Source organism: Corynebacterium durum, assembly GCF_030408675.1.
Taxonomy (GTDB): domain Bacteria; phylum Actinomycetota; class Actinomycetes; order Mycobacteriales; family Mycobacteriaceae; genus Corynebacterium; species Corynebacterium durum.
On record NZ_CP047200.1, the window covers coordinates 2,305,836 to 2,361,355 of the forward strand.

Below are 55,520 nucleotides of genomic sequence, written 5' to 3' on the forward strand. Positions count from 1 at the left end.
TGTTAGCTGTTCCAACACCAACGGTGCTCACAACCGCATCGACCCCTTCAAGCCAGGGAGTTAACGCATCGACATCAAGAATGTCCACTGCGGCCTTTGTTAGTCGCTCGTGGCTTATCTCCAGTTTTTCTGGAGTTCTAGCCACAGCAATCACATCATGACCACGTGATAGCGCTTGCTCAACAACCGAACGCCCGACAGTCCCCGTAGCGCCAGGTACAAGAATCTTCATCTGTATTTACTTCCCTAGAAGTCCCAGTCGTCGTCTTCGGTGGCTTCAGCTTTGCCGATCACATAGGAGGAACCGGAGCCGGAGAAGAAGTCATGGTTTTCATCAGAGCTAGGTGACAGCGCGGAGAGGATTGCCGGGGAGACGCGGGTGTCGTCGGCGGGGAACAGCCCTTCGTAGCCAAGGTTGTTCAGAGCCTTGTTGGCGTTGTAGCGGAGGAAGCGTTTGACGTCTTCGGTCCACCCCAGCTCGTCGTAGAGGTCTTCGGTGTATTGGGTTTCGTTTTCGTAGAGGTCGTAGAGGAGCTCGAAGGTGTATTCCTTCATTTCCTCGCGCTCGGCCTCGGTGAGCGCTTCGAGCCCTTTTTGGTATTTGTAGCCGATGTAGTAGCCGTGGACGGCTTCGTCGCGGATGATCAGGCGGATCACATCGGCGGTGTTGGTGAGCTTCGCGTGGCTTGACCAGTGCATGGGCAGGTAGAAGCCGGAGTAGAAGAGGAAGGATTCGAGCAGCGTGGAGGCGACTTTGCGCTTGAGGGGGGCGTCGCCTTCGTAGTAGCTGAGGATGATCTCGGCTTTTTTCTGCAGGTTCTCGTTTTCTTCGGACCAGCGGAACGCGTCGTTGATCTCGGGTGTGGACGCGAGCGTCATAAATATAGAGGAGTAACTTTTCGCGTGCACGGATTCCATGAAGGCAATGTTGGTGAGCACAGCTTCTTCATGAGGTGTCAGGGCGTCGGGAATCAGCGACACCGCACCGACGGTTCCCTGAATGGTATCGAGCATGGTCAGCCCCGTGAACACCCGCATGGTTGTTTCTTGTTCGAGGGCGTTGAGGGTGTTCCAGCTTTTGATGTCGTTGGACAGCGGCACTTTTTCGGGGAGCCAGAAGTTTCCGGTGAGTCGGTCCCAGACCTCAAGGTCTTTTTCGTCTGGAATGGTATTCCAGTTAATGGCGCTGATGGGGCTGTTGCGCGATTCGGGATGGCTTTCGCGATGCGCAGGGGTTGCAGCAGTGAGCTTTTTTGCCGTCACAGTCTTTGTCTCCTCGTGTGCAAAACATTCAATCCGCCACACTACCACCATTTTTTACCGTGATATTCAACACACCCCTCCGTCTACTGCCGCTGCTTCCCGCCATTCTCCTCAATGCTTATCGACGCCCCGCCTTCCGCAGCTATGTCCATAACCTAAACCTGTTACAAGCAGTTTATTTAGACGCTCATCGCATTAATCACGCAGAGACGCGTTCTACGGATGAGCAATGTTCATTTTGTCAAGTAACGCAAGCCAAACCATACCGAAAAATACGACCAAAATGGCCCCTACCAGCGAGTTAGGCAAGCATAAGTCGATTGATGGCATTGTAGACTCATGGCTATGAAACTCAGTGACACACTCGCAGAAGCGTTCAACCAGCAAGTAACCGCAGAACTCGAAGCCTCCCTGGTCTACCTCCAGCTCTCCTACATTCTCGACGACCTCGGGCTGGTGGGCATGCGCGACTGGATGAAAACCCAGTCCGAAGAGGAACTGACCCACGCACAGCAGTTCGCTGATCACATGCTGGACCGCGATGCCACTCCCCAGATTGGCACCATCAACTCCCCCGCACTGAAGGTCACCAACGCCATCGAAGCTTTCGAGGCCTCCCTGGCTCACGAGCAGAAGATCTCCGGCATGATCCGCGACCTGGCTGCCACCGCCCAGAACGAGAGCGACTTTGATTCCCGCCCGCTTCTGGACACCTTCCTCCAAGAGCAGATCGAGGAAGAATCCACCGTCAAGGAAATTCTTGACCGTCTGCGCATGGTCGCAAACGATGGCTCCGGCCTGCTCCGCATGGACGCAGAACTCGGCGCACGCGAGGATTCCGACGACTAATTTGTCCCCCTTTATCTAATCCGATCTAACCCGGCTTATCAGCGTAAGCCGGGTTTTTGCCTATCCAGGCCAGTACTGCGTCCACAACATGCTGGATGACGGCCGTATTCTCCACTACTATCCCCCGCTCATCCGCCTCTAATGGTTCGAGTGCATCTAGTTGAGAATCCAACAAGAGCGGGGGCATGAAATGCCCGATACGCGCTTCCATTCGGCTCGCGATGAGCGCGCGCGGCGCAACAAGATGAATAAACACCACATCCCCCTGCGCACGGCGCAGAATATCGCGATAACTGCGCTTGAGAGCAGAGCAAGCCACCACAGAGCTGCCCGCTGCATCCATCCACCGTGCCAAGGATTCGAGCCACGGCACACGGTCCGCATCAGTCAGCGGCACACATGCAGCCATTTTGGTTATGTTAGTTTCCGGGTGAAGATCATCTGCGTCTACAGCTGCTAGATCTAAATGCGCGCCCAACCGCGCCGCAACAGCACTTTTCCCGCTGCCCGATACCCCCATGACCACATAATGCACTGGTTTCATGCCACCCTTTCTCGGCACGACACATACCTATTTTAAATGATATACATCACACTTTTTACTAGGTGTGATCTTTTTTAGGACACTCGCTACCCCAGAGCTTCAGAAAAGCTGCAGGTCAACGACATGGGCACCCCCACTTTTCCATAACTACTGTTCAAGACTGCGACACTTTCCTTACACAATACTGAGAATTAGGGTAAAGATATGCTAGAAATAGCAGTGAGCACTTCCAACCGTACATCTGGATCGCAAGGAACTACAGTGACCTACACTCCGACTTCCCCCACCCCGCTTCTCGACCCAGTCCTGAAGGAACTCGGCACCGAGATCATCAGCGGGAAAATTCCCGCAGGGCAACGTTTCACCCTGCAGGACCTGTGTACCCGGTTTGGAATCTCACGCACCGTTGCCCGCGAAGTAATGCGAGCCCTTGAACAACTTAACCTTGTTCATGCTTCCCGACGCGTTGGCATCACAGTGCTGGAGAAGAAAGACTGGGCTGTATTCGATAAATCCGTCATCGCGTGGCGCCTAGAGACGCCCCAAGAACGCGATCTCCAGCTCCATTCACTCACCCAACTACGCATAGCCGTCGAACCCATCGCAGCCCGCGCAGCCGCCAACAACGCCAACCCTGAGGAACGCACACGGCTCGTGGAACTCTCCACCCTGATTTGCGACCTCGGCCGCAGTGGCATGGGCAACTCCCCCGACTTCCTCGACGCCGACATCGAATTCCACACCCTCATCTTGACCTCATCTCGCAACGAGATGTTCGCATCCCTCGCCTCCACCGTGGCAACGGTGCTGACCGGACGCGCGCAATTGGGACTGCAACCCAACCATCCCGCTGACGAAGCGCTCGACCACCACGAACGCCTGGCAGCCGCCATCGCTTCTGGTGAAAGCCTCGCCGCCGAGGACTACGCTCGCATGCTTGTCAGCGAAGCCCGCGAAAGCCTCGCAGTACTCACTCCCGCCTCCTAGAGTCGACCAATAGTGCTGGCTCACCACAAGCGACAGTGTGGTGAGCCAGCACTATACATTTTCCAGCCGCACCCCAGACCCCCAAAACCTACAATGTGCAGCTCACACAGCCTTCTACCTCAGTCCCCTCCAGGGCAGTTTGCCGGAGGCGGATGTAGTAGATGGTTTTGATGCCTTTGCGCCAGGCGTAGATTTGAGCGCGGTTGATGTCGCGAGTGGTGGCGGTGTCTTTGAAGAACAGGGTGAGGGATAGCCCCTGGTCAACGTAGCGGGTGGCCACGGCGTAGGTGTCAATGATTTTCTCGTACCCGATGTCGTAGGCATCTTGGTAATAGTCGAGATTGTCGTTGGTCATGTAGGGTGCCGGGTAGTAGACGCGCCCGATTTTGCCTTCCTTGCGGATTTCTATCCGGGAGGCGATGGGGTGGATGGATGAGGTCGAATTGTTGATGTAGGAGATCGACCCGGTTGGTGGCACCGCCTGAAGGTAGCGGTTAAACATGCCATGTTTGGCCACCTTTTCTTTGAGTTCTGCCCATTCTTCTGCGGTGGGCGTGTGGATACTGGACCGCGCGAAGATTTCTTTGACCTTGTCGGTGCGGGGCACAAACTCGGCGGGGTCGTAACGGTCGAAGAATGTCCCGTTGGCATAGTCGGAGTCTTCGAATCCTTCGAAAACAGCGCCGCGTTCCTGGGCGATTGCGCAGGATGCTTTGATGCATTCGTACATGACGGCCGCAAAGTAGGCGTTGGTGAAGTCGAGTCCTTCTTCTGATCCGTAGTGGATGTGTTCGCGCCCGAAGAATCCGTGCAGGTTCATTTGGCCGAGCCCGATGGCGTGCGCGGCGTCGTTACCCTTGCGGATGGAGGGCACGGAGTCGAGCGAGGTTTGTTCGGATACGGCGGTGAGCCCGCGGATGGAGGTTTCGATGGTGCGGGAGAAGTCTGGGGAGTCGACGGCTTTGGCGATGTTGAGGGAGCCGAGGTTGCAGGAGATGTCTTCACCGACTTTGGCGTAGGTGAGGTCCGCGTTGAATTCCGAGGGGGTGGAGATTTGCAGGATCTCGGAGCAAAGGTTGGAGTGGGTGATGCGGCCTGCGATGGGGTTGGCTTTGTTCACCGTGTCTTCAAACATGATGTAGGGGTAGCCGGATTCAAATTGGATCTCGGCGAGGGTTTGGAAGAATTGGCGCGCGTTGATTTTGGTTTTGCGGATGCGGTCGTCTTCCACCATCTCGTTGTAGTGTTCGGTGACGGAGACGTCGGCGAAGGGTTTGCCGTAGACGCGTTCGACATCGTAGGGGGAGAACAGGTACATGTCGTCGTTGCGTTTGGCCAGTTCGAAGGTGATGTCGGGAATAACTACGCCCAACGACAGGGTTTTGATGCGGATTTTTTCGTCCGCGTTTTCGCGCTTGGTGTCCAGGAACTTCATGATGTCCGGGTGGTGGGCGCTGAGGTAGACGGCTCCCGCACCCTGGCGCGCGCCGAGTTGGTTGGCGTAGGAGAAGGAGTCTTCGAGGAGCTTCATCACGGGGATGACGCCGGACGACTGGTTTTCAATGCGCTTGATGGGCGCTCCGGCTTCGCGGAGGTTGCTGAGCAGCAGAGCCACACCGCCGCCACGTTTGGAAAGCTGTAGCGCGGAGTTGATGGCGCGCCCGATGGATTCCATGTTGTCTTCAATGCGCAGCAGGAAGCAGGAGACGGGTTCGCCGCGCTGGGCTTTGCCGGAGTTGAGGAAGGTGGGAGTGGCGGGCTGGAAGCGTCCGCTCATGATTTCGTCGACAAGGCTCTCGGCAAGCTTGGTGTCACCCGCCGCGAGCGTGAGGGCAACCATGCAGACGCGATCTTCGTAGCGTTCGAGGTAGCGTCGGCCGTCGAAGGTTTGCAGGGTGTACGAGGTGTAGTACTTGTAGGCCCCAAGGAAGGTGGGGAACCGGAATTTCTTGGCGTAGGCGCGCTTGAACAGAGATTTGATGAAGTCGAAGGAGTACTGGTCAACAACCTCTTGTTCGTAGTAGTTGTTGCTCAGCAGGTAGTGGAATTTTTCCTCCAGGTCGTGGAAGAACACGGTGTTTTGGTTGACGTGCTGGAGGAAGAATTGGTTGGCCGCTTGACGATCCTTATCAAATTGGATGTTGCCGTTGTCATCCCACAGGTTTAACAGGGCATTCAGTGCGTGGTAGTCCAGTTCTTCACGCTCTGCCATGGTCTCGCTCAACGTCTGCAGCCTTTCCAATAGAAGTATGTGTGCGCTATCCGCGCGTATCGACGCCCGCGTCTCCCGCGGCGTCGTCATGTGGGTTACGGTTTAATCCTAGTTTTTCTGCGTTGTCCAGCAGTCCGGCGCGCAGGATGCGCACGTCTTCGTCGGTTCCGAGCAGTTCAAAACGGTACACGTACGGGACTCCCGTTTTGGCGGCTATCACGTCGCCTGCTTTGCCGTAGTCGGTACCAAAGTTGGTGTTCCCCGAGGACACGACCGCGCGGATGAGGCTGCGGTTGTGTTCATTGTTGAGGAAACGAATAACTTGCCCTGGTACCGGACGGGGTTCGTTGCCGGATATGGAGGCCCCTCCCCCGTAGGTGGGACAGACCAGCACGTAGGGTTCATCCACGACGAGCGGAGGATCGTTCCGATGCAGCGGAATGCGCGCGGAGGGCAGTCCCAGCTTGGTCACAAAGCGATGGGTGTTTCCCGTTGCCGAGGAAAAATACACCACAAGCATCTTGTATCGTCCGTTCGTCTGTGTGGCATGAAAAAAGCCGCCCACGTATGCAACGGTATGGGCGACTGGAAACGCCTCCTTGACGGGGCATCGTGAAGCCGCGTTAGTTAGGCAACAGCCGCAACGAGGCTGCGGATGCGCTCGGGGCGGAAGCCGGACCAGTGCTCGCCGTTGGCTTCAACAACGGGCGCCTGGAGGTATCCGAGGGCCAGAACATAGTCGCGGGCTTCATCGTCCATGCTGATGTCTACGAGGGTGTAGTCCAAGCCAGCACGGTCCAGGGCCTTTTTGGTTGCGGTGCACTGCATGCAGGCGGGCTTGCTGTAGACGGTGATAGCCATGTTCTTCCCTCATCTGTTTGCGGTTTGCTCTTCTTGCGTGTTGCCCCCAGTGGCCGCTCCTGGCGGCCACTGGATCACATGAAGAAACACTATACTTTGTGCCTATCTAATTCAACTAGCACTACATATAGTAGTTACATCGTGAGTATTCCCAGCAAACCGCGCAATCTGGCCACTATATCTAGCCTGGTTTTGCGTGCGATGTGATTACAACGATGAAATTTGCCCGCTTCACACCCCCTAATATCCCTGCTCGCCCACATTGCGCCCCTCACCCCGCTGCGCGGTCAAAATGTGTCGTTTGACACATATTTGATGACAAGTGCGCAGGTCGCCAAACCCTCAACCCGTACTTCACCCCAAAAAAGCACACTCGCAGCGCCATGCGCTCCGAAGAAGTTCCACACGTGTAATTCAAAAGAATCCACTTTTGTCAAATCGCATTCAAGCAGCTGCTACACCCATCCTGAGCAGCGCTTTCTTCACCTAAAGAGCACCTAAAACCACCCGAAGAAAACCCCCACAGCCGCAACAAAAAACCGCCCACCATGACGGCGAGCGGCTTCCAACTCCCGGTGGTTTAGCCCTGACGAGCCTTGAACCGGGGCTCCTTCTTGTTGATCACGTAGACCTTGCCACGACGACGCACGATCTGGGCGCCCGGCTTATTCTTCAGCGACCGAAGGGACTTACGGACCTTCATCGGGCGCTCCTTTCTCTCATGCGCGTACAGCGGCGCACATCACCACACGCCGCGTGTAATTTTTCGCTTACAGTTCCTTAACGCATAGCCCAGCTATGACACGAGGGACCATGTTATCGTATCGACCCCGTTTTAACAAACCAGATTGTCGCACTCCATTACCATAATTGTCATGGATAAACAGCACAGCACGGACCTCCGCACCCACATCCAGAGCAGCCTCAACGTCTCCCCCACCATCAATCCGCAGCACGAGATAACCACGCGTGTGGACTTCCTCGCGGACTACCTGCTCCACACCGGACTCAAGGGATATGTGCTGGGCATTTCCGGCGGCCAAGACTCCACCCTTGCGGGCCGCCTCGCACAACTCGCCGTAGAAAAAGTACGCGCACAACAGGTCGACGCAGAGTTCTGGGCCGTGCGCCTCCCCTATGGAACCCAAGTAGACGAAGACGACGCCCAAACCGCGCTCCGCTTCATCCAGCCCGACCGCAGCATCGTTATTAACATCAAGGAAGCCACTGATGCCATCGACGACGCCGTTGCCGCTGCGCTCGGGCGTGACGACCTCACCGATTTCAACCGCGGGAATGTCAAGGCCCGCCAGCGCATGATCGCGCAGTACGCCGTCGCCGGTGAGTACGGCCTGGCGGTCATTGGTACCGACCACGCGGCAGAAAACATCACCGGCTTTTTCACCAAGTTCGGCGACGGCGGTGCCGACATCCTGCCGCTCGCGGGCCTAACCAAAAGCCAGGGGGCTGCACTACTCAGCGAACTCGGCGCACCCGAATCCACCTGGGCGAAGGTGCCCACCGCCGACCTTGAGGACACGCGGCCGTCGTTACCCGACGAAGAAGCCCTGGGCGTCAGCTACACCGACATCGACACCTACCTGGAAACCGACCAACCGCTTACCGACGCCGCCCGCACCCGCCTCGAACACCTGTGGCGGGTCGGTGAACACAAACGCCACCTGCCCATCACGCCCTTCGACACGTGGTGGCGCGCTTAACGACGCCGCGACCCCGTAATAAAGCCATACACCGTCAGCACCACCAACGCTCCACCCACAGCGCTGGCCCACGTGCTGAGATCAAAGAACCCCTGGTTGAGGTCCACATTGAAAAACATCGAGCCGAGGTAGCCGCCAACCATCGAGCCGATAATGCCCAACAGCATGGTGAGAATGATCCCACCGCGCTGTTCCCCAGGCATCACCATCTTTGCAATCGCACCAGACAGAAAACCAAGCAACATCCAAGCGGGGATACTCATGCCCCCACTATAAACGCAGAAGCGACATCAGCGCCGAGTACAGTAACAACAATGAAACACCACCTTACTGAAGACACCATGCTCAACGACCTCGGCGTGCTCCTCCACCGCGTCCGCGCTGCCTACGACATTCCCGCCCACGGAGTGCACGCCGGGGACATCGGCGGCTGGGTGGATTCCCCCGACCGGCTTACCCTCAACGGCTGGATTACTGACGACGCCCAAGCCTACGATGACGCCACCATCACCGGTGCTGCACTGGTCAGTGAAAACGCCCGAATTTACGAATCCGCCACCGTCGACGAAACCGCCCGCGTCAGCGGCAATGCCGCAATCTGCGGTCACGCCTGCGTTGGATACGGCGCTCACGTTCACGGCGACATCACCATCGACGGCCGCGCCTGGATCGAAGACGCTGACCTCTCCCACCCCTCCCACTTCCTTATTGTCACCCCACTTGGGCGTGCTGGTGAGAACGCCCAGCTCACCCGTTGCCCCGATGGCTCCTACACCGTCACCCACGGCGACTGGATCGGCTCACTCGATGACTTCGCTGCCGCTTTTGAGGGTGCCGAGTACGCGCTGTTCGTGGACCTCGCTCGCGCGCATATTGACGGTGCGTGAGCTCTTAGCTTGGCAGACGCAGTGTCATCAGTGCAGAGATACCCACCGCTGCGGCACCGAAGAAGATGGCGGGAATCGCGGCGTCGGTAAACGCGGTCGGGGTGAGCTGGCCGTCGTAGACAAGGAAAATGGCGGTGAGTCCGGCAACACCAAACACAACGCCCACCTCGCGAATGGTGGCGTTCGTACCAGAGGCGGTCGCTTGCTCTTCAGAGGCCATGCCGACGAGTACCGCGTTGACAATCGGAGAGAAGACTAGCCCCATGCCCACACCAGCGATAATCATGGCCGGGATCATGCTGCGATAAGACATGTCGGGGGCGAGTATGGCTGCGATCCATGTTAGTCCGCTAGCGAGAAGAATAAGTCCTACGAAAATAACGGGACGGTTGCCGATACGCCCAGCAAGCCATCCTGAGATGGGTGCAACAAAAAGTGGAGCGAGCGTCCACGGCATTGTCTTCACCCCAGCTTCGAGCGGATTGTTACCTAGCACAACTTGCAAGAATTGAGAGAGGAGGAATACCGCACCAAAGGTTCCAAAAGTGAATAAGAAACTCACCGCATTCGCAATGCTGAAACTGCTGTTTTTAAACATACTCAGAGGTAGAACTGGGTGCGACGTGCGTGTCTCCCAGATGAGAAACGCTAGGAGAAAGACGGAGCCACTAATGATGCTGGCAAGGATCTCAGTACTGGTCCAGCCTTTGTCGTTACCGCGGGAAATGCCGTATGTAAGAGCAAAAACACCAATGACGGCGAGTATGACACCAAGCAAGTCAAGTTTCTGCGCCTTGCCATAGCTTTCCGGGATTACCCAGTAAATTAGCGCGAGACAGGCAATTCCTACGGGGACATTGATCCAGAAGGCTGCTTCCCAGTTCACACCCTCAACAACAATCCCACCGATGAGCGGGCCAAGAGCAACCCCCAAACCGGAAATACCTCCCCAGATTCCGATGACCGCTGGACGAAGACGCTCCGGAACCGAGGTGCTGAGCAATGTGAGAGAAAGCGGGAAAAGGGCTGCCGCGCCCACACCTTGGAGTGTTCGCGCAGCGATGAGCATCCAGGGCTCAGTGCTGAGTCCACACAGCAGAGAGGCGACGGTAAACAATGTGAGTCCCCCGGCAAAAATGCAACGCCTGCCACAACGATCGGCCACCCCAGATGACGTCAGGACCAGGGATGCGAAGGCGAGGGTGTAGGCATTGACAAACCAGCTGAGCTGCTCGAATGTTGCCCCGAGTTCCCGGCCTATGACGGGAAGGGCGTTGGTGACAATGAGGTTGTCAAGCGATGCCATGAACATAGGCAGCGAGACTGTGAGGATGATGAGCCAGACAGGACGGGCAGGCTGCGGCACTGCTGCGACGTGCACTTCTGTGTTGGGGGCGTTAAGGGTTTCCACGGGTTACTTCTCCTTGGGATTCCTACCGTCTGAACGGTTGTAATCAATTGATTACAACCAGACCTTAGCGTGTGCGCTCGGATGCGTCAACAACAACGCCACCGCAGCTAAAACGCAGGTAATGCTACTGTGGCAGCGTGGCCCCGAAAGACGCATCGCAAGAAATCCCCACCAGAACAGAACGCCTTCCCGCAGCTGAGCGCCGCGAAAACATGCTCATTGCCGCCAGCAACGTGTTTGGCAACCTTGGCTACGCAGGTGCAACCACCGATGCCATAGCCAAAGCTGCCGGAGTGAGCCAAGCCTACGTGGTACGAACCTTTGGATCGAAAGAAAACCTGTTTGCCGAGGCGTCGGAACGCGCAATCAACCTCATCAAAGACACCTTCATTCGAGCAGCACAGAAGACAAAAGGGTCCGATACTAAAGCAAGCATGGGGCACGCCTACATTGAGCTCATGGCCGACCGCTCTAATCTACTGATCGTCATGCACCTGTTCACTATGGGGCAGCATCCCCGCTTTGGCCCCATTGCGCGTACCGGGTTTCTTGAGATTTATCGCGTAATCAACGATGCGTTGAACATGGGAACGGAAGCCGCAAAGGACTTCCTCGCGCTGGGGATGCTCATCAACGTACTGCTCGGCATCCGACTGGTGGAAGTAAGCAGCGCCAGTGAACTCAAAAGCGAAGACGAAGTGTACAAACTCATCCACGGCATTTTCCAAGAAGACACCGAAGCAGTTTTTGGCTGCCTTCGCCCAGACAACGAGAGCTAGCAGACCTGAATCCGGCACCACCACAGTCTTGAACAACGTTAGTGCAAACATTTGCATGGAAGTTTGCTTATGCCCAGGCACAAAAATGGGGCATTTTCGAGCTTGAGCGTAAGCAGATTTTACAGGGGATCACAATGACACCGTTCAAGCCTTGACGCGACGAGGTTGCGGCCTATCAAACTGCCATCCCAGGCCATCATTAGTGCAAAGTATGTATACGCTCCGGTCAGAAAACCCTGGTTTCATACCTGACGATATACAAACTTTGCATCGCCCTTTGTGCCCAGACAGCAGTGGACCTTAGTTAACTGTCCCGCCATCCCCCTACATCGCTTCCCGAATCATCGCGTAGGAGAGCGTTTCTGGCAGCGTCGACACCTCGGCAACCACGCTAAAGCCGTAGCGCTCGTAAAGTCGGCGGCTGGCATCGGTGGTTGCTTCGAGGAAAACGGGGGCGGGCTGGACGTCGATAAGCGCGAGGCGGCGCCGCAGCAGCGCAGAGCCGATGCCTTGCCCACGCACGTCCGGCGAGGTGGCGATGTCGTGGAGGTACCAGTGCGGGCCGTCGGGTTGATGCAGGTCAACGGCTTTCTGGTGCTTGGCCCCGCGGAGTTCGGCGGGCAGACGGCCTCGAACCAGGCCGCGCAGGGTTTCCTTCCAGCCGTATTCGTCGTCGATATCGAGCATGTCGGGGGTTTCAAAAGTGAGCGCCCCGAGTACACGGCCGTCTGCGGAGCCATCAAGGACCACGTCCACGCTGTCACTCCCCCGCAGGCCGACTCCCCATTCACATTCGGCTTTGATCACGTGCCTGCGTATGCGGGGGCTGGGGGCAATGGCTTTCCACACAGGGTCGTCCATGAAGGCATCGGCAAAGAGTTCCGACACCTGCGGAATATGCTCATCTGTTGCTGTAACAATATGCACCATTATTTCGCCAGCCGTTCCCACAACACCCCACGATGCCATGCTTTCCGACTTGTCATACCTATCTACCCTAAAAGAAAAACCGGTACAGCACCGCTATTACACCCTTATCGACGCCCCGGAACAGCGCAGGTACGTACGCTGGAGGATACACATACTGAAGGAGCAACAGCCATGCCCACCACACTTGTCGCCGGGGCAACCGGATACCTCGGACGCTATATTGTTGCAGAACTCCACCGCCGCGGGCACACGGTTCGCGCCATTGTCCGCGACCGCGGCCGCGCAGCCGTCGAAGGTGCCTACGGCACACCGAGCCTTGACGGTCTTGTCGACGACTGGACCGTAGGAAACGTCACCGACGCGACATTCACTCAGGACGTGGCGGCGGGAGTGGATCATGTGGTGTCAGCACTGGGAGTGACACGCCAAAAAGCAGACCCGTGGAGCATCGACAATCGCGCCAACCAGAGCATCCTCGCCTCCGCGCTGAGGCATGGTGCCAGCTCCTTCACCTACATCAATGCGCTTGGTGCCGAGACCTGCCCCGCCGAACTCACCCGCGCCAAAACGGCCTTCGCGTGGGCACTGGAGTCTGCGGACATCAGGTCTACTGTGATCAACCCGTCCGCCTATTTCTCTGACGCGGCGGAACTGCTCACTATGGCCAAGCGTGGTTTAGTCCCCCTCTTCAAGCCGGACATACGCCTCAACCCCATTCATGGTGCCGACCTCGCAACGTACACCGTAGACCAGCTGGAACAGGGAAACACCGGATCCTTCGACATCGGCGGACCGGATATTTTTACCTGGAAGGAACTGGCCACCACAGCATTTCAGGCGGTGGGTAAGAAACCGCGCATTGTGAAAGTACCCGGTTGGACACTGCCGCCAGTCTTGGGTTTTGTCGGGCTATTCAACTCGCGACTCGCCGACACCATCCGCTTTGCCACCTGGAGTATGCAGCATGATTGCGTTGCACCCACAACGGGTAACCACCATATTGCGGACTTTTATAGGGAGTATGCGGGAAGGTAGACGAGAACCCAACCCCCACCTCGGGGGTGAAGTTCCACACGCACCATGAACTCACTACACCATCTGAACCGAATTCTCCAGGTATTATGCTAGAAATAGGTTAACCTAACCTCATCAAAAACCACATTTTTCACCCCTTAACGTGCAGCACGTCCCCATACGGCACCCCCGTTAGGCGAGTACCGTGGAGTTAGCCCTCCACAACTATTTCTGACTCATCCGAACGGAGTACTGCCATGTCCGTCACCACATCCCGATCCATCTTGTCCGAAGGCAACGCAGCCGCGTTGGCTGCCCTGCGCGCCGCATTAGGCGGCGATTCTTCCGTAAGCACCCGCGAATTGGACCGCATGGCCCTAGCTGTGGATGCCTCCCACTACCTGCACGCCCCGGATGCGGTGATGCGTGCGAAGTCCCCGACTGACGTGGGCGTCGCTATGCGCGTCGCTGCCGAAATGGGCTGGCCACTGACGTTCCGCGGCGGCGGCACGAGCCTGTCTGGTCAGGCGCTGTCGGAGGGTTTGACGGTGGATGTCCGCAGGCATTTCCGCGGCATGGAGATTCTGGATGGCGGCCTGCGTGTACGCGTCCAACCGGGGCTGACCATTGCACAGGTCAATGGGGCGCTGGCGCGTCATGGCAGGAAGCTGGGGCCGGACCCGGCGTCGTCAATTGCCTGCACCATCGGCGGCATGATCGCCAACAATTCCTCGGGCATGACCTGCGGAACCACGGCGAACGCCTACCGAACCATCGATTCCATGACCATCGCCCTCCCCAGCGGAACAGTGGTGGATACGGCGTCGCCGCAGGCAGACGACATTCTGCGCACCCACGAGCCCGCGCTGGTGGAGGTGCTGGAGCGGCTGCGCGACACGCTGCGCGGCGACAAGTACCGCGCGGACATTGAACGCCGCTACGCCATCAAGAACACCATGGGCTATGGCATCAATTCCTTCCTTGATTTCGATACGCCCGCCAAGATTCTTGAGCACCTGATGATCGGCTCGGAAGGCACCCTGGGGTTCGTCGCGGAGGCCGTGTTCAACACCGTGCCCGTACCCAAGCGCACCGCCACCGGACTGCTCATGTTTGATTCACTCGATGCCGCCACTGAGGCCCTGCCCAAGCTCGTCTACTCAGGTGCCGATGTGGTGGAGCTTATCGACGCCGCCTCCATCCGCGCCATGGGTCCCGATGCCTCCTCCGTGCTCCCGAAGGGCTTCAACGTGGATCAGCATGCTTCGCTACTGGTGGAGTACCAGGCTATGGATGATGAGGGCATCGCCGAGCACATCGCCACTGGTGAGGCCACATTTGAACAACTTGATGGCCTCTCCACTCCCCCGGAAATGACCAACGAGGCATCCCGGCGCGCCCAAATGTGGGTGATGCGCAACGGCCTGTACACAAAGATCATGCGCAACCGCCCGAAAGGCACGATGGCGCTGTTGGAGGACATTGCTGTGCCCATGGAGCAGCTCGGCGGTGTGTGTACTGAGCTACAGGTGCTGTTTGATAAGCACAACTATGATGGCGCGGTGATTTTCGGGCACGCGAAGAACGGCAATATTCACTTCCTGGTCACGGAGGATTTTGCTGGCCCTGAGTCCTTGAACCGTTACGACCAGTTCACCGAGGACATGGTGGAGTTGGTGCTGCGCGAGCAGGGCACGTTGAAGGCTGAGCACGGCACTGGACGTATCATGTCCCCATTTGTGCACCGTCAATATGGTGATGATCTGTATCAGGCCATGGTGGACGTGAAGAACGCCTGCGATCCGAAGCGGATTCTCAATCCTGGCACGATCATCACTGACGATCCGCAGCTGCATCTCAAGCACATCAAGCCCACCGACCCGGTCCGTCAGATCATCGATGACTGCGTGGAATGTGGCTACTGCGAGCCCGTGTGCCCATCCCAGCACCTGACCACGACGCCCCGCCAACGCATTGTGATCCAGCGCGCCATCGCTGCCTGTGAGGCCACCGGTGCCTATGACCTGGCAGAACGCCTGAAAGAGCAGGAGGTGTACGATGTCGTCCAAACCTGCGCCGTGGATGGTATGTGTCTGACGGCCTGCCCCGTGAAAATCAACACTGGTGATCTGATTCGCGCAAAGCGGCGGGAAACCCAGAACGAGACTCTGGACAAGGGCTGGAAAGTTGCGGCAGAGCACTGGGACATGGTGCTGCGTGGGGCGTCGTTAGGCATGACCACGACCCATGCGTTGCCGACAACACCGCTGCGTGGGGCTCTGGGGTTGGCACGTAAAGCCCTGAGCGAAGACATCGTGCCTACCCTGACCAGTGAGCTTCCCGGCGGCGGCAAGGTGCGCAAGCCGCAAACGGTGCCCAACCCGGATGCCATTTTCATGCCCGCGTGTGTGGGCACCATGTTTGGCACCGAGCATGCTTGCGGCACCGGCGTGGGCGGCGCGGTGCGGGAACTCGCGGCCTACGCGGGCCTGCGACTCAGCACGCCGGCGGGTGTTCAGGAACTCTGCTGTGGTACCCCCTGGAAGTCGAAGGGTCTGGCCAAGGGCTATGAGGTAATGAAGGACAAGCTCACCTCCTGGATTGTCCAACACACCCACCACGGGCGGATTCCACTGGTGTGCGACAACGTGTCCTGCACGGAAGGCATTATTGTGGCGTTGAAGAACGCCGGGGTTGAGGGCATTACCGTCATGGATGCCACGGAATGGGTGGCCACCTATGTCGCGCCGGTGCTTCCGCCGCTGGCCAAGGCTCACAAAGCGGCGGTGCACCCGACCTGTTCCTCCACGCACCTGGGCGTCAACGATGCGCTCATGATGCTGGCCGGACTGGTCGCGGACGAGGCCATCATTCCCGACGGCTGGCGCTGCTGCGCCTTTGCCGGTGACCGCGGCCTGCTCCACGAGGAACTCACCGCCACCGCTACCCACGACGAGGCACGCTCCGTCAAGCACCTTGATGCCGACTTGTTCCTGTCCTGCAACCGCACCTGCGAACTCGGCATGACCCGCACCACGGGACACACCTATGTGCATGTGTTGGAGGAGCTTGCGGCGCGCGTCGCTGATCGGGCGGGAACGCGCTGACCGCAGCACCGACCTGGCTGAGTGTTCTACCCAGCGAGGTCGGTGAGTACCCGTACGACCGACGCCCCGTAACCCCCACCAAATAAAATCGCGTGGACCAGCAGGGGCGGCAACTGGTACCAGGGCACCCGCTCGTGCCATCCGTCAGCCAGCGGATAGGTGTTGTTGTAGGCGATGAACGCATCCTTACCGAACCCGCCAAACAAGAGCATCATGGCCAGATCCACTTCGCGATGTGCATAGTACGCCGCCGGATCAATCAACCAGTTCCGCCCCTCCACATCCACCAGACGATTCCCACCCCACAGATCACCATGCACCAATGCTGGTGGCTCATCGGGCCCACACAAATCCACTGCTTTGGGCAGAAGCTCGTCAAAAAGACGCTGCACCCCACTCGGAACAGCACCCATCGCCGTGGCCTGCGTAATGAGCGGCTGGACACGCCTATACACATAAAAGTCCGGCCACGACTGCGTCGGCGTTAGATCGACCTCCACCGAGCCAAGAAAACCCGAGTCATCCCCATCAATCCCGCCGAAATGCGGCTGCGGAACCTGGTGTAGTTCCGCCAAACTGGTGCCAAGGTCGGCTTCCGAGGTGAACGTGCGGCCGCCCTCCTCAATCCACTCCAACATCAACCCGCGTGACGACGCCCTGACAACCTCCGGCACACCCAATGTTTCCGGCACTGTATCCCGCAGGGCTTTCAAGCCACGCGCCTCCCGCTCAAACATCTGCTTTTTGGGTTTCTGATGTGCTTTTAGGAAATATGATGTATCTGGAGTATCAACGCGAAAAGCCTGGGAAATATCACCGCCCGAAAGAGGTGTTACACCGGTGATAGTGAGGCCGTCAGTTAGTTCCGCCGGGAGTTGTGAGTAGTGCATAAAGCCCAGACTACCTGGTTATTTACTCTTACGCGGCCACCCATACACCGCCACAATGAATAGGAAAAGTGCGGCGCCGGAGTTCACGTAGATAAACGAACCCCAGTTATAGGTATCATCCACGCCCAGCAGATCCCGTACCCAGAAGTAAGCGGCAGCGCCTATGGCCAGCGTCAACCATCGCAACACCAAACTACGCAGGCTAATGTCAATAACAATCGGCCTGTCATTGAAGGTGAAACGTATTTCTTTCTTGTCCGACACGGTAATATTCCTTATTCCCTTGGCGGGCAAAGAACAGATCGTCACAAGCAGTAATATCACACTGACTATCGTTAGCATTTGTTATATGAATATTTCCCTTCATTTTTATTATTTTGCTAGTAATATTTTTCAGTATGCCAAAATTTTCTCAACGTATAAGTAGTGCATGTGCCACAATGATCCTGACCGCAGGGGCGCTAGCCATAACAGCGACAGCTCCCGCCGTGGCCGCTCCCGTCGACAATCCCACCATTGACCCGGTGGGATACAACATCGTCAACGGTGTGCAAGACCAAGAGCATCCGATTACTGTCGCCGATATCACCAAAGACACCGGCAGCAGCAGCACACCCTCATCCCTGGGTACGCACCCCATCCTGGAGCAGGACAACGTTGAAGAAAAAATCATTGAGGGCGATTCCCGTACCCAAGTCACCACGACCACCGAAGCACCATTCCGTTGGGTGGGGCTCATCACCTACACCACGCAAGCTGGTGGAACTGGTCGATGCACAGGTTCACTTGTCGCCGCCGATACCGTGGTCACCGCAGGACATTGCCTCAATAAAAACGGCAGCAACATCACCTTCACACCGGGCCAAAACGGCGCAGACAAGCGCTTTCGCACGGCCAAAGCAAGACAAGTCTGGTACGACAAAACTGGCAGTGCCGCTGGCCACGATTGGGGTGTAATCAAACTGGAAACACCCATTGGTTCCGACGTCGGCTGGTTTGGCATGCGCACGCCCGAACCTGGATCCCTCAACGGCAGCTTTGCCACCGTCATCGGATATCCCGGCGACAAACCATTCGGCACCATGTGGAAGGGTCGCAACAAGATCCTGAAAGCCAACAAACTACAGGCGCATTACTCCGCCGATACCTCCGACGGCGAGTCTGGCGCATCCATAGTTGACGACACCGCCATCATCTACGGCATCCACACCAGCGGCACCAACCAACAAAACTGGGGAACACTACTCACCGGTGAGTTGTTCAACACGATCGTGAACATTTCCAAACGGGAGGTGGAGGGCTAAGAGATGCCTACCACCTGGTGCGCTGGGCGTCGATAAGCGCTTATTCAAACGATCTTGAGTACAAATTTTTATTTGTGCTAGGGTGAGGTCACCAGTGATTAAAGAGGTGACATGTGGAAGCAGCAGGGAATATCGACGCCGCATTGCGTGCGCTGGCTGACCAAAACCGTCGGGCAATCTTGCGGGTGATTCGTTCGGGGCCACAGCCCGTCGGCGCGGTGGCGGAAACGGTTGGACTATCGCAGCAAACGACATCGCACCACCTACGCACCCTTCACAAGGCAGGTCTGGCGGCCCTCAGTACAGACCGTACGCGTCATTTGTATGCGGTCAACACCGATGGACTTGCTGCGGTGCGCTCCTACCTTGACGAATTCTGGCCTGACAAGCTCGCTGCCCTGAAATCTGTCATCGAGCAGCGGGAGGCGAAGGATGGCTGAGTTCCAGGACTTCATCGACATCGCCGCGCCACCCGAGACCGTATTCGACTACCTGACCACCAACGACGGAATGACGGCGTGGATGGGGCAATACGCTGACCTCGACCCGACACCAGGTGGACAGTTTGCCGTTGACATCACTGGCCACCCCGTGCGAGGCGAATACCTGGTGGTCGAGCCCTACAGACGTGTGGTGTTCACATGGGGTTTTACAGGCAGCGACCACTTGCCTGCCGGAGCATCCACGGTCGAATTTCTCTTGACTCCCATCAACGGCGGCACCCGTGTTGAGCTGCGCCACTTCAACCTTCCAGAAACCGAAGTCGCAGGCCACAAGCACGGTTGGACTCATTTCCTACCTCGTTTGAAAACTGCGGGCGCAGGGCACGACGCCGGACCAGATCACTGGGAACCCCTCCCCGACTGAAAGGAATCGGTTCCATGACCGCCTACGAGATCGTGAAAAACTACCACCAGGCGTGGACGACAGGTGACATTGAGTTGGCAATGTCCTACATCGCCGACAACATGACATGCCGGGCGCCCGGTGTTGACCTGACTACCAAGCAGGATTATCGGGACTTCATTGCAGGATTCGCCCCACGTCTCACCGGGATCGGCGAGATCGCGGAGTTCGCTGACGGCGACAAGGTTGCGTTGTTTTACTACCCAAAGACCGCCGTCACGGATACCGCCCCCGCTGCGGAACTCTTCACGGTGCACAACGGCGTGATCACTGAAAGCGTCTTAATTTTCGACCGGCTCTCCTATGCGCCGCAGAAAAAAGGCTAAACCCATGACAGCCATGACACCTGAACAGCAGGCACTTATTCAGCGCATTCAGTCGTTGATGACTGACCAGTCAGATGTGAGAGAGGTTTCGATGTTCGGCGGGCGCGCGATCATGGTCAACGACAAGATGATCGTCAGCGCAGGAAAAGCCGGTGACCTCCTAGTTCGCGTTGACGCAGACCAGCATGACGCGCTCCTTTCAGAACCCGGTGCTGCTCAAGCCGAAATGGGTGCGGGGCGACGCATGGGGCCAGGTTGGATTACTGTCAGCTCCGAAGCTATCGCTGACGATGAATGCCTGAGTTTCTGGGTCGACGCGGCCATGAGCTACAACAAGGCCGTCACCCGCGCCAACCAGAACTAAAAAACCCGGTCACAGCATCTCTACTGTGACCGGGTTTTTATCTGTGGAGCTAACGGGACTCGAACCCGTGACCCCCACACTGCCAGTGTGGTGCGCTACCAGCTGCGCCATAGCCCCTTGGTGGACTCCTCAAATGTACACGCTGCACTCATGTTGCCACAAATCAGCAGGCAAAAGACATAATACGCCATGTCGAGGAGTCGCTACAGAACTCAGTGTTAGCTTCCTGTTACTTGAGCAACCCAGGCGTCGCTGACTTGCTGGCTGCTGTCCACAACAGAGACATCTTGGCCGTCCTTGTTAATCACGCGGGGCGAGGAAACGCCACGGCCGAGCCCTTCCAGCTTGGAGGTGTTGGTGTCCTTCATCTTCAGGAAAGCATCTTTTTCTTTCTCATCCTTGATGGCTTTGGTGACATCCTCGGAGGCACCAAGTGTTTCAGCGGCTTTGGCGAACTGCTCGTTGTCCCACTTGTTGTACACGTCTTTCTGGTTGTTCATCAGCATGGCGCGGAAGTTCCAGTAGAGGTTTGCATCGCCGCTCTTGGCTACGGCGAGCGCCGCAGTGCCCGCGCGAGTGGAATGGCCTTTGTCGGTGTCTTGGCCGCGGTCCAGGAAGTTGAGGGTGCGGACGTTCACCACGAGCTTGCCTTGATCGATCGCGTCTTTCATGGCATCGTCGCTGGCGATGGCCAGTTCAGAGCAGTGGGGGCAAGAGAAGTCTTCGTAGAGGTCTACTGTGGGCGTCTCAGCGGTTGCGGAGGCGCTTTTCAGCGTCACAGCGTCATCGGCAAAGGTTTCAGTGAAGGAGACGTTTTGCTTCTCCCACTGTGCTGCGATGTCGTTAGAACCACCCCCACCGCCGTGTGACTTTTGGCCGTTGATCACAATGTAGCCCACCACAACGGCAGCAATGACGATCACGGCGAGCAGCGCCCAGAGGAACCCGTTGCTGCTTTCGTTGGGGGACTTGATTTTGGAACTCATGAATTTAATCCTCGTGAAACAACTAGAGAAGGAAAGCGCAGGGCGCTCACAAACTCTTACGAACTTAACTCCGTAAGAGTTTATGCGCCATGCGCCTTAAATGCACTGTCAGTGATTGTTCGCGGCTACTACATAGCTGCTATGTATAGCTACACGTAAAGGGCCCATTTCTTGAAAGGCCACTTCACTACCCACACCGCTCCCGCAGCAAATACCAGGTCGCGGAGTATTTCTGACAAGTATGTCCATGCTGTGACGTTGGCGTTGTAGCCACCTCCGCCGAAGCATCCGCAATCGATGGTCAACCCCCGTGCCCACGCGGAGATGATGCCTGCGATGAACACAGCGAAGATGACACCAGATACCGCAGCTGTGGCCCGGAGGAAAATGCCCGCGAGCAGCATGACCCCGAGCGCGATTTCGATGACAGGCAGTGCGGTGCCGATGAGGTCTGAGACGTCTCTGCTGAATAGCTCGTACGCGGCCACGGATTGTTTGGTGGTCACGGGGTCGGCCAGTTTCTGCCAACCGCTGACAAGCCAGACGACAGCGAGTCCGAATCGGGCGATGAACCCGATGGCGGTGGTGACCATCGCCGTCTTGTTATTCTTACCCGACTCAGCGTGCGCGGAATCGGCACCGCCCGCGTCGGCGTTGTTGGGAGTTAACGTCGTAGACACAGCACCCAACTTTAGTGGGTTTGGTCGGAAATGACTACCACGCAGCACGCCACCCAAACGTCACAGACACATTACCCACCGAGCACGTCGTCTACGAGCTCGGCGGCCTCAGACTGCACTTTCGCCAGGTGTTCCTCACCGAGGAAGGACTCAGCGTAGATCTTGTATTTGTCCTCGGTACCGGACGGCCGCGCAGCAAACCACGCGTTTTCGGTGCAGACTTTGAGTCCGCCGATGGGTGCGCCGTTTCCTGGAGCGTGGGTGAGCTTCGCGGTGATCTCTTCCCCGGCCAACGTGGTTGCCGTAACCTGTTCGGGTGACAAGGCTTTCAACACGGCCTTTTGCTCGCGCGTGGCGTTGGCATCGGTGCGGGCATAGACGGGCGCACCGTATTGTTCCGCAAGCTCGGCGTAACGCTGCGATGGGGTTTTTCCGGTCACTGCGGTGATTTCAGAGGCCAGCAGGTCAAGGATGATGCCGTCTTTGTCGGTGGACCACACTGTCCCGTCGTGCCGGAGGAAGGAGGCACCGGCGGATTCCTCGCCACCGAAGCCGATGGTGCCGTCGATAAGCCCTGGCACAAACCACTTGAAGCCAACAGGAACTTCCTCAAGGCGACGTCCCAGTGCGCCCACCACGCGGTCGATCATGGAGGAAGAAACCAAGGTTTTACCCACAGCAGTCTCGGGCGACCAGCCGGGGCGATTGCCAAACAAATACTCAATGGCCACAGCCAGGTAGTGGTTGGGGTTCATCAGGCCAAAGTCGGGGGTGACAATGCCATGGCGGTCGGCATCGGCGTCGTTACCAGTTGCGATGTCGAACTTGGAGCGGTTGTGCACCAGGGACGCCATGGAGTTGGGCGAGGAGCAGTCCATGCGGATCTTGCCATCGGTGTCTAATGTCATGAAACGCCAGGTTGCGTCCACCTTGGGGTTGACCACAGTGAGGTTGAGTCGGTGGGCGTCGGCAATCGCACCCCAGTAATCTACGGATGCGCCGCCCATAGGGTCGGCACCGATGCTCAGTCCAGAGCTGCGGATTGCCTCAATGTTCACCACATTGGGCAGGTCGGCAATGTAGGTGTCCAGGTAGTTGTAAGGGGTGCAGCGGGAATCCAGTACGCCGGAAACGGGTACGCGTTTCACCCCGGTCAATCCTGCGCGCAGCAGTTCGTTGGCGCGGTTCGCAATCCAATCGGTGGCATCGGTGTCGGCCGGGCCGCCGTTGGGTGGATTGTATTTAAAGCCGCCGTCGCGGGGTGGGTTATGGGAAGGAGTGATGACAATGCCGTCGGCACGTTTCGGGTCGGTGCCGGTGACACCACCAGGGAGTTTGGCGTTATGAGCAAGGATGGCGTGCGACACTGCCGGGGTTGGGGTGTAGCGCCCGCGGTCGTCGACAAGCACAGCAACATCGTTAGCCAGCAGCACCTCAAGCGCAGATACCATCGCGGGTTCGGAAAGCGCATGGGTGTCGCGGCCGATGAAGATGGGGCCGTTGATGCCTTGCTGCGTGCGGTAATCCACAATCGCTTGGGTGGTGGCGTGAATGTGGTTTTCATTGAACGCGGAATCAAGGGAGGAACCGCGGTGCCCGGATGTTCCAAAAGCGACCTGCTGGTCGGGGTTTTCTACATCGGGAATGCGTGTGTAATAGGCGGTGACCACCTCGGCGATGTCGATGAGGTCCCGATCTTCCGCCACAAGACCTGCACGTTCATGTGCCATAATTGTCTCCTTAACAAAACTCGAACTATAAATGACGCTAGTTAACGTCTATCTTGCTCTGATTTTCGCCTGCCCGCACGATACGTGACGCATCTCCCTCCCCAACAGCACGTTTTCCACTACATTCCAAAGAATGGGCATCATTCCACCTAGCATTCGCGACATCCTTACCGTTGGCATCGGTGCCGCGCTCGGGGCGGTCACACGCTTCCTGATCACGAGCACCATACCGGTGGGCGGCCTCTGGTCGCTCTTAGCCATCAACATCGCAGGCTGCTTCCTCATGGGACTCATCCGTCCAGGGTTGTTCTGGGGCACAGGTTTCCTCGGTGGGTTCACCAGCTTCAGCACCTACATGCTGTTCGCCCATCACCTGTTTATCGACGCCCCTCCCCTCCAGGCCGCAACCTACCTTCTTGTCACCAGTGCTTCCTGCATTGGCGCCTGGATACTTGGCGATTGGATCCATTCTTTGAGACCAGAGGCTGCGGCATGACGACCATCCTTCAAATAGCTTTTGGAGGATTCCTCGGAGGCAGCCTCCGCTACCTCCTCTGTCGGCTCCCCCACGGACTTCTCCTCGCCAACACCATCGCCTGTTTCCTCCTCGGGCTATCCCAGCACAGTCCCTTCCTTGCCGTCGGCATCGCCGGAGCCCTTTCCACGTGGTCAAGCCTTGCCGCACATCTCGGACCGCTCCTTCGCACCTCCCGAGCACGGTTTGTCCGAAGTATCTGCGCCACCACGCTGTGCGGATATGCCGCGATTCTTATCGGCTTATCCGTATAGTTCAGGTCATGGATCTTAAAGACTTCCAATATTCAGAATCAATACTTATCGACGCCCCCGCACACCACGTCTACGATCTTGTCACCGATGTCACCCGCACCGGCGAATGGAGCCCCATCGTAGAAACCTGCTGGTGGAAAGAACCTTCCGACCACGCCGAAGTTGGGGCGTGGTTCATTGGACGCAACGTCACTCCCGAACGCACATGGGAAACCGAATCCCTCGTCACCGAAGCCCAGCGACCCATCGCATTCCAATGGGCCGTCAACGGTGGCGTTGTCCGCTGGGGATACACCATCGCCCCCACCGATACCGGGTGTGAGCTCACCGAAACCTGGGAGTTGACCCAGCAAGGACTCGACTTTTTCCGCGAAAAATACGGCGACGACGCTGAAAATCAACTCGCCGACCGCCGAGCAGCGGCACTAGCAGGTATTCCCGCTACTTTGGTTCGTATCAAAGAAATTGCCGAAACCGCCGCGTAACAACAAAAAAGGGGTGGGTGGGGTGCCGGTGCCACACAGGCACACACAACACCCCACCCACCATCATTTGGAGTTATTAATGCTGGCAGTAACCTACTCTCCCACACCCTCCCAGGTGCAGTACCATCAGCGCCCACAGACTTAGCAACCGGGTTCGAAAAGGACAACCGGGCGTGACCCTGCGACTATCACCACCAACACACCCAACACAACTGGTGTTGTGCCAGACACTGCACAGCAAACACGAAACCACACACCACCAACAGCAGCACACACAAACCCACACAAGGCCCATGCTTTCCTGTTCACTATATTTTCTTCATGCCATGTAACACGCATGCGTTTTCCACAATCCTGTGGCACACCACCACCTACTATCTATGGGGTATGTTTGTGTCGGTCATATTAGTATCGGTCATCTCACAACACCTTACGATGCTTCCAACTCCGACCTATCAACCCCCTCATCTACAGGGAACCTCAACAGAAACCTCATCTCACAACAGGCTTCCCGCTTAGATGCTTTCAGCGGTTATCCCTCCCGCACATAGCCAACCAGCCATGCCACCGGCGTGACAACTGGCACACTAGAGGTACGTCCATCCCGGTCCTCTCGTACTAGGGACAGCCTTGTTCAAGTTTCCACGCGCGCGGCGGATAGAGACCGAACTGTCTCACGACGTTCTAAACCCAGCTCGCGTGCCGCTTTAATGGGCGAACAGCCCAACCCTTGGGACCTACTCCAGCCCCAGGATGCGACGAGCCGACATCGAGGTGCCAAACCATCCCGTCGATATGAACTCTTGGGGAAGATCAGCCTGTTATCCCCGGGGTACCTTTTATCCGTTGAGCGACACCACACCCACACGTTGATGCCGGATCACTAGTCCCTGCTTTCGCACCTGCTCCACCCGTCAGTGTCACAGTCAAGCTCCCTTACTGCACTTACACTCTAAAACCTGATTACCAACCAAGCCGAGGGAACCTTTGGGCGCCTCCGTTACCATTTAGGAGGCAACCGCCCCAGTTAAACTACCCACCAGGCACTGTCCCAAAACCCGATCAGGGCCCACAGTTAGATGCACACAACAACCAGAGTGGTATTTCACCAATCGACTCCACACCCACTAGCGTGAATGCTTCCACGTCTCCCACCTATCCTACACAAGCTGCAGCACACACCAATACCAAGCTATAGTAAAGGTCCCGGGGTCTTTTCGTCCTGCCGCGCGAAACGAGCATCTTTACTCGTACTGCAATTTCACCGGGCCTATGGTTGAGACAGCAGGGAAGTCGTTACGCCATTCGTGCAGGTCGGAACTTACCCGACAAGGAATTTCGCTACCTTAGGATGGTTATAGTTACCACCGCCGTTTACTGGGGCTTCAATTACCCGCCTCACACACCACGTGGTGTGCTCACGAGTCCTCTTAACCTTCCAGCACCGGGCAGGCGTCAGTCCGTATACCTCGACTTGCAACGTCTTCGCACGGACCTGTGTTTTTAATAAACAGTCGCTTCCCTCACTTCTCTGCGGCCACACACAACGCACACCGCACAAGGGTGATTGCCGCACATGGCCCCCCTTCTCCCGAAGTTACGGGGGCATTTTGCCGAGTTCCTTAACCATAGTTCACCCGAACGCCTTAGTATCCTCAACCAGACCACCTGTGTCGGTTTCCGGTACGGGCCGTGCACACACATCGCTAGAGGCTTTTCTCGACAGCACAGGCACATCAAACATCCCCAACAATCTGGGTACGCATCACGCCTCACCCTTAAATGCAGAACGGATTTACCTATCCTGCGGGCCACACGCTTACACCACAATCCACTCAGTGGCCTTGACTACCAATCTGTGTCACCCCATCGCTTGGCTACCAACGATCAAGATCCCACGCACCACACACCAACAAACACACAACGTGTGAACATCAATGGTAGTGGGTGGTTAGTACAACCGAGTCACCACTGGTCGCGCATACACGGGTACGGGACTATCAACCCGTTATCCATCGACTACGCCTGTCGGCCTCGCCTTAGGTCCCGACTCACCCTGGGAAGATTAGCTTCACCCAGGAACCCTTAGTCATCCGGCGAACACGTTTTCCACATGTTTTTCGCTACTCATGCCTGCATTCTCACTCGCACACACTCCACCACCACTTCCGTGACAGCTTCTCAGCATGCACGACGCTCCCCTACCCAACACACACCAAAGACGTGCATGTTGCCGCGGTTTCGGCGGTGTACTTTATAAGCCCCACTACATTATCGGCGCATCACCACTTAACCAGTGAGCTATTACGCACTCTTTCAAGGATGGCTGCTTCTAAGCCAACCTCCTGGCTGTCTTCGCGATGACACCTCCTTTTCCACTCAGCACACCCTTAGGGGCCTTAACCGACGATCTGGGCTGTTTCCCTCTCGACGTCACGGAGCTTATCCCCCGCCGTCTCACTGCCACGCTCGCATATTATTGGCATTCGGAGTTTAGCTGGCATCGCTAAGATGATCGTCCCGCATCAACCAACCAGTCGCTCTACCACCAACAACAACCACGCAACGCTGCACCTAAATGCATTTCGGGGAGAACCAGCTATCACGGAGTTTGATTGGCCTTTCACCCCTACCCACAGCTCATCCCCTCAGTTTTCAACCTAAGTGGGTTCGCGCCTCCACAATGTTTTACCACCGCTTCACACTGGCCATGGGTAGATCACCCCGCTTCGGGTCCAGAACATGCCACTTAACACACCCTCATTAGGATTCGCTTTCGCTACGACTACCCCACACACACGGGTTAACCTCGCGACATGCCGCTGACTCGCAGGCTCATTCTTCAAAAGGCACGCCACCACCCCACACAAGGGGCTATGACGGATTGTAAGCACACGGTTTCAGGAACTATTTCACTCCCCTCCCGGGGTACTTTTCACCCTTCCCTCACGGTACTAACTACACTATCGGTCACGCCAAGTATTCAGGCTTACCGGGTGGTCCCGGCAGATTCACAGCAGATTCCACGAGCCCGCTGCTACTCGGGAAAATACGCACACACCCCAACCACATGTCTTCAGGTACCGGACTCTCACCGTCTACGGCAGGCGATTCCACACCACTTCCCCTAACACACAATCCAAGGGTGCCAGCCAGTGGTAGCCAGCCAGACACACGCATCCCACAACCCCCTACACGCAACCCCTACCAAGTATCATCCACGCATAGAGTTTAGCCATCACCTCCGCCTTCGCTCGCCACTACTAACGGAATCACATATTGTTTTCTTCTCCTACGGGTACTGAGATGTTTCACTTCCCCGCGTAACCCCCATACCACCTATTTCATTCAGCAGCAGGTGACCGCACATAACCACGGCCGGGTTTCCCCATTCGGACATCCTCGGATCAACGCTTAATCGGCAACTCCCCGAGGCTTAACGCAGCCCTTCACGTCCTTCATCGGCTTGACATGCCCAGGCATCCACCGTGCGCCCTTACAACAAACACACCACCCATCCGGCGGTGCGCCACACGAAAAACACACACAAAACAACACAAGAAATTAAACAGAAAAATGATTTCGCGTCCACTATACAGTTCTCACACAACACCACCCCACCACCAGCAACCATCATGATCACCAGCAGACAAGGACGTAAAATTCCACACATTTATTATGTGGGACACCCAACAGCCACACCAAGCACCACACCCCCTATTGGATACACACCACATATTCTCCCTAGAAAGGAGGTGATCCAGCCGCACCTTCCGGTACGGCTACCTTGTTACGACTTCGTCCCAATCGCCAATCCCACCTTCGACCACTCCCCCCACCACAAGTGGTGGTTAGGCCATGGGCTTCGGGTGTTACCAACTTTCATGACGTGACGGGCGGTGTGTACAAGGCCCGGGAACGTATTCACCGCAGCGTTGCTGATCTGCGATTACTAGCGACTCCGACTTCATGGGGTCGAGTTGCAGACCCCAATCCGAACTGAGGCCGGCTTTCAGAGATTAGCTTCACTTCACAGTGTCGCAACCCGTTGTACCGACCATTGTAGCATGTGTGAAGCCCTGGGTATAAAGGGCATGATGATTTGACGTCATCCCCACCTTCCTCCGAGTTGACCCCGGCAGTTTCTCATGAGTCCCCACCAAAAATGTGCTGGCAACATAAGACAAGGGTTGCGCTCGTTGCGGGACTTAACCCAACATCTCACGACACGAGCTGACGACAACCATGCACCACCTGTGCACCAACCACAAGGGAGGACGTATCTCTACGCCGATCTGGTGCATGTCAAACCCAGGTAAGGTTCTTCGCGTTGCATCGAATTAATCCACATGCTCCGCCGCTTGTGCGGGCCCCCGTCAATTCCTTTGAGTTTTAGCCTTGCGGCCGTACTCCCCAGGCGGGGCGCTTAATGCGTTAGCTACGGCACAGACTGCAAACACACAGCCCACACCTAGCGCCCACCGTTTACAGCATGGACTACCAGGGTATCTAATCCTGTTCGCTCCCCATGCTTTCGCTCCTCAGCGTCAGTAACTGCCCAGTAACCTGCCTTCGCCATCGGTGTTCCTCCTGATATCTGCGCATTTCACCGCTACACCAGGAATTCCAGTTACCCCTACAGCACTCTAGTCGTGCCCGTATCGCCTGCACGCCCGGAGTTAAGCCCCGGAATTTCACAGACGACGCGACACACCACCTACGAGCTCTTTACGCCCAGTAAATCCGGACAACGCTTGCACCCTACGTATTACCGCGGCTGCTGGCACGTAGTTAGCCGGTGCTTCTTCTCCACGGTACCGTCACCCACCAGGTGGGCTTCGTCCCGGGCGAAAGGAGTTTACAACCCGAAGGCCTTCCATCCCCCACGCGGCGTCGCTGCATCAGGCTTGCGCCCATTGTGCAATATTCCCCACTGCTGCCTCCCGTAGGAGTCTGGGCCGTGTCTCAGTCCCAATGTGGCCGTCCACCCTCTCAGGCCGGCTACCCGTCGCCGCCTTGGTAGGCCATTACCCCACCAACAAGCTGATAGGCCGCGGGCTCATCCCACACCGCACAAGGCTTTCCACCATGACCCCTACGCCATGGTCGTATGTGGTATTAGACCCAGTTTCCCAGGCTTATCCCACAGTGCGGGGCAGATCACCCACGTGTTACTCACCCGTTCGCCACTCGAGTACCCACCACCAAGGTGGCAGGCCTTTCCGTTCGACTTGCATGTGTTAAGCACGCCGCCAGCGTTCGTCCTGAGCCAGGATCAAACTCTCCAACCACAACACACACAAACAAATGCGTGTGTCGTGCACAAAAACAAAACAAAAACAAAATAAATAGTGTTTCAAGCGTGTATCTCTTCAACAAGAGCAACACACCCCCACCACCACAGGGTCGGGGTGTGCGACACCCACACAACAACACTAGTGTGTGGGTGTGTGTAGTACTTGGTACGCTATTGAGTTCTCACACAACAAAAAAATAAGCATCCGCCAACCCCTGGAGCACACGCGTGTGTGCTGGGGTTTTGCTTCGGCGACCTGATATAAGTTACCCACCGTGTCAGGGTTTGGCAAACCCCCAGCACAACACAGGTTTTTACTCGACTACGCGCTCCACTTTAGCGCCGAGTGCGTTAAGGTTTTCCACAAAGTTCGGGTAGCCACGGTCGATGTGGTAGACATCGCGGACCTCGGTCACGCCGTCGGCACGCAAGGCCGCGAGCACAAGGCCAGCACCCGCGCGAATGTCGGAACTCCACACGGTGGTGGAGGAAAGCTGCTCTTTGCCTCTCATCACCACATGATGCCCATCAACATGAGCGTCGGCACCGAGGCGGAGCATTTCGTCAACAAAGCGGAAGCGCGACTCGAAGACGTTTTCCGTGATCACGCTCATTCCCTCGGCGACTGCGGCAAGGCCAATGGCCATGGGCTGTAGGTCGGTGGGGAATCCTGGGAACGGTAGGGTTTGGAAATCCACGGCACGCGGGCGGCCGTCCATACGCACGCGGAAACCGTTTTCGTAGGTTTCAATGATGGCACCTGCAAGCTTGAGTTTCTCCAACGGAAGGTGCAGGTGGCGGGGCGGGATACCGCCGACGGTGATGTCGCCACGGGTGATGGCGGCGGCGTATGCCCAGGTGCCTGCGACGATGCGGTCGCCCACGACATCGTGAGTTGTAGGGTTGAGCCGTTCCACGCCGGTGATGGTGAGCGTGTTGGAACCCGCGCCTTCAATGCGTGCGCCCATGGAGATGAGCATTTCGCAGAGGTCCACAATCTCCGGTTCGCGGGCGGCGTTGTCCAGAATGGTCACGCCATTGGCAAGTACTGCGGCGGTGAGGATATTTTCGGTGGCCCCCACAGACGGGAAGTCCAGGACAATGTGGGCGCCCTTGAGCTGGTCCGTTTCGGCGACCACGCAACCGTGCTCAATGTAAGTTTTCGCCCCAAGCTTTTCCAGACCAGTTTGGTGCATGTCCAGGGGCCGCGAGCCGATGGCATCGCCACCTGGCAACGCCACCACCGCACGCCCGCAGCGCGCGGTGAGGGGACCCAAGACACACACGGAGGCTCGGAACTGCCGCACGGCCTCAAAGTCCGCATCGGATTTCAGGTCGCTTGGCGTGGTGATATACACGGATTGCCCGCTGATCATGACGGAACAGCCGAGACCTTCCAAGACATCCTTCATGTACGGGACGTCGAGAATTTCAGGGCAGTTATTCAGAACCGTTGTGCCTTCAGCCAGAAGGGCCGCGCCCATGAGTTTCAGCACACTGTTTTTAGCACCACTGACCTTCACCGCTCCCCGAAGCTGGGCCCCGCCTGTTACCAAAAATTTGTCTTTTTTTTCACTCACAAGCTTATAGCCTATGCGGTTTCGTCTAGGTTGGTGGTATGGCAGTGCATCTTACCAAGATTTATACCCGTACCGGCGACGATGGAACCACCGGTTTGTCCAATTTCGACCGCGTCCCCAAAGACGATTCACGATTGGTGGCCTATGCGGATTGTGACGAGGCCAACTGCGCCATCGGCCAGGTTTTAGCGCTGGGCAACCCAGGTTCGGAAATGAAAAACACGCTTATGCGCGTGCAAAACGAACTGTTTGACGCTGGCGCAGACCTTGCGACCCCCATTGAAGAAAACCCCAAGTATCCCCCACTCCGCATCGATCAAAGCTACATCGACCGTCTAGAGCACGACTGCGACCATTACAACACCAACTTAGAGCCGCTGAACTCGTTCATCCTCCCCGGAGGCACCCCCGCGGCAGCCCTTCTGCACACCGCCCGCACCATTGTGCGGCGCGCCGAACGCGCGGCATGGGCTGCGGTGCGCGAGCACCCGGACACCACCTCAAAACTACCGGCCAAGTACCTGAACCGCCTCAGCGACTTGATGTTCATCCTGGCCCGGGTAGCCAACGATGGCGACGACGTCCCGTGGGTCCCCGGCGGCGAGCGTAACGACGCCCCAAGGGCCAAGCCCACCAACAAGGGTTAAGCCTCGCTACCAGCTACGGCAGGGCACCGATCCGGCGTGCAGCATTAACAGCCTCGTAGCGTGTGTGCGCGCCGAGTTTACGCATGACCGAACGCAGGTAACTCTTCACGGTCTCTGCGCCAATGCCCATCTCTTCCGCAGCCTCCACGTTGGTATGACCCAATGCAACACAGGCCAGCACATCCAGTTCGCGAGCAGATAGCTTAGTAGTCTGCTTCACGCGAACTGGAGTAACCATCTGGTCGCAGAGTTCCTCAAGCTCGCGGCGTAGCTCCTCGTCACCAACGCGGTTAGCCAGCATGCGCAGCTTCGAATGAGTCGAGCGCACTTGCTCCCATTCGGCACCGTTCATCACGCGTCCGGGTTTACCTAGACCCCCGCGGCCGTCGCCACGCCGGAACGCGGCGTTAATGGCCAAGTCCTGTTCGAGGGTGCGGGCGGTCATGGTGACTTCCTCAATAACCTTGTCACCCAGGCGCACCGGGGAATGAACCCCCACGTACAGCACGCCACGGATTTCCCGGTGCACAATCACCGGAACAGCAACGATGGAGTAGAGACCCTCGTCTTGAATAATGTTGTCGTATTCGTGGGAGATGACATTAGCCCGCGTGTAGTCGCTCACGCCGACGGGTCGGCGCGTGGTCACAACCCTGCCACCGACTCCACAGCCCGAGTCGATGATGAGGTTTTGCAGAGCAGGAGTCCGCAGTCCTACCCACGCACTAATTTGCAGACGATTATCCGGCAGCACAGCAGCGAACATCGTAACGGGAATGCCCGTCGCAGTCTTCAATGACGTTAGTGCGGCGCGAATCGCGTCCTCATCGTCCTTGATGCGTTGGGAATCCAACCTCAAAACCTCCTGCACAACCACCCGACTTGGTACACCCGCCGGATTTTAACTTCCTATGTAAAGTGAAGTATATCCTCCCGACGGGGGGTACGCATACCGATTTTTGGGAGTCTTTTTTTACATAAATCCACAAACGTACGCCCTATTAAGGGGTAGGTAGCCTTATTGATTACCCCCGACGATCTACCCCCACGAGACGCCAATATCGTACTCATTTTCATTATCACGAAGTGTCACTGAGGGGGTGATTTTTCAGCACACGCTCCATCGGTTCACCCCTCACACACCCCCAATTTTTCCACGTCACAGCACCCAGGTTCCAGCTGCTGCACATCTGCATTTTTTAGCATGTAACTGCACAACGGCATATAAAAGATGCATTATTGGCATCATAATTTTCTTCTACAAACACATATAGGCGAATGAACAGTCTATTTGGGTTCCCACATCCAGCGCCAGAGCAGACTCCCCCTAATTGGGTTAGTAAAGTAGCGAAGATCACTTTTCTTACCCCTTCTTGCCCCCTCCACACCCTGACAATAAGGCTCTTCTTAGCGTTTTCGGGTAAAATCATCTGTGCAACTGGCCCGGCCACTTTCGTGAGCGATGGTGGGCGGCGCAAGAGGGAATCCAGTGAGACTCTGGAACTGTCCCGCAACGGTAAAGTCCGACACCTGCCGGTTGTGCTACATCAATAACTCGGCAACGAAGCGTGACACCAAGGGCGGCACCCCTTAGACGATCACCTAGCGGACACATCGATTCATTGCTGTTTTGTGAGGTAGCCCGTACATGCCCGTGGACAGGCATATTTCGGAATACGCACACGTGAATAGTCAATCTCAGGTTCCTCCTCGCACCTCCCGTGTAACCAGCCTGAATTGCTACCTCACCTTCCGAAAACTCCCTGTTCGCGGGCATGTTTTTGGATAAGGGTCACAGCACATCCTCTGGACGTTTAACGGTCCGACCAAGTGCTACGGACACGACAGGTGCCCACGGCAATTCAAGTCGCGCTTTACGCAACAGCTCTGTATCAGAAAGAATGTGGTCGCAGCTGCCCACAGTGAGTCGGCCGTCCAGCAGCACCACAACGTCAGTGGCAAACTCATAGGCCAGATTGACATCATGTGTTGACAGCACCACGGCCGCCTCCAAGCCTTCAATGGTGCGAAGCAGCTTCCTGCTCCCAGCGGGGTCGAGTCCAGCCGTAGGTTCGTCAAGCATCAAAACGTTAGGCTGCATGGCCAGTGCACCAGCAAGCGCGACACGTTTGCGCTGGCCATAGGACAATTGGTGCGGAACTTTCTCCGCCAATTCACTCACTTCGGCGGCCATCATTGCTTGATCAACGCGGGACTCCACCTCCTCCGGAGTCAACCCCTGGTTCAGGGGACCAAAGGAAATGTCTTCACGCACAGACATAGCAAAAATCTGATCATCTGGTTCTTGAAGCACAAGCTGCACATGCGCACGGGCAAAGTCACGTGCCTGTTTCTTGCGGCGAGCACGGGTGATCGGAGTGCCAGCAATCACTAGTTCACCGCTTGTCGGGGTCCATGCGCCGCTGAGCAGGCGGAATAGTGTGGATTTACCACTGCCATTTTCACCCAGCACGGCGATCCGGGCACCTTCCTGGACGCTCAGGCTCACCTGATGCAGGATCTCGGGGCCGGTGTCGTGGCTGAACGACGCTTCCTTCAATTCAACAAGAGTAGCCATCTCACTTCGCTTCATAAGACAATCGAACTTGCAATAATGGCGCTGAGTAGCAGCACGTACCCTCCCGCGTACCACCAGCGCACCGGCCGGATGACACGGAGAGTGTTGTACATCGTCGCGGGGTCACCCCGCAGTTCGACCCCCTCCCCCAGCCGCCGCGCCCGAGTAAAGGCCACCACAAACAGCGATGACGCTAACCCAGCGGACGATCGAATCCACCGACTCATGGAACTATGCCCCAGACGCTGAGCCTGCGCCTCCCACATGCTGCGCGAGGTAACAATCAGGGTGGAAATCATCCGATAGGTCAGCGCCGTGACGTAAACAGTTGAGGTGGGGAAACGCACCGAGTGCATCCACCCAAACAACTCCGCCATGGGAGTGGTCAGGGCGAACAGCATGGTCGCCATCATTCCCACGATGCATCGCGCAAGAACTGTGGCGGCAGTGATGGGGCCGGCGTCGATAAGCACAATGCCTTGAGGGGTGATGGCGAAGATCAGCGGCCCCAGGCCCAACGCTACAAACGATGCGGGGGCGGCGACGAGCGCGGAGTAGAGCCGCCACGGAACCCCCGCACGCCACGCTGCCACTAACAGAACCGTGGCGATGGAGGGCAAGGCCGGAATCGGCGGGAGAGAAATGGCGCAAAAGAGCAGGCCAATGAGCAACAGTGCCTTCTCACCAACGTTATGAGTTGCCCATCGGCTCGTTGCCGCCGCGCGTTCCAGGGCGTTCATTAGCCCTGTTCAGAGCCTTTTTCGGAGTCGCGAAGGGCTTTATTCCGACCTCGGTAGGTTCCCAACGCATACCCCAAAAAGCCTGCGCCGAGTGCTGCTTGCAAGGCGAAGAGGCCGGACTCTACTTCGGGTGGCAGTTCGCCAACCAGTGGTGAGAACCACGGCTTGTAGTCTGGGTTTTGCTCTTGGACAACGGATTCGGCAGAGCTGTCTGTACCACCGAATTGTTCTTCAGAGTTCGGATCACCGAGGTTAAAGAACATGGGGAAGGCTGCGATGATGATGGCCAGACCGATCAGCACCCACGTCAGTGTGGTTGACTTTTTCATGCTCGTGCTCCTTCCAGTGGGGCTTCCTCAGTGTTGGAGCGTCTGCGCAGGATGCCCAGCGACCGCAGCTCCTTCGGGGCAATGGTCGTGAGGCTGCGGAAGATCAGGACAGTGAGAATGCCTTCCACAATCGCCAGCGGCACCTGCGTCGGGGCATACAACGCAAGGAAGGTAGCCACCGCGTTACCGAATCCTGCGCCGTGGTGCGCGGCGGCCAGCTGCAGGGCCGTAACCACGTACGTGGACAGGTCAGCGAAAAACGCTGCGAAGAAGATGCTGATGCTTGACGATGCCCCCATCTTCCGCAACGCCGTCCACACCCCGAAGCCGACCCATGGGCCAACGATGGCCATAGAGAAGATATTGGCCCCTAAGGTGGTGATACCACCATGCGCGAGAAGAAGTGCCTGGAAGAGCAGCACAATGCTACCCATGAAGGCCATCACTGGTGGTTTGAACAGCACAGCTCCCAGGCCGGTTCCTGTGGGATGCGATGACGATCCGGTCACGGACGGGATCTTGATGGCACTGAGCACGAACGTAAATGCACCTGCCGCGCCGAGCAACAGGCCAGTTTCCGGATTTTCTTTCAATTGCTTCCGCACCGCGTAGGCTCCGTGCGCCACGAACGGCATCGATGCCGCGCCCCACGCAATGCAATGGGCAACAGGAAGGAAACCTTCTGCAATATGCATGAGAGTTTGCCTCTTTCTGTAGTCGGGTCCGTCACCTCGCGGACCTCCTGGTTGTGACTCACCGCAGCCGGTCTCCTGGCTTTGCTCACTTTCCCCTGGGGGTACTGCACGCCTTCCCATCGGTGCGTCAGGTGACAGTGGCATGCAGGCTGGGGTTTATGAAGTTACATGAACATACAGTGGCGAGGGCCGCTGCTGGATTCTCACCAGCATTCCCGTTCACTGCGGCACTTGCAACATTATCACCCTGGCCTGAATAGCCGTATCATTTCCCCGACCCAGACACATTTTAGACAACTTTGTCTAGAGTTCTGTCTATGTTTGGTATAGAGTATCTCCTGTAACCCTGAAACTAACAAAGGAGAACCACGTGGGTCACATCTACCAGGACATCACCGAAACCATTGGCAACACCCCGCTAGTCCGCCTCAACCGCCTCACAGACGGCCTGCCCGGCGAGGTGCTGGTAAAGCTGGAGTTCTTTAACCCCGCCAACAGCGTGAAAGACCGTATCGGCCGCGCCATTATCGAAGCCGCAGAAGCCGACGGCACCCTCAAGCCCGGCGGAACCATCGTGGAGGCAACCTCCGGTAACACCGGCATCGCGCTTGCCCTCGTCGGTGCTGCACGCGGCTACAAGGTGGTGCTCACCATGCCGGAAACCATGTCACTCGAACGCCGTGTCACGCTCCGCGCCTACGGTGCAGAAATCGTGCTGACTCCTGGTTCCGCAGGCATGCAGGGTGCTGTGGACAAAGCCAACGAGATTGTCGCCGAAACCGAAGGTGCCATCCTTGCCCGGCAGTTCTCCAATCCCGCCAACCCCGCAGTGCACCGTGCCACCACCGCCGAAGAAATCTGGAAGGACACAGACGGCGCAGTGGACATCTTCATTGCAGGCTTTGGTACTGGCGGTACCGTCACCGGTGTGGGCAACGTGCTGAAAGAGCGCAAGCCTTCAGTGGAAATCTACGGTGTGGAACCAGAAGCATCCGCCCTGCTCACCACCGGCAAGGCTGGCCCCCATAAGATTCAGGGTCTCGGCGCCAACTTCATCCCCGACATCCTGGACCGCAAAGTACTTGATGATGTCTACACCGTCTCCAACGAAGATGCCATTGAGACCGCCCGCAAACTCGCTTCCGAAGAAGGCATCCTTGGCGGCATCTCCACCGGTGCCAATGTCTACGCTGCCTTGAGGCTTGCTGCGTTGGAAGAAAACCGCGGCAAAACCATCGTCACCGTTGCCTGCGACTACGGTGAGCGCTACGTCTCCACCGTACTTTTCGACGACATCCGCAACTAGACCACCCAGTCTCCACACCCCTGCGTCATTGCGTGACGCGCGGGGTGTTTTCTATAGAATTGAACCCCATGAATCGCATCGTCTCGATGATCCGCGAAGACCTCGCCAACGCCCGCGACCACGACCCCGCAGCCCGTGGCGATATCGAAAACGCCGTCATTTACTCCGGGCTACACGCCATCTGGGCCTACCGCATCGCCCACGTCCTGTGGAAACGCGGACTGAAACTCCCGGCGCGCATCCTCTCCCAGTTCACGCGCTTTCTCACCGGCGTGGAAATCCACCCCGGCGCCACCATCGGTCGGCGCTTCTTCATCGACCACGGCATGGGAGTGGTCATTGGCGAAACCGCTGACATCGGCGACGGCGTGATGCTGTACCACGGGGTAACCCTGGGCGGTCAGGTGCTCACCCAGACAAAACGCCATCCCACCCTGGAAGACAACGTCACCGTGGGCGCTGGGGCGAAAGTGCTGGGCCCCATCACCATCGGTGAAGGCAGCGCCATTGGCGCCAATGCTGTAGTGACCAAAGACGTACCCGCCAACCACATTGCCGTGGGTATCCCGGCGAAAAGCCGACCCCGCAAGTCCGAGGAATGCATCAAACTGGTGGACCCGGACGCTTACGTGGTGGCTGACTACTCCATATAGCCTGGGTTTTTGGCCACGAAGTTGGCCACTGCGGAACAGGTGGGGACAATGCTGAAGCCGCTGCGCAAGGAATCATCCAGTGCTTCCTTGATCAGTGGCTTTGATAGTCCCTGGCCCTGGAACTCGTCAAAGACCACGGTGTGGTTGAAATCGCGAATGGTGCCTGATTCAACATAATCGGCAAACCCCGCGACCTGCCCATCCACCTCAATGGTGTAGCGGCTCTCGGCCGGGTTGTGCTGCGTGACAATAGCCATACGATCATCTCCTTGACTCATGGAATTTAGGGCATCGTACGCAAAAAGCGCCTGCTACATGTCTAGCAGACGCTTTTAGGTGTGCCCAAGACCAGGATCGAACTGGTGACCTTCCACTTTTCAGGCGGATGCTCTACCGACTGAGCTACCTGGGCAGAGTTTGTGGTTTTTACTCCATGAAAACTCCGCGACCCTGACGGGACTTGAACCCGCGACCTCCGCCGTGACAGGGCGGCGCGCTAACCAACTGCGCCACAGGGCCAAAAAGATTATGCCTGGGTTGCCCCATCGCACGAGAAAAAACTTTACACAGGTGATAGGAATACTGGCAAACCGGCATGTCAATAGGCCATTTGCACGAGCACTGCGGTTGCCAAGTGCACTGATGCAAGCGCCAAAGGTGCTACGACGGCACCGACGACGCGGCGTCGACACCCGATGGCGGCATCCAAGACCTGAATGGTACCCGCAACTACAAGCCACGGGACCGCATGCTGAGCGGCGACGATGAGCACATATACCAAGCCTGCGCCGAAAGGAATGGCGCGGGCCGCATACATGGCGGCGTAGTAGCGGGACCCCGCATCGGCAGGCGCACCCGATAGGAGCGTGGGCCGAGCCAAGGCCACTATGCCAAAAACAATGGTGACCATTGCCATGACGGCATTGATGTCAATGATCCAGTTCATTGGAGGTTACCTTCCATCGTGGTTAAGCACCGACGCAGCACCGCAATATCATGGTCAGATAGCCCGGCCACGGCGCGGGCATTCACAGCGGCTGCGGCCTCGCGAGCTTGGCGTATGTCTTGTGTGGCTTCCGGGGCAAGCGAGACGACATGCCGCCGGGCATCTTCTGGGGATTTTGAGCGCACAATACGGCCCCGCTGCTCCAACCTGCGCAGAAGCTCCGTGAGCGTGGCGACGTCCATGCCGGTGCGTTTGGATATTTCTTTTTGGGAACTGCCCGGGTGCTCATAAATGTCCTGCAGGACAGCAAACTGCGCGGAGGTCATGCCGCCTGGGATTGTTGCCAACGCCGAGGTAAACGCGGCGTGAAATTCACGGGCGAGGCGGTTGACCAGGAAACCCATGGATGTGGGGAGAAAATCAGGGGACATAATTCGTATACTAATTAATTTGAGGCGGATGGTCTAGGGGTGGACGAGTGCGCGCACAAAGCACGTGACTCATCACGCTCTGTCAAAAGCCCATATCCATGACAAAAGTCATGCCTTGCCCATGACAACAGCTACGTGTCAGGCATAAGCTACCCGACAACACTAAAAAGTATGAATACAGAAGTCATTCACGCACGCGACGTGATCAAGGAGTTCAGGGACCGTTCTAAAGGGACATTCCGCGCGGTCAACCAGGTGAACCTTGACATTAAGCAGGGAGAAATCATCGCCCTGCTAGGGCCAAACGGTGCCGGGAAATCGACGCTGATAGACATGATCCTAGGGCTGACCACACCGACAAGCGGGACGATACAAGCCTTTGGGTCGGCACCACGGCAGGCCATCGCGGCGTCGAAAATCGGGGCTGTTTTGCAAACCGGTGGGCTACTGGGAAACCTCACGGTATGGGAAACGGTGGCTATGATCGCCACCACCTTCCCCAACCCACAGCTGCCGGAAACCGTCCTCCGACGCACCAATCTCAGCCACCTCGCCCGGCGGCGCGTGGCTAAATGCTCCGGTGGCGAGCAACAGCGGCTCCGCTTCGCCCTAGCACTACTGCCCGACCCGGACTTCCTCATCCTCGATGAACCTACCGCAGGCATGGACGCGGGTGCCCGTCACGCTTTCTGGGAAACTATGCAGGAACAGGCTCAACACGGGAAAACCATTATGTTTGCCACCCACTACATAGAGGAAGCCCAGAACTTTGCCGAACGGATCGTCATGATGCGCTCCGGGCAGATCGTCGCCGATGACACAACGCATAAAGTTCGGTCGCGGGCGGGTGGGCGGACAGTATCGGCGACATTCCCGCCGGACTTTCCCACCGACCGTATTCCCGGCGTGGCATCACTAACCACAAACGGGAACCGCACGCTGTTGAATACCGGAGACTCCGACGCACTCCTGCGGCACCTCATCAACCACACCCCAGCCACAGACATCATGGTCAGCCAATCCTCGCTGGAAGATGTCTTCCTCAACCTCACATCCACGGAGACCGAGTCATGAACACCCTGCGATACATGTCTTTTGACATTCGGCGTGCACTGAAAGAACCCACTGCACTGGCGGTATCCATCGCATTGCCCTCCATACTGTTCATCGTGTTTGGAGCCAGCCAAAACGGAACGGACAGACCCATCAACGACGGCAACGTTGCCAGCTACGTGATGATTGGGATGGCCGCCTACGGTGCCATCACCGGTGCAGTCGGCACCGTAGGTAGCATGGTTGTTGACGAAATTTCCGGCTGGGGCAGACAACTCGCCCTCACCCCACTGCGCGCCTGGCAACGCATCATCGCACAGATAGCCACCACCATGTCGCGGGCCACGCTGGCCGTCATCGGCGTATTCTTGTGCGGCTATTTTGGCAGCGCCAGCATGCCGATCCGAGAATGGCTGGCGGCGGGTGTGCTCTCCATCATCGCGGTCATTCCCTTTAGCCTGTACGGATTGATCTTTGCCACGGCGTTCCGCTCCTCAGCAGCGGTGTCCTTGTCCACTCTGTCGGTTGTGCCTATGTCGTTCTTGGGCAATGCCTTCACACCCATGCCCGAATCGTTTATGCCATTCGCTAGGTTCACTCCGATCTATGGCAGCGTGTCACTTGCTCGCTACCCTATGACCGATGGCATGCAGGCTCTAAGCAGCGCCCCCTACACCGTGGATGATCCGCTGTGGTACGCGCTGGTGAACATCGCAGCGTGGACCCTCATTTTTGCGCTCATCTGCACGCTCCTGTGGCGCCGCGACAAGGGCCGGTAGAGGCCGGTATGGGCCGCTGAGGTTTCGATAGGCTGAAACCATGTCCACACGCTACGTCCTACAAGCAGGCGTCTGGCTGATTTTCCTCACCTTATTCATCACGGACGTTTCCAACTCAGACCACAGCGCCGTCATCAAAACCACAAGCTACGCGTTGACGGTGCTGTTCATCGCCGTATACCTGCTAAGCATGATGATGCTCCGGCATCCCGCATGGCGGTTACGCATTGATGTTGTGGCCTGGGTGGTGGTACTGCTCGCCATCACCGTCACGATAGGATGGCTGACCAGGCTTCCTTCCACCGCGACCTTTGTGCCGTACATCATTGCGGTGATCCTGTATAAACTGGAATGGCGAATGATCATTCCTACGACGATCACCCTGCTCATCGCCTTGCCGCTGCTAATCGTAGGATTGATCAACGATGACTATGGCCCCATCACGCTGGCCATTGTGGTCATGGTAATCATTGCGGGGCGCTACGGGGTGGAAGTGGACTTCGTCCGACGAGACGTGGAACAGCAGCTTGCCATAGTGCAGGAACGCGAACGCGTGGCCCGCGACGTCCACGACGTGCTGGGGCACTCCCTCACCGTAATCAATCTGAAATCCGAACTCGCCCGCAAACTCATTGACCACGACCCCGAGCAGGCCCGGCGCGAAATCGAGGCAGTGGCTGAACTCAGTCGTTCCGCGCTTGGCGAAGCTCGCGCCACCGTCACTCACCTGCGCACACCTGATCTGGCACGCGAACTGGTGTCCGCCGCCGAGGCACTGGCTACCGCATCAATCCGCGCGACGGTTCCGGCACCTCACCACGCGACACGCATTCCTGACGACACCTCCCGCGTATTTGCCTGGGCCCTAAAGGAGGCCGTGACCAACGTGATCAGGCATTCGGGGGCCACGCACTGCGTCGTCGAACTGGCCCCATCTCGCCTTGTTGTGCGTGACGACGGCCGCGGCTTCCGCAGCACTTACCGAGGAAACGGTCTCGGTGGGCTGGAAGCTCGGGTAGCGGAATCCGGCGGAACCCTGACCATCACCTCCGACTCATCTGGAACCGAACTGAACATCACCATGGACACGCCATGATCACTCTTCTCATTGCTGACGATCAAGCCCTTGTTCGGGGCGCACTTGCAGCACTCCTCAACCTCGAAAAAGACCTCCAGGTGGTGGCGGAAGTCGGCTCCGGCACTGAGATTGTTGCCGCCGCCCTGAAAGCACATGTTGACGTGGCGCTCATTGATATTGAGATGCCCGGCATGGACGGCATCACTGCCACCCAGGCACTCACTGACGCCCTCCCCACCTGTGCCACCATCATCGTGACTACCTTTGGACGACCCGGATACCTCAAACGTGCCGTCGCCGCAGGTGCCAAAGGATTCCTAGTGAAAGACACCCCACCACATCTACTTGCTGACGCCATCCGTCGAGTACACAGCGGACTCCGCGCCATTGACCCCGACCTGGCCGAGCAATCACTCTTCATGCCCGACAACCCCCTCACAGCACGGGAAATGGACATCTGCCGTGCGGCTCTGAAAGCCAGTTCCATTACCGACATCGCGGCGCAGGTGGGGCTCAGTGCCGGGACGGTACGCAACCATCTTTCCGCCATCATCGCCAAAACACAGGCACGTAACCACCACGACGCCGTGTACCTAGCACAGGAAAACGGTTGGTTATGAGGGTCGAATGAGTAACGGGGCGTCGACAAGCAAAAACCCTTCATGAGAAAACATGAAGGGTATCTGTAGTGCGACCCTGACGGGACTTGAACCCGCGACCTCCGCCGTGACAGGGCGGCGCGCTAACCAACTGCGCCACAGGGCCATATAAAAACTGGCCTGTTGGCCAGTTCCTGTACTCCCAACGGGATTCGAACCCGTGTCGCCGCCGTGAAAGGGCGGTGTCCTAGGCCCCTAGACGATGGGAGCGCGTCGCTTGTGGCGACTGCAAAGAACTATACGGAACCATCCACAATTGCGCAAATTTAGCCCTGACGTGCACTTTTATGAACAATGATACCCGTGGGAAATGTGGCACCATTACCGAAACTGGGCTACGGTTAGTAGGGAGAAACCAGCCTCCCGAGAAAAGAACATGTACAAGATATATGAGCACCTACAACAGCCAAAGAAACCCAAGTCCGGCCCGTGCCCGACATAGGAAAAAAAGCGAAGGTGCCTCAAACTACGAGCTCATCTGGTCTTTTGCCAGACCACATCTCCCTATCCTGCTCGTAGGCGTGTTCTTCGGCCTGGTGGGAACAAGCATGGAACTAGCCATGCCCATGGCCACCAAATGGGTGCTGGACACTCTTGGTAAAGGACAATCCCTCGGCGGCCCCATCGCCATCCTGCTGGGACTCCTCGCCCTGGCCATTGTGGCGGGTTTCACCCAGGCCGCCATCCTGGGACGTGTCGCGGAAGGCATTGTGCTCGATGCCAGGATTTCACTGATCAACCGTTTTTTTCGGGCGAAACTCGAACAAATCCAAAACTTCACGTCGGGTGAGCTGGTCACCCGCGTGACCAGCGACACCGTGCTACTCAGGGAAGCAACAACCTCAAGCTTTCTCAACTTGGTCAACGGCACTGTCTCTCTCGTAGGCACCATCGTGCTCATGGCGGTTCTCGACGTCCCGCTCCTGCTCAGCACCCTATCCGCACTGATCATCATCGGCGTGTTCCTTGGTGCACTCATGCCCCACATCGGTCGCGCACGAAAACGCGCCCAAGGCGCACTCGGCGAAGTCGGCGGCATGTTCGAAGGTGGCATGCGGGCCATCCGCACCGTCAAATCAAGCGGGGCTGAAGACCGCGAAATCGCCCGCATCTCCGACAAAGCCCAAGAATCCAACCGCTACGCAGTCCGCGCCGTATGGGTCTCCTCCGCCGTCGGAGTCGTGGCCAGCGGCGGTATCCAACTCGCCCTCATCGCCGTGCTTGGCGTCGGTGCCTGGCGCGTCAGCAACGGATCCATCGAAGTATCCACCCTCGTGGCGTTCCTGCTCTACGCTTTCAACATCGTCCAACCCGTATCCAGCCTCACCATGGCTTTCACCGAAATCCAATCCGGCATGGCCGCCGCCGAACGCATCCGAGAAACCGAAAAACTCGAACTCGAAGACCTGACCGGTCTCAGTTCCCACCGGCCACGGCCATTCACACGATCGGCGGGACCTGCAGATTCAAGGTCTACATCGGACCAGCTGGAGTTGGGGCGCGCGGAGCAACTGGAAAGGTCAGCACAGTCTGGACGGCCCGGGCGGTTGGCCGTGCCCGCCGGCCGGCCCATAGAAACCCACGGCGAACTAGAAAACCCAGCGCAAGACTCCGTGTTCTCCCTGCGCAATGTCACCGCCGGATACGCCAACGCCCAACGACCCGCCCTCAGAAACATCAGCATGGACGTGCCGCGATCCGGGCACGTCGCACTCGTCGGACCATCCGGCGCAGGCAAAACCACCATCTTCTCCCTGCTGCTCCGCTTCATTGACCCCCAACGCGGCACTGTGGAAATGAACGGCATCCCCTACCACGACCTCAGCCTTAACGACGTCCGCTCACACATCGCCTACGTCGAACAAGAAACCCCCATCATCAACGGCACCATTCGCGACAACGTGCTGTTCCGAGTAGTGGATGCCAGCGACGATGAAGTCTGGGACGCCCTCCGGGCAGTCCGCCTCGACGAAAAAATCAGTGGACTCCCCGAAGGACTCGACACCCCAGTGGGCAGCACCAGCCTCTCCGGCGGGGAACGCCAACGCCTGGCCATCGCCCGCGCCCTCGTGCGCACTCCCGACGTCCTCCTCCTCGACGAAGCCACAGCCCAACTCGACGGCATCACCGAAGCCGCTATCCAAAACGTGATCTCCAAAGCCGCTTCAACCGGCACCGTGATCACCATCGCACACCGACTTTCCACCGTTCTTGATGCCGACCAGATCATTGTGTTAGAAAACGGGCGCATACGAAACCGCGGCACCCACCACGACCTGCTCAACAACGACGAGCTCTACCACGAATTCATCACCGCACTGAAGATCAGTGCCGAAGAAGGCCGATGATTTTTTGAGGGATGGTTGGCGTGACTGGGAAATGTGCTTATGTTCAAGCACGAAAATGGAGTGTTTTCGAGCTTGAAGATAAGCACATTTTCGTCTCACACAGCAGAGCGATCGGAAGATACCAGCAAGAAAGAGCGTTGATGTCCGCTACCCCTTGGAACCACAACATCGCCTATCACCCGTGGGTCATGCGGCACGCGCATGGCGACGTTCTTGATGTTGGCTGCGGCGACGGGCTGCTTGTTCGAAAACTATCTGCAACCTGCGCATCCGTGACGGGAATAGATCCGAATGTTACCGCCACGCTGCCCACCATCCAGAGCGCAACCTTCGACGACTTTTCGCCTGATCAGCTCTTTGACACCATCATCTTTGTCGCCTCACTGCACCACATGGACACGCGCTGCGCGCTCATTAAAGCAAAAAATATGCTGCGTCCCGGCGGTCAGATTCTTGTGGTTGGGTTGGCCCGCAACAGTTCTCTCATGGATTGGGCCATCTCAGGGGCGCTGCTCCCAGTGGTGAAAATAAGCTCCTACCTGCACAAAGAAACACACGACCCCGACATGCGCACAGCCGCGCCCACGCTCAACCTGCGCGACATCCGCAACATCGCCAACGATGTACTGCCCGGCGCGCATATCCGCCGCGCCCTGTACTACCGTTACCTGCTGCGTTGGACCAAGTACTGACGGGGCGTCGATAAGCTGGAGGTCATGAGCATCACCGATGTGGCACGTGACTGGGCCGCCCATGACCCCGACCCGGAGACCGCAGCCTATGTGCTGGGCCTCCTTGAGGACCCGGCACGCGCAGCCGAACTGCAAAGCCGCTTCTCTGGGCCACTCACCTTCGGCACCGCTGGATTGCGCGGCGAGGTGGGGGCTGGGGAAAGCAGAATGAACAGGGCCGTCGTTACGCGTGCCACCTACGGGCTCATGGACTGGTTGGGGCGGCAGGTGGAGGCGCCCCGCGTGGTTATTGGTTGCGATGCCCGCCATGGCTCCAGCGACTTCTATACCACCGCCGCCGAGGTCATTTCCGCAGCTGGCAGCACCGCACTCCTCCTCCCGCCCTGCTTACCGACGCCCGTCACCGCCTTCGCCGTCCGCGCACTTCATGCCGATGCCGGGATCATGATCACCGCATCCCACAACCCGCGCACCGACAATGGATACAAGGTGTACCTGGGTGGACGCGTCGCCACTGGGGTCGCTGATGGAGTGCAAATCGTGCCGCCTGCCGATGCCGAAATCATGGCGTGCATTACTCAGGCTTCCCCTGCTGACCAGATCACACGTAACGCGTCGCGGGTAGAAAAGGTAGATGTGCTGCCTGCGTATCTTGAGAAGGTTACTCGGCTGGGTAGTTCGCCGCGTGACGTGCGCATTGTTCTCACCGCAATGCACGGCGTTGGCGGTGAGGTGGCGCGGCAGGCCCTGAACCTTGCGGGATTTAACGACATCCATGTGGTGGAAGAGCAATTCGCGCCCAACCCGGACTTCCCCACCGTTGCATTCCCCAACCCGGAGGAACCCGGCGCGCTTGACCTCGCCATAGCGCTGGCCAGTGACGTGAATGCCGACCTGATCCTCGCCCTTGACCCCGATGCCGACCGCTGCGCCGTGGCCATTCCCACTGGTCAGGGGAATTGGCGGCAGCTTTCTGGGGATGAGACCGGGTGCTTGTTGGGGGATTATGTTGCTGGCCGGATTGGAGGTGGTGGCGTTGGGGTCGGCGTGCTGGCCAGCTCCATTGTCTCCTCCCGCCTGCTCGGGGCCATCGCCGCAGACCACGGGCTGGAACACCGCACCACGCTCACGGGATTCAAATGGATTGCGCGAGTACCTGACCTGGTGTTTGGTTACGAGGAAGCCATCGGGTACTGCTGCGACCCAGCACATGTGCGCGACAAAGACGGCATCACCGCCGCCGTCACCATGGCGCTACTGGCTGATAGCTTGCGTATCGACGGCCGCACCATCCAGGATGTGCTGGACAGCTTCGCCGACCGCTTCGGCCTGCACGCCACCGCCCCAGTGACGTTTCGGGTTGAGGATGTAGGTCTCATCTCTGCGGCGATGCAACAGTTACGCTCGACGGCTCCCACTGAACTTGCTGGTTCAGAGGTTGTGTCAGTTATTGACCTGGGGGAAGGCTACAACGGGCTTCCACCCACCGACGGACTCATACTGCTCACCGCAGCCAACGACCGCGTGATCATCCGCCCCTCCGGCACCGAACCGAAACTCAAATGCTACCTAGAAGTCATCCTCCCAGGCGGCACCTGGGAGGAAGCACGCAAGCGGCTCGACGCGATTGGCGAGGAGCTACGTCGGGTTATTGGGTTGTAGAGGGGTTATGGTGTTCTGCAAACCTGAATTTACCCAGGTGAACGACACAAAGGGCGTCGCTAAGCAGCATGCTTCACAGTTCCCGGCGTGCGATATAGGCATCGCCGATGGGAAAACCGTGCCGTGCATAAAAACGCTGGGCGTCGATATCCGGGGCATCAATTCCAATAGTTAACTCACCCGCACCACGAGCCTTTGCCTCGCTGATTACGTGGCGCAAAAATGGCTGCCGTAGCCGTTATCGCGCCACTCTGGCACGGTGTATAGCTCTTCTAATGTGGCGATGAGGCTGTTTGCCCATACGTCGGGACGCAGCGTAACCAGGCCAAACGCGACGATAGGGTCACCGGCCACAACCACATATGCAAGGTCACTGGATAAAAGCTCATGAAGACGACGAGTAAGAAACTCCACGCCTGGGGAAGGCTCGTCATATTCGCAGTTAAAAGCGTCCAGAAGCTGGGCAATATTGCCCACATCACGCACCGCGGCAAGTCTTGTGTTTGGTAACGACCCCATAGCTCAACTCATACACAACCTCCAGTTTTTATGCCAGAATGACCGCATGAACACAAGGCGAGCATTTGCGCAGGTAGACGTTTTCAGCACGGAACCGTTCATGGGAAATCCGGTGGCAGTTATCCTCGATTCCGACGGTTTAACCGGCGAGCAGATGCAGCGTATTGCGCGCTGGACAAACCTGTCTGAAACCACGTTCATTACGCCCGCTACCTCGCCTGAGTCCGACTACGCACTGCGTATTTTCACGCCGAATAGTGAAATTCCTTTTGCCGGGCACCCCACGCTCGGTTCGGCACACGCGTGGCATGAACAGCACCCTGAGCACACCGCTGATCGCATTATTCAGCAGTGCGGTGCTGGGCTTGTGGAGATCCGCACAATCAACGGCCAGTACTTTTTCAAGGCCCCTGACACTATCCGCAGTGGCCCGCTATCCGACGCCGAACTCGATCACCTCACTGCAGGGCTCGGCATTACTCGCAAGGATGTTGTCGCGCACCAGTGGGTGGACAACGGTCCAGGTTGGGCGGGCATTCAGCTCGCCAGCGCCGCGCAGGTCACCGCTCTTGAACCCAACTTCAATCTACTTAACGACGCCCTGGTAGGCATTGTGGGTCCGCACCCCACCGGCAGCCCCCATACTTTTGAGGTACGCGCTTTCGCCCCCGGAATTGGGGTACCGGAAGATCCGATCACCGGTAGCCTCAACGCTTCGCTTGCGCAGTGGTTAATCCGGGAAGGCACTGCACCCAGCACATATACCGCGACCCAGGGCGGCAATCTTCACCGCGCCGGGGTGGTCACTATTACCACTGACGATGAGGGCGCGGTGTGGGTTGGGGGTGCTACCACCACGATTGTGAGCGGTGAGATCGTCCCCCTAATGTGACTGCACCGATAAACAAGTATTGCTCCACGCGCCACTGCTGATTCATTCTGATTAAGGACATTAGAAGAAGGCAGTAACAATAATGGCACAACCACACAAAGCAAAGGTTAGCTACGGGATTGACGGACCGATCGTACCCGCAGCGTTCAGCATCGGGGCCGTCATATTCATCATCTGCGGCCTGATATGGTCACCGTGGTTTTACATTGGCGCAGTCTTATCTGCCGTCCAGGCGGGATTCTATTTACACGCCACATTTCGCGGAAAATTCGTGGTGTGGGATCGCGTATTGAACGACATTCCTTTTCAAGGAAACGAAAAGATCTTGGACATGGGATGCGGTCACGGTACCGTCCTTATCGCCGCAGCACAACGCATTCCCCATGGCACAGCAATTGGCATTGACCTGTGGCGTTCCATTGATCAATCAGGAAACTCCATGGATGCGACACTGCATAACGCGGAAATCGAGGGAGTTGCCGATAGGGTCACATTGGAAACCGCCGATATGACAGCTCTCCCCTTCCCCGACAATTCCTTTGATGTGGTTGTCTCCAGCCTGGCCATTCACAATATCCACTCTGTTGAAGGCCGCAAAAAGGCAGTTCACGAGGCATATCGCGTGGCCAAGCCAGGTGGCCACATCATTATTGCCGACCCATTTAAAGCCAAAGAATACGGCCCAGCACTCACAGAAGCCGGCGCCACCGATACTCACACCCGTTCAGTCGGATGGGAGATGTGGTGGTCCGGCCCTTGGTCGGCGACCTATTTTGTTACCGCAACAAAGAGTTAACGGTGAGTTATCGACGCCGCGTTCCCCGCGCGGCGTCGATAAGCGTGCTGATTAGAGTTCTTTGCCTGGGTACACGCAGGGGCCTGCGCCCAGCGAGTCGGTACTAATCAGCGGCGAGTAATTGTACTGTTCGACTCGCGTACTGACCAGGGCGAGTGGGTGGCGCTGTGGGGCAACACCCTTGAAAGTCACTTTTTCATCCTTGTTCACCCAGCGGTCCACCACAACAAGTGGCTTCTCTTGGAGGTTGTACATGTCATGCAGGGCCACATGATAGAACGCTGGTTCTGGCGCCGTGAATTCGACAGTGAGCATGACATCGCGGCCTTCACATTTTGTTGTCGCCTTGTAGCCTTTGCCCAATACGGCCTCGGACTGTTTGTTGGCGTCAGGAGCTGGAGGCGTGGGGGCTTCAGACGTGGGTTTTTCTGCAGGTTTTTCCGAGGGCTTGGGAGCCTCAGGCTTGGAGGGCTTTGAGAAGCTGGAGCTGAGGTCTGATGACTGGGCAACGACAGGGGTTGTGAAGCCAACAGTTGCGGCGACGCCAGCGAGAAGTGCGCAGGTCATACGCATAGAAAGTCGTGTAGACATTGATGATTCCTTCTGTTTGAGAAACTAAGAATCATCATAGCCGTAGATGTTATTTTTATAAAACTAGCATGAGTCTAGATTCAACCCACGCCGCAGTACGCTTTCGCCGTATTATGTTTTCCCAGCTTATCCACAGTATCCCTACGGTACGCACCATGCCTGGTGTGTGTAGCCCAGAGTCAGCTCAAGGCGAACCCCACTGACCATTTGGTTTGAACCACCGACCCCTTGGCCAATGTCGCGCCACCTTTTGGAATGCTCGCACACCCCTCATACGTCAGGCTGCAGAAGTGATAATAGCAAGCATGATGCGTTGGGACAAGGGGGTATGAGGACTGATAGCGTTAGGTTCATGTGGGCTGCCTACAGCGCTTTCTACCCTCCAGAACTACGAGCGCAGATAACTGCGCCAGAGCACACGTGGTGGCCCTGGCGCGGAAACCATGTGCATGTTGCATGTACCCACAACGCTGATGCCCACGCGCGCATCCTCGTTATTCACGGTGCAGGTGGACACAGCGGTGCGCTATGGCCTATCGCCAGCCTCATCGCAGCACAAGAAATCGATGTTTCCGCCATTGATTTGCCGCTTTACGGCCTCACAAAAACACCACATCCACAGGACATTCGTTACCAAGACTGGGTGAATGTGCTGGTTGACTACATTGATGCGCATTCTGACAACCGCCCGCTCATTCTCGTCGGGGCAAGCATCGGCGGCCTACTTGCCAGCGAGGTAGCTGCACAATCCAGGCATGTTCACGCTGTTGTAGCCACGTGCCTTCTCAATCCCCGGACATGGCAAGCCCAAGCGCATATGACCACATTTGGTCCTTTCGGGGTGCTTTCCGGACTAGTGGCACCACTCGCTCGCGGCCCCATCACACGCATCATGATCCCCATGCGGTGGGTCGCGAACTTCAGACGCATGAGCCGCAATCCACAACTTTCGGCGTTATGTGCTCGCGACCCCCTCGGTGGAGGAGCACAGATTCCACTAGGATTCCTCGCATCATTTCTTCGCTACCAGCACACCCCACCAACCGTGCCTGTCCACCTCGCGCACCCACAATGCGACGCATGGACACCTCCGCGACTCAGCATGGATACACTCGCCACCATGCCACAACCTGCAGGCTGCACCCTGCTCCAAGAATGCGGGCATTTTCCCATCGAAGAACCCGGGGTAAGTGAACTTATTAACGCAGTCATGGCCGCCACCCAATCATCACAACGCAGGGCAAACCCATAAGACCCAAATAGGCACATTACCTGACCGCGAGTCAATGAACCACTAGTGTTGATACCGATCTTTCGTAGACTGAGGATCAATCATCCCCCGCCTAAAGACATCATTGTCCAGCATGAATAATTGTTCAAATTGCTCAAGAAAATCTGATCTTATATTCATTTTTTTAAGAAAATCATCCAACGAAACAATAACATCCATAATTGATCTTGGCGTAAAATTCCCTATAGCCAACCGCCGCTTTGCCTTATTGCGCACATTATGCGGAACAGCCCCGGCATCAATCACACAATGATTCCACAATCTCCCATAATGAGCACATCTATTTCTTAAATACACAATAGACCGCAAGCGAGAGGGGAATCCACTTTTAGCAAGACCAATATCTTCACAAATCAAATGAGACATTTGACCATGCTGACCCCTCTCAATACACTTTGAAAGCGTACCAAAAGAAAAAGCTTCAACCGCAGACCAAACTGGAAGTTTGGCATATTTTTCAGAAGCGGAATCATCGCGATACCTAAGAATATGACGGTCTTTACTTCGTTCAATATCCCGAATGCACGCTTCCGATAACGACTCAGATGACTCAGCGCCAGAAAAATAGGAATCGCAAAGATACTCCCCATATGCCCCACCCTTCTCCGCAACCATATAGGCATATCGATTGCGTAATAATATCTCTATTTGAGAAATCGGACCCATCAGAAACTGGTGCAATCTCTGATCAAGGGAATATATTTCAAATATTTGATCAAAAGTCACCCCGGAAATAAATTCATTTACACCATCTTCGGGAGACTTCTGAAAATATCTACGATATCCAGAAAAGCGATAATAGCCTACTTGTTTTAAAAATTTTAGACAATCATCCTCTGAGGATAAAATTAAACCTCGATCTTTAAATAATTGCAGCTGCTCTCCCCAAGAGCGCCAAGGTTTCATGAAGCTCCTAAAAATAAGGCCCAACCCATTTGAGCTTCATTGAGAGGCTTGGGAAGGGGACTATCATGCTTAAGTATATACGATTACTGTGATTCTGCAACCCCAACTACCCTCGACACCATGACACCCAACGCAGACTTCAACCGCTCCCTTGACCAGGCCCTCAACCTTGCCCGCAACGCTCGCCACGTTGAGGTGTTCACCGGCGCGGGAATGAGCGCCGAAAGCGGCCTGGAAACCTACCGCGATGACACCACTGGCCTGTGGGAAAACGTTGATCCGCAGGCAATGGCCTCCATTTCCGCTTGGGTGAAAGACCCTGACCCCATGTGGGCCTGGTATTTATGGCGCGCCCGACTGGCCCACAATGCCCAACCGAATGCGGGGCATGAGGCGTTGGCCCGGTGGGCGTCGATAAGCGACGTGCATGTGACCACCCAGAACATCGACAACTTGCATGAACGCGCGGGGTCACCGGAGGTGACGCACCTGCATGGCAGCCTTTTCGAGTGGCGATGCACCATCTGCGCCCGCCCCTACCGCAACGTTGATCTGCCGGACGAGCCCGTTGAACGCCTCACGCCACCCGACTGTCCGCTGTGCGGTAACCCGATCCGCCCAGGTGTCGTATGGTTTGGGGAGGCATTGCCGCCGCGCGAGTGGGCCACCGCCGAGGAAAAAATGACCAACGCGGACCTCGTGGTAATTGTGGGTACCTCCGGCATCGTGCAGCCCGCAGCATCACTGCCGATTATCGCCGCGGAACTCGGCACGCCAATCCTGGAAATCTCCCCCGCCGCCACCGAACTCACCCGGCTCACCAGCGTGTCCTTGCGATCCACCGCCGCGACCGCGCTGCCACCGCTTATCGACGCCCTCGAGGGCTGAGGTTGGCGGGACCGACCGGGCTTCCTGCGCCATGATCTATCCTGAGCGACATTTTCATGGACCATGGTTTTGTACCGTAAAGTTTGCTTATCTCCAAGCTGGAAAATGGGGTGTTTTTGTGCTTGTGGATAAGCAAACTTTGCAACAAGCAACTACTAGCAGTTTTTCGGGCGCTTTTCGCAGCCAATGCCGTCGTGATCACGGTCGAGATGCGGACCGTAACCTGGAGAACCTGCATACACAGGTGCATCACCGGCAGTCCAGGCCGCGCAACAGTTGGGGTACGCGCCCGCGCTGTTCTGCTGTGTTCCAACGAGGTTCTGCACCTGGGCAGGCTGGACCGGCGGAGCTGGGGGTTCCGGCGTCTCCGGTTCAGGCGTGGGTTCCGGGCTTGCTTGCACCAGATCCGAGAGAGGGGCAACCACCTCGGATGTGACTTTTGTTGTTGTCGTAGTTGAGGTTGAGGTTCGCCGGGTTGTTTCCTGCTTTGATGTCGTGGTGGTCATCATAGAAGTCGAGGTCGCGGGAATAGGTACCGAAGTCCCCACAACCTCATGGTCAGGTGCTGGTTCGACGAGCGCCATCCCCATGAGTGCTGCAACCACGGCAGCCGGTGCCACAACCTTCCAATGGCGCTGCGCGGGAGCCACACTTTGACCAAAGAAACCACGCTGCTGTTCTTTTGCCCGCTGCATGTCTTTGTATTCGCAAATAAACCACCAACCAGCGGGTACAAGGAAGCCCGCCGACACAAGAAACATGGCGAATGCTTGCCCGAAACCAGATATGACCAGTATTCCCAGGGAAGCGAGAAGCAGTAGTCCACCAATGATCACAGCAATGATGGATACTGCTGCTTTGAACACACGTCCAGCGGTGCTGCGCTGTGGTTGTTGCGGCGTCCGAGGCGAGAGGGGTGGGATGGGTGAGCATGAGGTGGGGTATGTCATGATCGACACCGTCCTTAGGCTTTAGGTTTTGCCCACAAAGCAAAATCTTAGATTTTTATTTGCTTTCTATAAATATAAATAGCGCATACCAAAGTCATATTTAAGTTAGTGGGGAAGTGCTACCTTCTTTAGGGGTCAACCACAAGCACAACACACCGCCGCAACCCCGGCGGGCGTCGATAAGTGCCGT

Annotated in this window: 58 protein-coding genes, 5 tRNA genes, 3 rRNA genes and 2 riboswitches (1 of these 68 only partly in view); of the genes, 29 read left to right on the forward strand and 37 right to left on the reverse strand. The window is 57.1% G+C overall.

Annotated features, from left to right (window positions below; genetic code table 11):
- Both CDUR_RS10665 and nrdF read right to left on the reverse strand, forming a co-directional pair.
- Positions 1 to 232, reverse strand: partial view of an NAD(P)-dependent oxidoreductase gene (locus CDUR_RS10665; protein ID WP_179418197.1) — the 5' end (the start) only. Its footprint begins 413 nt before the window's first position; the window shows 232 of its 645 coding nt (coding positions 1-232); it begins with the start codon at positions 230 to 232; its stop codon lies beyond the left edge, outside the window.
- A 14-nt stretch (positions 233 to 246) separates the two neighbouring features.
- Positions 247 to 1,314, reverse strand: coding sequence for a class 1b ribonucleoside-diphosphate reductase subunit beta (nrdF, locus tag CDUR_RS10670; RefSeq protein WP_006063000.1), 1,068 nt, complete (start codon positions 1,312 to 1,314; stop codon positions 247 to 249).
- 294 nt (positions 1,315 to 1,608) lie between these two features.
- Here nrdF and CDUR_RS10675 point away from each other — a divergent pair, with 294 nt between their 5' ends.
- Positions 1,609 to 2,112 (forward strand): ferritin, encoded by a 504-nt coding sequence (locus tag CDUR_RS10675; protein WP_179418198.1) that lies wholly within the window; start codon positions 1,609 to 1,611, stop codon positions 2,110 to 2,112.
- 25 nt (positions 2,113 to 2,137) lie between these two features.
- On the opposite strand, the gene CDUR_RS10680 is transcribed toward CDUR_RS10675, so the two are convergent.
- Entirely contained in the window at positions 2,138 to 2,656 is a 519-nt protein-coding gene (locus CDUR_RS10680; RefSeq protein WP_179418199.1) for a gluconokinase, read from the reverse strand.
- A gap of 261 nt (positions 2,657 to 2,917) precedes the next feature.
- On the opposite strand from CDUR_RS10680, the gene CDUR_RS10685 reads away from it, so the two are divergent.
- Entirely contained in the window at positions 2,918 to 3,643 is a 726-nt protein-coding gene (locus CDUR_RS10685) for a FadR/GntR family transcriptional regulator (RefSeq protein WP_179418200.1), read from the forward strand.
- Positions 3,644 to 3,731: 88 nt separating this feature from the next.
- Here the strand turns inward: CDUR_RS10685 and nrdE are convergent, their stop codons facing one another.
- The 4 genes from nrdE to ykgO form a co-directional block, all read right to left on the reverse strand.
- The gene (nrdE, locus tag CDUR_RS10690; protein ID WP_051033940.1) at positions 3,732 to 5,855 is read right to left on the reverse strand and encodes a class 1b ribonucleoside-diphosphate reductase subunit alpha; all 2,124 of its coding nucleotides are present in this window, start codon (positions 5,853 to 5,855) and stop codon (positions 3,732 to 3,734) included.
- A 46-nt stretch (positions 5,856 to 5,901) separates the two neighbouring features.
- Positions 5,902 to 6,375, reverse strand: a complete 474-nt coding sequence (gene nrdI / locus CDUR_RS10695) for a class Ib ribonucleoside-diphosphate reductase assembly flavoprotein NrdI (RefSeq protein ID WP_060996088.1) — start codon at positions 6,373 to 6,375, stop codon at positions 5,902 to 5,904.
- A 107-nt stretch (positions 6,376 to 6,482) separates the two neighbouring features.
- On the reverse strand, positions 6,483 to 6,716 hold the full coding sequence (gene nrdH, locus CDUR_RS10700) for a glutaredoxin-like protein NrdH (protein WP_006062994.1): 234 nt from the start codon (positions 6,714 to 6,716) through the stop codon (positions 6,483 to 6,485).
- A gap of 580 nt (positions 6,717 to 7,296) precedes the next feature.
- Entirely contained in the window at positions 7,297 to 7,419 is a 123-nt protein-coding gene (gene ykgO / locus CDUR_RS10705) for a type B 50S ribosomal protein L36 (protein ID WP_006062992.1), read from the reverse strand.
- Between the two features lie 172 nt (positions 7,420 to 7,591).
- Between ykgO and nadE the strand changes: the two genes are divergently transcribed.
- Positions 7,592 to 8,437, forward strand: coding sequence for an NAD(+) synthase (nadE, locus tag CDUR_RS10710; protein ID WP_179418201.1), 846 nt, complete (start codon positions 7,592 to 7,594; stop codon positions 8,435 to 8,437).
- On the opposite strand, the gene CDUR_RS10715 is transcribed toward nadE, so the two are convergent.
- Positions 8,434 to 8,700: a GlsB/YeaQ/YmgE family stress response membrane protein gene (locus CDUR_RS10715; protein WP_040359546.1), complete on the reverse strand. Its 267-nt coding sequence runs from the start codon at positions 8,698 to 8,700 to the stop codon at positions 8,434 to 8,436. The two genes, nadE and CDUR_RS10715, sit on opposite strands and share 4 nt — an antisense overlap.
- Positions 8,701 to 8,751: 51 nt before the next feature.
- Between CDUR_RS10715 and CDUR_RS10720 the strand changes: the two genes are divergently transcribed.
- A complete protein-coding gene (locus CDUR_RS10720) occupies positions 8,752 to 9,324 on the forward strand; it encodes a hypothetical protein (RefSeq protein WP_179418202.1) in 573 nt (190 codons plus the stop codon).
- A 4-nt stretch (positions 9,325 to 9,328) separates the two neighbouring features.
- Here CDUR_RS10720 and CDUR_RS10725 read toward each other — a convergent pair whose 3' ends face one another.
- Positions 9,329 to 10,735: a DHA2 family efflux MFS transporter permease subunit gene (locus CDUR_RS10725; RefSeq protein WP_179418203.1), complete on the reverse strand. Its 1,407-nt coding sequence runs from the start codon at positions 10,733 to 10,735 to the stop codon at positions 9,329 to 9,331.
- Positions 10,736 to 10,872: 137 nt separating this feature from the next.
- Here CDUR_RS10725 and CDUR_RS10730 point away from each other — a divergent pair, with 137 nt between their 5' ends.
- A complete protein-coding gene (locus CDUR_RS10730; protein ID WP_290207568.1) occupies positions 10,873 to 11,514 on the forward strand; it encodes a TetR/AcrR family transcriptional regulator in 642 nt (213 codons plus the stop codon).
- A 324-nt stretch (positions 11,515 to 11,838) separates the two neighbouring features.
- Here the strand turns inward: CDUR_RS10730 and CDUR_RS10735 are convergent, their stop codons facing one another.
- Complete coding sequence (locus tag CDUR_RS10735; protein WP_290207570.1) at positions 11,839 to 12,444, reverse strand: GNAT family N-acetyltransferase; 606 nt, start codon at positions 12,442 to 12,444, stop codon at positions 11,839 to 11,841.
- A gap of 171 nt (positions 12,445 to 12,615) precedes the next feature.
- Here CDUR_RS10735 and CDUR_RS10740 point away from each other — a divergent pair, with 171 nt between their 5' ends.
- Together CDUR_RS10740 and CDUR_RS10745 are read left to right on the forward strand one after the other, a co-directional pair.
- Positions 12,616 to 13,479, forward strand: a complete 864-nt coding sequence (locus tag CDUR_RS10740) for an SDR family oxidoreductase (protein WP_179418205.1) — start codon at positions 12,616 to 12,618, stop codon at positions 13,477 to 13,479.
- A 236-nt stretch (positions 13,480 to 13,715) separates the two neighbouring features.
- Positions 13,716 to 16,565 (forward strand): FAD-binding and (Fe-S)-binding domain-containing protein, encoded by a 2,850-nt coding sequence (locus CDUR_RS10745; RefSeq protein ID WP_179418206.1) that lies wholly within the window; start codon positions 13,716 to 13,718, stop codon positions 16,563 to 16,565.
- 26 nt (positions 16,566 to 16,591) lie between these two features.
- Here CDUR_RS10745 and CDUR_RS10750 read toward each other — a convergent pair whose 3' ends face one another.
- Together CDUR_RS10750 and CDUR_RS10755 are read right to left on the reverse strand one after the other, a co-directional pair.
- Positions 16,592 to 17,455, reverse strand: a complete 864-nt coding sequence (locus CDUR_RS10750; RefSeq protein WP_179418207.1) for a fructosamine kinase family protein — start codon at positions 17,453 to 17,455, stop codon at positions 16,592 to 16,594.
- 18 nt (positions 17,456 to 17,473) lie between these two features.
- Positions 17,474 to 17,719, reverse strand: coding sequence for a hypothetical protein (locus CDUR_RS10755; RefSeq protein ID WP_179418208.1), 246 nt, complete (start codon positions 17,717 to 17,719; stop codon positions 17,474 to 17,476).
- A gap of 176 nt (positions 17,720 to 17,895) precedes the next feature.
- On the opposite strand from CDUR_RS10755, the gene CDUR_RS10760 reads away from it, so the two are divergent.
- The 5 genes from CDUR_RS10760 to CDUR_RS10780 all read left to right on the forward strand — a co-directional run bounded on the left by CDUR_RS10760 (position 17,896) and on the right by CDUR_RS10780 (position 20,355).
- Positions 17,896 to 18,759 carry a trypsin-like serine peptidase gene (locus tag CDUR_RS10760; protein WP_179418209.1) on the forward strand — a complete coding sequence of 288 codons (864 nt, stop codon included), beginning with the start codon at positions 17,896 to 17,898 and terminating at the stop codon, positions 18,757 to 18,759.
- A 113-nt stretch (positions 18,760 to 18,872) separates the two neighbouring features.
- Complete coding sequence (locus tag CDUR_RS10765; protein WP_179418210.1) at positions 18,873 to 19,199, forward strand: ArsR/SmtB family transcription factor; 327 nt, start codon at positions 18,873 to 18,875, stop codon at positions 19,197 to 19,199.
- Positions 19,192 to 19,626, forward strand: coding sequence for an SRPBCC family protein (locus CDUR_RS10770; protein ID WP_179418211.1), 435 nt, complete (start codon positions 19,192 to 19,194; stop codon positions 19,624 to 19,626). Before CDUR_RS10765 ends, CDUR_RS10770 begins: the two co-directional genes overlap by 8 nt.
- A gap of 14 nt (positions 19,627 to 19,640) precedes the next feature.
- Positions 19,641 to 19,991 (forward strand): nuclear transport factor 2 family protein, encoded by a 351-nt coding sequence (locus CDUR_RS10775; RefSeq protein WP_179418212.1) that lies wholly within the window; start codon positions 19,641 to 19,643, stop codon positions 19,989 to 19,991.
- Between the two features lie 4 nt (positions 19,992 to 19,995).
- Entirely contained in the window at positions 19,996 to 20,355 is a 360-nt protein-coding gene (locus tag CDUR_RS10780) for a TfoX/Sxy family protein (protein ID WP_179418213.1), read from the forward strand.
- A gap of 44 nt (positions 20,356 to 20,399) precedes the next feature.
- Here CDUR_RS10780 and CDUR_RS10785 read toward each other — a convergent pair.
- The 4 genes from CDUR_RS10785 to pgm all read right to left on the reverse strand — a co-directional run bounded on the left by CDUR_RS10785 (position 20,400) and on the right by pgm (position 23,751).
- Positions 20,400 to 20,472 (reverse strand) — tRNA-Ala (locus tag CDUR_RS10785).
- Positions 20,473 to 20,573: 101 nt separating this feature from the next.
- Positions 20,574 to 21,341, reverse strand: a complete 768-nt coding sequence (locus tag CDUR_RS10790) for a DsbA family protein (RefSeq protein WP_179418214.1) — start codon at positions 21,339 to 21,341, stop codon at positions 20,574 to 20,576.
- 149 nt (positions 21,342 to 21,490) lie between these two features.
- Complete coding sequence (locus tag CDUR_RS10795) at positions 21,491 to 21,934, reverse strand: MauE/DoxX family redox-associated membrane protein (protein WP_179419119.1); 444 nt, start codon at positions 21,932 to 21,934, stop codon at positions 21,491 to 21,493.
- Between the two features lie 158 nt (positions 21,935 to 22,092).
- Positions 22,093 to 23,751, reverse strand: coding sequence for a phosphoglucomutase (alpha-D-glucose-1,6-bisphosphate-dependent) (gene pgm / locus CDUR_RS10800; protein WP_179418215.1), 1,659 nt, complete (start codon positions 23,749 to 23,751; stop codon positions 22,093 to 22,095).
- A 133-nt stretch (positions 23,752 to 23,884) separates the two neighbouring features.
- On the opposite strand from pgm, the gene CDUR_RS10805 reads away from it, so the two are divergent.
- From CDUR_RS10805 to CDUR_RS10815, 3 genes are read left to right on the forward strand one after another with little or no spacing between them, the layout of a single operon-like run.
- Complete coding sequence (locus CDUR_RS10805) at positions 23,885 to 24,247, forward strand: fluoride efflux transporter family protein (RefSeq protein WP_179418216.1); 363 nt, start codon at positions 23,885 to 23,887, stop codon at positions 24,245 to 24,247.
- Positions 24,244 to 24,540, forward strand: coding sequence for a CrcB family protein (locus CDUR_RS10810; protein WP_179418217.1), 297 nt, complete (start codon positions 24,244 to 24,246; stop codon positions 24,538 to 24,540). Before CDUR_RS10805 ends, CDUR_RS10810 begins: the two co-directional genes overlap by 4 nt.
- Before the next feature lie 8 nt (positions 24,541 to 24,548).
- Positions 24,549 to 25,025 (forward strand): SRPBCC family protein, encoded by a 477-nt coding sequence (locus CDUR_RS10815; RefSeq protein ID WP_179418218.1) that lies wholly within the window; start codon positions 24,549 to 24,551, stop codon positions 25,023 to 25,025.
- 80 nt (positions 25,026 to 25,105) lie between these two features.
- Here the strand turns inward: CDUR_RS10815 and rrf are convergent.
- From rrf to murA, 4 genes are all read right to left on the reverse strand, one after another.
- A 5S ribosomal RNA gene (rrf, locus tag CDUR_RS10820) occupies positions 25,106 to 25,224 on the reverse strand.
- 185 nt (positions 25,225 to 25,409) lie between these two features.
- Positions 25,410 to 28,535, reverse strand: a 23S ribosomal RNA gene (locus CDUR_RS10825).
- 238 nt (positions 28,536 to 28,773) lie between these two features.
- Positions 28,774 to 30,316: ribosomal RNA gene (locus CDUR_RS10830) — 16S ribosomal RNA — on the reverse strand.
- The 16S, 23S and 5S rRNA genes sit together here, the layout of an rRNA operon.
- A gap of 319 nt (positions 30,317 to 30,635) precedes the next feature.
- Positions 30,636 to 31,901 carry a UDP-N-acetylglucosamine 1-carboxyvinyltransferase gene (gene murA, locus CDUR_RS10835; RefSeq protein WP_179418219.1) on the reverse strand — a complete coding sequence of 422 codons (1,266 nt, stop codon included), beginning with the start codon at positions 31,899 to 31,901 and terminating at the stop codon, positions 30,636 to 30,638.
- A gap of 38 nt (positions 31,902 to 31,939) precedes the next feature.
- Here murA and CDUR_RS10840 point away from each other — a divergent pair, with 38 nt between their 5' ends.
- Positions 31,940 to 32,548 (forward strand): cob(I)yrinic acid a,c-diamide adenosyltransferase, encoded by a 609-nt coding sequence (locus CDUR_RS10840; RefSeq protein WP_006062171.1) that lies wholly within the window; start codon positions 31,940 to 31,942, stop codon positions 32,546 to 32,548.
- Between the two features lie 13 nt (positions 32,549 to 32,561).
- Here CDUR_RS10840 and ramA read toward each other — a convergent pair whose 3' ends face one another.
- The 5 genes from ramA to CDUR_RS10865 form a co-directional block, all read right to left on the reverse strand.
- A complete protein-coding gene (ramA, locus tag CDUR_RS10845; protein WP_040358876.1) occupies positions 32,562 to 33,401 on the reverse strand; it encodes an acetate metabolism transcriptional regulator RamA in 840 nt (279 codons plus the stop codon).
- 569 nt (positions 33,402 to 33,970) lie between these two features.
- Positions 33,971 to 34,100: riboswitch (cobalamin riboswitch) on the forward strand.
- A 240-nt stretch (positions 34,101 to 34,340) separates the two neighbouring features.
- Positions 34,341 to 35,126, reverse strand: coding sequence for an energy-coupling factor ABC transporter ATP-binding protein (locus CDUR_RS10850; protein ID WP_233452942.1), 786 nt, complete (start codon positions 35,124 to 35,126; stop codon positions 34,341 to 34,343).
- An 11-nt stretch (positions 35,127 to 35,137) separates the two neighbouring features.
- Positions 35,138 to 35,866, reverse strand: coding sequence for a cobalt ECF transporter T component CbiQ (gene cbiQ, locus CDUR_RS10855; RefSeq protein WP_179418221.1), 729 nt, complete (start codon positions 35,864 to 35,866; stop codon positions 35,138 to 35,140).
- Positions 35,866 to 36,195: an energy-coupling factor ABC transporter substrate-binding protein gene (locus tag CDUR_RS10860; RefSeq protein WP_006062167.1), complete on the reverse strand. Its 330-nt coding sequence runs from the start codon at positions 36,193 to 36,195 to the stop codon at positions 35,866 to 35,868. Before CDUR_RS10860 ends, cbiQ begins: the two co-directional genes overlap by 1 nt.
- On the reverse strand, positions 36,192 to 36,890 hold the full coding sequence (locus CDUR_RS10865) for an energy-coupling factor ABC transporter permease (protein WP_006062166.1): 699 nt from the start codon (positions 36,888 to 36,890) through the stop codon (positions 36,192 to 36,194). Before CDUR_RS10865 ends, CDUR_RS10860 begins: the two co-directional genes overlap by 4 nt.
- Before the next feature lie 48 nt (positions 36,891 to 36,938).
- Positions 36,939 to 37,132: riboswitch (cobalamin riboswitch) on the reverse strand.
- 128 nt (positions 37,133 to 37,260) lie between these two features.
- Here CDUR_RS10865 and cysK point away from each other — a divergent pair.
- The gene (gene cysK / locus CDUR_RS10870) at positions 37,261 to 38,196 is read left to right on the forward strand and encodes a cysteine synthase A (protein WP_179418222.1); all 936 of its coding nucleotides are present in this window, start codon (positions 37,261 to 37,263) and stop codon (positions 38,194 to 38,196) included.
- A 68-nt stretch (positions 38,197 to 38,264) separates the two neighbouring features.
- Entirely contained in the window at positions 38,265 to 38,849 is a 585-nt protein-coding gene (epsC, locus tag CDUR_RS10875) for a serine O-acetyltransferase EpsC (protein ID WP_006062164.1), read from the forward strand.
- On the opposite strand, the gene CDUR_RS10880 is transcribed toward epsC, so the two are convergent.
- The 5 genes from CDUR_RS10880 to CDUR_RS10900 form a co-directional block, all read right to left on the reverse strand.
- Positions 38,837 to 39,106 (reverse strand): GNAT family N-acetyltransferase, encoded by a 270-nt coding sequence (locus CDUR_RS10880; protein ID WP_006062163.1) that lies wholly within the window; start codon positions 39,104 to 39,106, stop codon positions 38,837 to 38,839. The genes epsC and CDUR_RS10880 overlap by 13 nt on opposite strands.
- 82 nt (positions 39,107 to 39,188) lie before the next feature.
- Positions 39,189 to 39,261: transfer RNA gene (locus CDUR_RS10885), tRNA-Phe, on the reverse strand.
- 33 nt (positions 39,262 to 39,294) lie between these two features.
- Positions 39,295 to 39,368: transfer RNA gene (locus CDUR_RS10890), tRNA-Asp, on the reverse strand.
- 79 nt (positions 39,369 to 39,447) lie between these two features.
- A complete protein-coding gene (locus CDUR_RS10895; RefSeq protein WP_179418223.1) occupies positions 39,448 to 39,795 on the reverse strand; it encodes a hypothetical protein in 348 nt (115 codons plus the stop codon).
- On the reverse strand, positions 39,792 to 40,226 hold the full coding sequence (locus CDUR_RS10900) for a MarR family winged helix-turn-helix transcriptional regulator (protein WP_179418224.1): 435 nt from the start codon (positions 40,224 to 40,226) through the stop codon (positions 39,792 to 39,794). The genes CDUR_RS10895 and CDUR_RS10900 overlap by 4 nt, the downstream gene beginning before the upstream one ends.
- Before the next feature lie 171 nt (positions 40,227 to 40,397).
- On the opposite strand from CDUR_RS10900, the gene CDUR_RS10905 reads away from it, so the two are divergent.
- Genes CDUR_RS10905 through CDUR_RS10920 form a run of 4 tightly spaced genes read left to right on the forward strand, consistent with a single transcriptional unit; the run spans position 40,398 to position 43,756 of the window.
- Positions 40,398 to 41,300, forward strand: coding sequence for an ABC transporter ATP-binding protein (locus tag CDUR_RS10905; RefSeq protein ID WP_179418225.1), 903 nt, complete (start codon positions 40,398 to 40,400; stop codon positions 41,298 to 41,300).
- Positions 41,301 to 41,314: 14 nt separating this feature from the next.
- Positions 41,315 to 42,058: an ABC transporter permease gene (locus CDUR_RS10910; protein ID WP_179418226.1), complete on the forward strand. Its 744-nt coding sequence runs from the start codon at positions 41,315 to 41,317 to the stop codon at positions 42,056 to 42,058.
- 40 nt (positions 42,059 to 42,098) lie between these two features.
- The gene (locus CDUR_RS10915; protein WP_179418227.1) at positions 42,099 to 43,154 is read left to right on the forward strand and encodes a sensor histidine kinase; all 1,056 of its coding nucleotides are present in this window, start codon (positions 42,099 to 42,101) and stop codon (positions 43,152 to 43,154) included.
- Entirely contained in the window at positions 43,151 to 43,756 is a 606-nt protein-coding gene (locus CDUR_RS10920) for a response regulator transcription factor (RefSeq protein WP_006062157.1), read from the forward strand. Before CDUR_RS10915 ends, CDUR_RS10920 begins: the two co-directional genes overlap by 4 nt.
- 71 nt (positions 43,757 to 43,827) lie before the next feature.
- Here CDUR_RS10920 and CDUR_RS10925 read toward each other — a convergent pair.
- Positions 43,828 to 43,901, reverse strand: a tRNA-Asp gene (locus CDUR_RS10925).
- A 31-nt stretch (positions 43,902 to 43,932) separates the two neighbouring features.
- A tRNA-Glu gene (locus CDUR_RS10930) sits at positions 43,933 to 44,005 on the reverse strand.
- Between the two features lie 179 nt (positions 44,006 to 44,184).
- Here CDUR_RS10930 and CDUR_RS10935 point away from each other — a divergent pair.
- The 3 genes from CDUR_RS10935 to CDUR_RS10945 all read left to right on the forward strand — a co-directional run bounded on the left by CDUR_RS10935 (position 44,185) and on the right by CDUR_RS10945 (position 48,497).
- Positions 44,185 to 46,143, forward strand: coding sequence for an ABC transporter ATP-binding protein (locus CDUR_RS10935; RefSeq protein ID WP_179418228.1), 1,959 nt, complete (start codon positions 44,185 to 44,187; stop codon positions 46,141 to 46,143).
- Positions 46,144 to 46,283: 140 nt separating this feature from the next.
- Positions 46,284 to 46,835 (forward strand): class I SAM-dependent methyltransferase, encoded by a 552-nt coding sequence (locus tag CDUR_RS10940; RefSeq protein WP_233452943.1) that lies wholly within the window; start codon positions 46,284 to 46,286, stop codon positions 46,833 to 46,835.
- A gap of 24 nt (positions 46,836 to 46,859) precedes the next feature.
- Positions 46,860 to 48,497: a phospho-sugar mutase gene (locus CDUR_RS10945; protein ID WP_179418230.1), complete on the forward strand. Its 1,638-nt coding sequence runs from the start codon at positions 46,860 to 46,862 to the stop codon at positions 48,495 to 48,497.
- Between the two features lie 73 nt (positions 48,498 to 48,570).
- Here CDUR_RS10945 and CDUR_RS10950 read toward each other — a convergent pair whose 3' ends face one another.
- Together CDUR_RS10950 and CDUR_RS10955 are read right to left on the reverse strand one after the other, a co-directional pair.
- Positions 48,571 to 48,717, reverse strand: coding sequence for a GNAT family N-acetyltransferase (locus tag CDUR_RS10950; RefSeq protein WP_233452944.1), 147 nt, complete (start codon positions 48,715 to 48,717; stop codon positions 48,571 to 48,573).
- A complete protein-coding gene (locus CDUR_RS10955) occupies positions 48,705 to 49,016 on the reverse strand; it encodes a GNAT family N-acetyltransferase (RefSeq protein WP_233452945.1) in 312 nt (103 codons plus the stop codon). Before CDUR_RS10955 ends, CDUR_RS10950 begins: the two co-directional genes overlap by 13 nt.
- Positions 49,017 to 49,062: 46 nt before the next feature.
- Between CDUR_RS10955 and CDUR_RS10960 the strand changes: the two genes are divergently transcribed.
- On the forward strand, positions 49,063 to 49,908 hold the full coding sequence (locus CDUR_RS10960; protein ID WP_179418231.1) for a PhzF family phenazine biosynthesis protein: 846 nt from the start codon (positions 49,063 to 49,065) through the stop codon (positions 49,906 to 49,908).
- Positions 49,909 to 49,990: 82 nt separating this feature from the next.
- Entirely contained in the window at positions 49,991 to 50,704 is a 714-nt protein-coding gene (locus CDUR_RS10965; protein ID WP_179418232.1) for a class I SAM-dependent methyltransferase, read from the forward strand.
- 51 nt (positions 50,705 to 50,755) lie between these two features.
- Here the strand turns inward: CDUR_RS10965 and CDUR_RS10970 are convergent, their stop codons facing one another.
- Entirely contained in the window at positions 50,756 to 51,295 is a 540-nt protein-coding gene (locus tag CDUR_RS10970) for a hypothetical protein (RefSeq protein ID WP_179418233.1), read from the reverse strand.
- A 352-nt stretch (positions 51,296 to 51,647) separates the two neighbouring features.
- Between CDUR_RS10970 and CDUR_RS10975 the strand changes: the two genes are divergently transcribed.
- Complete coding sequence (locus CDUR_RS10975) at positions 51,648 to 52,547, forward strand: alpha/beta fold hydrolase (RefSeq protein ID WP_179418234.1); 900 nt, start codon at positions 51,648 to 51,650, stop codon at positions 52,545 to 52,547.
- Positions 52,548 to 52,589: 42 nt separating this feature from the next.
- Here the strand turns inward: CDUR_RS10975 and CDUR_RS10980 are convergent, their stop codons facing one another.
- A complete protein-coding gene (locus tag CDUR_RS10980) occupies positions 52,590 to 53,492 on the reverse strand; it encodes an Abi family protein (protein WP_179418235.1) in 903 nt (300 codons plus the stop codon).
- A gap of 120 nt (positions 53,493 to 53,612) precedes the next feature.
- Between CDUR_RS10980 and CDUR_RS10985 the strand changes: the two genes are divergently transcribed.
- Entirely contained in the window at positions 53,613 to 54,380 is a 768-nt protein-coding gene (locus CDUR_RS10985) for an NAD-dependent deacylase (protein WP_179418236.1), read from the forward strand.
- 155 nt (positions 54,381 to 54,535) lie between these two features.
- Here the strand turns inward: CDUR_RS10985 and CDUR_RS10990 are convergent, their stop codons facing one another.
- Complete coding sequence (locus tag CDUR_RS10990; RefSeq protein WP_179418237.1) at positions 54,536 to 55,330, reverse strand: excalibur calcium-binding domain-containing protein; 795 nt, start codon at positions 55,328 to 55,330, stop codon at positions 54,536 to 54,538.
- Between the last annotated feature and the right edge of the window lie 190 nt (positions 55,331 to 55,520).

Bases quoted from the DNA above. Each gene is read 5' to 3' on its own strand.
- nrdF (WP_006063000.1), bottom strand. From the start codon at position 1,314: ATGGTGGTAGTGTGGCGGATTGAATGTTTTGCACACGAGGAGACAAAG.
- CDUR_RS10675 (WP_179418198.1), top strand. From the start codon at position 1,609: ATGAAACTCAGTGACACACTCGCAGAAGCGTTCAACCAGCAAGTAACC.
- CDUR_RS10680 (WP_179418199.1), bottom strand. From the start codon at position 2,656: ATGAAACCAGTGCATTATGTGGTCATGGGGGTATCGGGCAGCGGGAAA.
- nrdE (WP_051033940.1), bottom strand. From the start codon at position 5,855: ATGGCAGAGCGTGAAGAACTGGACTACCACGCACTGAATGCCCTGTTA.
- nrdI (WP_060996088.1), bottom strand. From the start codon at position 6,375: ATGCTTGTGGTGTATTTTTCCTCGGCAACGGGAAACACCCATCGCTTT.
- nrdH (WP_006062994.1), bottom strand. From the start codon at position 6,716: ATGGCTATCACCGTCTACAGCAAGCCCGCCTGCATGCAGTGCACCGCA.
- ykgO (WP_006062992.1), bottom strand. From the start codon at position 7,419: ATGAAGGTCCGTAAGTCCCTTCGGTCGCTGAAGAATAAGCCGGGCGCC.
- nadE (WP_179418201.1), top strand. From the start codon at position 7,592: ATGGATAAACAGCACAGCACGGACCTCCGCACCCACATCCAGAGCAGC.
- CDUR_RS10715 (WP_040359546.1), bottom strand. From the start codon at position 8,700: ATGAGTATCCCCGCTTGGATGTTGCTTGGTTTTCTGTCTGGTGCGATT.
- CDUR_RS10720 (WP_179418202.1), top strand. From the start codon at position 8,752: ATGAAACACCACCTTACTGAAGACACCATGCTCAACGACCTCGGCGTG.
- CDUR_RS10735 (WP_290207570.1), bottom strand. From the start codon at position 12,444: ATGGTGCATATTGTTACAGCAACAGATGAGCATATTCCGCAGGTGTCG.
- CDUR_RS10740 (WP_179418205.1), top strand. From the start codon at position 12,616: ATGCCCACCACACTTGTCGCCGGGGCAACCGGATACCTCGGACGCTAT.
- CDUR_RS10745 (WP_179418206.1), top strand. From the start codon at position 13,716: ATGTCCGTCACCACATCCCGATCCATCTTGTCCGAAGGCAACGCAGCC.
- CDUR_RS10750 (WP_179418207.1), bottom strand. From the start codon at position 17,455: ATGCACTACTCACAACTCCCGGCGGAACTAACTGACGGCCTCACTATC.
- CDUR_RS10760 (WP_179418209.1), top strand. From the start codon at position 17,896: ATGATCCTGACCGCAGGGGCGCTAGCCATAACAGCGACAGCTCCCGCC.
- CDUR_RS10770 (WP_179418211.1), top strand. From the start codon at position 19,192: ATGGCTGAGTTCCAGGACTTCATCGACATCGCCGCGCCACCCGAGACC.
- CDUR_RS10775 (WP_179418212.1), top strand. From the start codon at position 19,641: ATGACCGCCTACGAGATCGTGAAAAACTACCACCAGGCGTGGACGACA.
- CDUR_RS10780 (WP_179418213.1), top strand. From the start codon at position 19,996: ATGACAGCCATGACACCTGAACAGCAGGCACTTATTCAGCGCATTCAG.
- CDUR_RS10790 (WP_179418214.1), bottom strand. From the start codon at position 21,341: ATGAGTTCCAAAATCAAGTCCCCCAACGAAAGCAGCAACGGGTTCCTC.
- CDUR_RS10795 (WP_179419119.1), bottom strand. From the start codon at position 21,934: ATGGTCACCACCGCCATCGGGTTCATCGCCCGATTCGGACTCGCTGTC.
- pgm (WP_179418215.1), bottom strand. From the start codon at position 23,751: ATGGCACATGAACGTGCAGGTCTTGTGGCGGAAGATCGGGACCTCATC.
- CDUR_RS10805 (WP_179418216.1), top strand. From the start codon at position 23,885: ATGGGCATCATTCCACCTAGCATTCGCGACATCCTTACCGTTGGCATC.
- CDUR_RS10810 (WP_179418217.1), top strand. From the start codon at position 24,244: ATGACGACCATCCTTCAAATAGCTTTTGGAGGATTCCTCGGAGGCAGC.
- CDUR_RS10815 (WP_179418218.1), top strand. From the start codon at position 24,549: ATGGATCTTAAAGACTTCCAATATTCAGAATCAATACTTATCGACGCC.
- CDUR_RS10840 (WP_006062171.1), top strand. From the start codon at position 31,940: ATGGCAGTGCATCTTACCAAGATTTATACCCGTACCGGCGACGATGGA.
- CDUR_RS10850 (WP_233452942.1), bottom strand. From the start codon at position 35,126: ATGGCTACTCTTGTTGAATTGAAGGAAGCGTCGTTCAGCCACGACACC.
- cbiQ (WP_179418221.1), bottom strand. From the start codon at position 35,866: ATGAACGCCCTGGAACGCGCGGCGGCAACGAGCCGATGGGCAACTCAT.
- CDUR_RS10860 (WP_006062167.1), bottom strand. From the start codon at position 36,195: ATGAAAAAGTCAACCACACTGACGTGGGTGCTGATCGGTCTGGCCATC.
- CDUR_RS10865 (WP_006062166.1), bottom strand. From the start codon at position 36,890: ATGCATATTGCAGAAGGTTTCCTTCCTGTTGCCCATTGCATTGCGTGG.
- epsC (WP_006062164.1), top strand. From the start codon at position 38,265: ATGAATCGCATCGTCTCGATGATCCGCGAAGACCTCGCCAACGCCCGC.
- CDUR_RS10880 (WP_006062163.1), bottom strand. From the start codon at position 39,106: ATGGCTATTGTCACGCAGCACAACCCGGCCGAGAGCCGCTACACCATT.
- CDUR_RS10895 (WP_179418223.1), bottom strand. From the start codon at position 39,795: ATGAACTGGATCATTGACATCAATGCCGTCATGGCAATGGTCACCATT.
- CDUR_RS10900 (WP_179418224.1), bottom strand. From the start codon at position 40,226: ATGTCCCCTGATTTTCTCCCCACATCCATGGGTTTCCTGGTCAACCGC.
- CDUR_RS10905 (WP_179418225.1), top strand. From the start codon at position 40,398: ATGAATACAGAAGTCATTCACGCACGCGACGTGATCAAGGAGTTCAGG.
- CDUR_RS10910 (WP_179418226.1), top strand. From the start codon at position 41,315: ATGTCTTTTGACATTCGGCGTGCACTGAAAGAACCCACTGCACTGGCG.
- CDUR_RS10915 (WP_179418227.1), top strand. From the start codon at position 42,099: ATGTCCACACGCTACGTCCTACAAGCAGGCGTCTGGCTGATTTTCCTC.
- CDUR_RS10920 (WP_006062157.1), top strand. From the start codon at position 43,151: ATGATCACTCTTCTCATTGCTGACGATCAAGCCCTTGTTCGGGGCGCA.
- CDUR_RS10935 (WP_179418228.1), top strand. From the start codon at position 44,185: ATGAGCACCTACAACAGCCAAAGAAACCCAAGTCCGGCCCGTGCCCGA.
- CDUR_RS10940 (WP_233452943.1), top strand. From the start codon at position 46,284: ATGTCCGCTACCCCTTGGAACCACAACATCGCCTATCACCCGTGGGTC.
- CDUR_RS10945 (WP_179418230.1), top strand. From the start codon at position 46,860: ATGAGCATCACCGATGTGGCACGTGACTGGGCCGCCCATGACCCCGAC.
- CDUR_RS10955 (WP_233452945.1), bottom strand. From the start codon at position 49,016: ATGGGGTCGTTACCAAACACAAGACTTGCCGCGGTGCGTGATGTGGGC.
- CDUR_RS10960 (WP_179418231.1), top strand. From the start codon at position 49,063: ATGAACACAAGGCGAGCATTTGCGCAGGTAGACGTTTTCAGCACGGAA.
- CDUR_RS10965 (WP_179418232.1), top strand. From the start codon at position 49,991: ATGGCACAACCACACAAAGCAAAGGTTAGCTACGGGATTGACGGACCG.
- CDUR_RS10970 (WP_179418233.1), bottom strand. From the start codon at position 51,295: ATGTCTACACGACTTTCTATGCGTATGACCTGCGCACTTCTCGCTGGC.
- CDUR_RS10975 (WP_179418234.1), top strand. From the start codon at position 51,648: ATGTGGGCTGCCTACAGCGCTTTCTACCCTCCAGAACTACGAGCGCAG.
- CDUR_RS10980 (WP_179418235.1), bottom strand. From the start codon at position 53,492: ATGAAACCTTGGCGCTCTTGGGGAGAGCAGCTGCAATTATTTAAAGAT.
- CDUR_RS10985 (WP_179418236.1), top strand. From the start codon at position 53,613: ATGACACCCAACGCAGACTTCAACCGCTCCCTTGACCAGGCCCTCAAC.
- CDUR_RS10990 (WP_179418237.1), bottom strand. From the start codon at position 55,330: ATGACATACCCCACCTCATGCTCACCCATCCCACCCCTCTCGCCTCGG.